At 61.3% G+C, this 57,671-nt stretch carries 38 protein-coding genes (1 of these 38 running past the window's edge); 24 read left to right on the plus strand and 14 right to left on the minus strand.

The window, feature by feature from the left end; genetic code table 11:
- Positions 1–183: 183 nt before the first annotated feature.
- The gene (gene tatC / locus VHD36_19700; protein HVU89563.1) at positions 184–1,308 is read right to left on the minus strand and encodes a twin-arginine translocase subunit TatC; all 1,125 of its coding nucleotides are present in this window, start codon (positions 1,306–1,308) and stop codon (positions 184–186) included.
- Between the two features lie 226 nt (positions 1,309–1,534).
- On the opposite strand from tatC, the gene VHD36_19705 reads away from it, so the two are divergent.
- Positions 1,535–2,506 (plus strand): type I phosphomannose isomerase catalytic subunit, encoded by a 972-nt coding sequence (locus tag VHD36_19705; GenBank protein HVU89564.1) that lies wholly within the window; start codon positions 1,535–1,537, stop codon positions 2,504–2,506.
- Between the two features lie 230 nt (positions 2,507–2,736).
- On the plus strand, positions 2,737–3,276 hold the full coding sequence (locus VHD36_19710) for a hypothetical protein (GenBank protein ID HVU89565.1): 540 nt from the start codon (positions 2,737–2,739) through the stop codon (positions 3,274–3,276).
- Between the two features lie 119 nt (positions 3,277–3,395).
- Here VHD36_19710 and VHD36_19715 read toward each other — a convergent pair whose 3' ends face one another.
- The gene (locus tag VHD36_19715) at positions 3,396–3,683 is read right to left on the minus strand and encodes a hypothetical protein (protein HVU89566.1); all 288 of its coding nucleotides are present in this window, start codon (positions 3,681–3,683) and stop codon (positions 3,396–3,398) included.
- Positions 3,684–3,878: 195 nt separating this feature from the next.
- Here VHD36_19715 and VHD36_19720 point away from each other — a divergent pair, with 195 nt between their 5' ends.
- The 4 genes from VHD36_19720 (at position 3,879) to VHD36_19735 (ending at position 7,975) form a co-directional block, all read left to right on the plus strand.
- Positions 3,879–4,316 carry a carboxymuconolactone decarboxylase family protein gene (locus VHD36_19720; protein HVU89567.1) on the plus strand — a complete coding sequence of 146 codons (438 nt, stop codon included), beginning with the start codon at positions 3,879–3,881 and terminating at the stop codon, positions 4,314–4,316.
- A 171-nt stretch (positions 4,317–4,487) separates the two neighbouring features.
- A complete protein-coding gene (locus tag VHD36_19725) occupies positions 4,488–5,636 on the plus strand; it encodes a pseudouridine synthase (GenBank protein ID HVU89568.1) in 1,149 nt (382 codons plus the stop codon).
- Positions 5,636–6,505: a dihydroorotate dehydrogenase electron transfer subunit gene (locus VHD36_19730; protein HVU89569.1), complete on the plus strand. Its 870-nt coding sequence runs from the start codon at positions 5,636–5,638 to the stop codon at positions 6,503–6,505. Before VHD36_19725 ends, VHD36_19730 begins: the two co-directional genes overlap by 1 nt.
- A gap of 126 nt (positions 6,506–6,631) precedes the next feature.
- Positions 6,632–7,975, plus strand: a complete 1,344-nt coding sequence (locus VHD36_19735; GenBank protein HVU89570.1) for an RNA polymerase sigma factor — start codon at positions 6,632–6,634, stop codon at positions 7,973–7,975.
- Between the two features lie 110 nt (positions 7,976–8,085).
- On the opposite strand, the gene VHD36_19740 is transcribed toward VHD36_19735, so the two are convergent.
- From VHD36_19740 to VHD36_19755, 4 genes are all read right to left on the minus strand, one after another.
- Positions 8,086–8,868 (minus strand): peptidylprolyl isomerase, encoded by a 783-nt coding sequence (locus VHD36_19740; protein ID HVU89571.1) that lies wholly within the window; start codon positions 8,866–8,868, stop codon positions 8,086–8,088.
- Between the two features lie 908 nt (positions 8,869–9,776).
- Positions 9,777–11,123, minus strand: coding sequence for a hypothetical protein (locus VHD36_19745; GenBank protein HVU89572.1), 1,347 nt, complete (start codon positions 11,121–11,123; stop codon positions 9,777–9,779).
- Positions 11,124–11,383: 260 nt separating this feature from the next.
- Positions 11,384–12,541: a GNAT family N-acetyltransferase gene (locus tag VHD36_19750; GenBank protein ID HVU89573.1), complete on the minus strand. Its 1,158-nt coding sequence runs from the start codon at positions 12,539–12,541 to the stop codon at positions 11,384–11,386.
- Between the two features lie 400 nt (positions 12,542–12,941).
- Positions 12,942–14,198 carry a CinA family nicotinamide mononucleotide deamidase-related protein gene (locus VHD36_19755; GenBank protein ID HVU89574.1) on the minus strand — a complete coding sequence of 419 codons (1,257 nt, stop codon included), beginning with the start codon at positions 14,196–14,198 and terminating at the stop codon, positions 12,942–12,944.
- 240 nt (positions 14,199–14,438) lie between these two features.
- Here VHD36_19755 and VHD36_19760 point away from each other — a divergent pair, with 240 nt between their 5' ends.
- From VHD36_19760 to VHD36_19785, 6 genes are all read left to right on the plus strand, one after another.
- Positions 14,439–16,898 carry a heavy metal translocating P-type ATPase gene (locus VHD36_19760; GenBank protein HVU89575.1) on the plus strand — a complete coding sequence of 820 codons (2,460 nt, stop codon included), beginning with the start codon at positions 14,439–14,441 and terminating at the stop codon, positions 16,896–16,898.
- Between the two features lie 33 nt (positions 16,899–16,931).
- Complete coding sequence (locus VHD36_19765; GenBank protein HVU89576.1) at positions 16,932–17,723, plus strand: class I SAM-dependent methyltransferase; 792 nt, start codon at positions 16,932–16,934, stop codon at positions 17,721–17,723.
- Between the two features lie 512 nt (positions 17,724–18,235).
- Positions 18,236–20,791: a transporter substrate-binding protein gene (locus VHD36_19770; GenBank protein ID HVU89577.1), complete on the plus strand. Its 2,556-nt coding sequence runs from the start codon at positions 18,236–18,238 to the stop codon at positions 20,789–20,791.
- The gene (locus tag VHD36_19775; protein ID HVU89578.1) at positions 20,788–21,675 is read left to right on the plus strand and encodes a bestrophin family ion channel; all 888 of its coding nucleotides are present in this window, start codon (positions 20,788–20,790) and stop codon (positions 21,673–21,675) included. Before VHD36_19770 ends, VHD36_19775 begins: the two co-directional genes overlap by 4 nt.
- Positions 21,676–21,857: 182 nt before the next feature.
- Positions 21,858–22,400, plus strand: a complete 543-nt coding sequence (locus VHD36_19780) for an MOSC domain-containing protein (GenBank protein HVU89579.1) — start codon at positions 21,858–21,860, stop codon at positions 22,398–22,400.
- A 504-nt stretch (positions 22,401–22,904) separates the two neighbouring features.
- Positions 22,905–24,182: a VCBS repeat-containing protein gene (locus VHD36_19785; GenBank protein HVU89580.1), complete on the plus strand. Its 1,278-nt coding sequence runs from the start codon at positions 22,905–22,907 to the stop codon at positions 24,180–24,182.
- A 45-nt stretch (positions 24,183–24,227) separates the two neighbouring features.
- Here VHD36_19785 and VHD36_19790 read toward each other — a convergent pair whose 3' ends face one another.
- A complete protein-coding gene (locus VHD36_19790; protein HVU89581.1) occupies positions 24,228–25,154 on the minus strand; it encodes a PQQ-binding-like beta-propeller repeat protein in 927 nt (308 codons plus the stop codon).
- Between the two features lie 233 nt (positions 25,155–25,387).
- Between VHD36_19790 and VHD36_19795 the strand changes: the two genes are divergently transcribed.
- From VHD36_19795 to VHD36_19805, 3 genes are all read left to right on the plus strand, one after another.
- Complete coding sequence (locus tag VHD36_19795) at positions 25,388–27,793, plus strand: DUF1553 domain-containing protein (protein HVU89582.1); 2,406 nt, start codon at positions 25,388–25,390, stop codon at positions 27,791–27,793.
- Between the two features lie 4 nt (positions 27,794–27,797).
- A complete protein-coding gene (locus VHD36_19800) occupies positions 27,798–29,267 on the plus strand; it encodes a DUF1501 domain-containing protein (protein HVU89583.1) in 1,470 nt (489 codons plus the stop codon).
- A gap of 199 nt (positions 29,268–29,466) precedes the next feature.
- On the plus strand, positions 29,467–31,653 hold the full coding sequence (locus tag VHD36_19805; protein ID HVU89584.1) for a tetratricopeptide repeat protein: 2,187 nt from the start codon (positions 29,467–29,469) through the stop codon (positions 31,651–31,653).
- Between the two features lie 904 nt (positions 31,654–32,557).
- Here the strand turns inward: VHD36_19805 and VHD36_19810 are convergent.
- On the minus strand, positions 32,558–33,208 hold the full coding sequence (locus tag VHD36_19810; GenBank protein ID HVU89585.1) for a hypothetical protein: 651 nt from the start codon (positions 33,206–33,208) through the stop codon (positions 32,558–32,560).
- A 708-nt stretch (positions 33,209–33,916) separates the two neighbouring features.
- On the opposite strand from VHD36_19810, the gene VHD36_19815 reads away from it, so the two are divergent.
- The 6 genes from VHD36_19815 (at position 33,917) to VHD36_19840 (ending at position 40,746) form a co-directional block, all read left to right on the plus strand.
- Positions 33,917–34,543: a TetR/AcrR family transcriptional regulator gene (locus tag VHD36_19815; GenBank protein ID HVU89586.1), complete on the plus strand. Its 627-nt coding sequence runs from the start codon at positions 33,917–33,919 to the stop codon at positions 34,541–34,543.
- Positions 34,540–35,334 (plus strand): electron transfer flavoprotein subunit beta/FixA family protein, encoded by a 795-nt coding sequence (locus VHD36_19820; protein ID HVU89587.1) that lies wholly within the window; start codon positions 34,540–34,542, stop codon positions 35,332–35,334. The genes VHD36_19815 and VHD36_19820 overlap by 4 nt, the downstream gene beginning before the upstream one ends.
- 41 nt (positions 35,335–35,375) lie before the next feature.
- On the plus strand, positions 35,376–36,338 hold the full coding sequence (locus VHD36_19825; GenBank protein HVU89588.1) for an electron transfer flavoprotein subunit alpha/FixB family protein: 963 nt from the start codon (positions 35,376–35,378) through the stop codon (positions 36,336–36,338).
- Positions 36,335–38,344 (plus strand): heterodisulfide reductase-related iron-sulfur binding cluster, encoded by a 2,010-nt coding sequence (locus VHD36_19830; protein ID HVU89589.1) that lies wholly within the window; start codon positions 36,335–36,337, stop codon positions 38,342–38,344. Before VHD36_19825 ends, VHD36_19830 begins: the two co-directional genes overlap by 4 nt.
- A 35-nt stretch (positions 38,345–38,379) precedes the next feature.
- Positions 38,380–39,555 carry an acyl-CoA dehydrogenase gene (locus VHD36_19835; GenBank protein ID HVU89590.1) on the plus strand — a complete coding sequence of 392 codons (1,176 nt, stop codon included), beginning with the start codon at positions 38,380–38,382 and terminating at the stop codon, positions 39,553–39,555.
- 78 nt (positions 39,556–39,633) lie between these two features.
- Positions 39,634–40,746 (plus strand): acyl-CoA dehydrogenase family protein, encoded by a 1,113-nt coding sequence (locus VHD36_19840; protein ID HVU89591.1) that lies wholly within the window; start codon positions 39,634–39,636, stop codon positions 40,744–40,746.
- 38 nt (positions 40,747–40,784) lie between these two features.
- Here VHD36_19840 and VHD36_19845 read toward each other — a convergent pair whose 3' ends face one another.
- The 4 genes from VHD36_19845 to VHD36_19860 form a co-directional block, all read right to left on the minus strand.
- Complete coding sequence (locus VHD36_19845; protein ID HVU89592.1) at positions 40,785–41,984, minus strand: acyl-CoA dehydrogenase family protein; 1,200 nt, start codon at positions 41,982–41,984, stop codon at positions 40,785–40,787.
- Positions 41,985–42,134: 150 nt separating this feature from the next.
- Positions 42,135–43,796 (minus strand): PPC domain-containing protein, encoded by a 1,662-nt coding sequence (locus VHD36_19850; GenBank protein HVU89593.1) that lies wholly within the window; start codon positions 43,794–43,796, stop codon positions 42,135–42,137.
- Positions 43,797–43,801: 5 nt separating this feature from the next.
- Positions 43,802–45,151 (minus strand): DUF1501 domain-containing protein, encoded by a 1,350-nt coding sequence (locus tag VHD36_19855; GenBank protein HVU89594.1) that lies wholly within the window; start codon positions 45,149–45,151, stop codon positions 43,802–43,804.
- A 44-nt stretch (positions 45,152–45,195) separates the two neighbouring features.
- Positions 45,196–47,370 carry a DUF1549 and DUF1553 domain-containing protein gene (locus tag VHD36_19860; GenBank protein HVU89595.1) on the minus strand — a complete coding sequence of 725 codons (2,175 nt, stop codon included), beginning with the start codon at positions 47,368–47,370 and terminating at the stop codon, positions 45,196–45,198.
- A gap of 1,690 nt (positions 47,371–49,060) precedes the next feature.
- Between VHD36_19860 and VHD36_19865 the strand changes: the two genes are divergently transcribed.
- From VHD36_19865 to VHD36_19875, 3 genes are all read left to right on the plus strand, one after another.
- Positions 49,061–50,146, plus strand: a complete 1,086-nt coding sequence (locus VHD36_19865; GenBank protein HVU89596.1) for an efflux RND transporter periplasmic adaptor subunit — start codon at positions 49,061–49,063, stop codon at positions 50,144–50,146.
- Between the two features lie 48 nt (positions 50,147–50,194).
- The gene (locus VHD36_19870; GenBank protein HVU89597.1) at positions 50,195–53,353 is read left to right on the plus strand and encodes an efflux RND transporter permease subunit; all 3,159 of its coding nucleotides are present in this window, start codon (positions 50,195–50,197) and stop codon (positions 53,351–53,353) included.
- 642 nt (positions 53,354–53,995) lie between these two features.
- The gene (locus tag VHD36_19875) at positions 53,996–55,783 is read left to right on the plus strand and encodes a TolC family protein (protein HVU89598.1); all 1,788 of its coding nucleotides are present in this window, start codon (positions 53,996–53,998) and stop codon (positions 55,781–55,783) included.
- A gap of 34 nt (positions 55,784–55,817) precedes the next feature.
- On the opposite strand, the gene VHD36_19880 is transcribed toward VHD36_19875, so the two are convergent.
- Both VHD36_19880 and VHD36_19885 read right to left on the minus strand, forming a co-directional pair.
- The gene (locus VHD36_19880; GenBank protein HVU89599.1) at positions 55,818–57,467 is read right to left on the minus strand and encodes a response regulator; all 1,650 of its coding nucleotides are present in this window, start codon (positions 57,465–57,467) and stop codon (positions 55,818–55,820) included.
- Positions 57,467–57,671 carry the 3' portion of a HAMP domain-containing protein gene (locus VHD36_19885; protein ID HVU89600.1) on the minus strand. The gene runs 5,513 nt beyond the window's last position, so the window shows 205 of its 5,718 coding nt (coding positions 5,514–5,718); its start codon lies off the right edge, out of view — the gene reads right to left on this strand; the stop codon is at positions 57,467–57,469. Before VHD36_19885 ends, VHD36_19880 begins: the two co-directional genes overlap by 1 nt.

The following is a 57,671-nucleotide window of genomic DNA, read 5'->3' on the forward strand; positions in this document are numbered from 1 at the left end:
ATTCTCAGTAAACTCGCAAAGCGAATTCGACTTCGGTCGGACCAAAAGACAAGCCCGAAGCGCGAGCGAGGAGTCCATTCGTGGGTCGATCCCTCGCTGGCGCTTCGGGCTGGTGTGTTTGTAGGGTGCCCAGTGGGCACCAGCATCGAGTGTGGTCTTGGTGCGCACAGCGCAGCCTACTACCTACTGGCTGTTGTGCTTCGGCAGGAAGTAGCACAACAGCACGCCGCCGAAGTACAGGAACGTCAGCGGCAGCGCCATGAAGAGGATGCTGTACGGATCAGCGGGCGTGAGGATGGCCGAGATGATGAAGATCACCAGCACCGCCACGCGCCACTTCTCCATGTACGTGCGGATGTTGAAGATGCCGATCCGCTCGAGAAACAGCATCACCAGCGGCAATTGAAAGCTGATGCCGAAGCCGAGCGGCAACAGCAGCACGAAGCCCAGCCATTCGCTGATTCGCGGATCGGGGTCGACGCCCAAGCTGCTGTTGAACGTCAACAAGAAGCCGAGCACCGGCTTGAACACGAACAGATAAGCCGTCGCCGCGCCCAGCAGGAACAAGCCCAGGCTGAACGGCAAGAACAAGTGGACGTACTTCTTTTCGTGCGGATACAAACCAGACGCAACAAAGTTCCAGATCTGATAAAAGACCCACGGGCTGGAAAGGATCGTGCCAACGACAAGGCACGCCTTCAGCCAGATCGTGAACATTTCGGGAAAGCTGAAGCTCTTGGCGTGTACCCGATCGTCTTCGGCACCGGGATGGAACATCAGCACGGGCGCTAAGCCGGCCGAGATCAGGGGTTCGGCCGCTTCGGCCTGTTTGTCTTGCACAGCCGGCGGGCTCGTCGCCGTGGCCAAGGTTTCGGCGGGTTGGCTTTCTGGTTTCCGCTCGGCCTCGGCCGGCATCGGCAGTTTGCCGATCCACTGCGGGTTCAGCCGCGTGGCCTCCTGCCAGGCCTGGCGCGGATCGACATACATGATCTCGAACAGCATCCGATCATGGTTGACCAGCTGCACGATCTGCTCGTGCGTATAGGGAACGGGCAGGTTTTTTGATTGTCGTTCGGCGACCCACTCGTCGTACTTTTTGATCGAATTGCCGGCGTAGTACGTCTCCAACGCGCTTTCGAGCGGCCCCAGGATGATGCTGACCATCCAACTGCCAACGAACAGGCCCACGACGCATCCGGCGATCAGGCCCAACAGCGCCTTGAACAGCGCCACGCGCAACTCTTCGAGGTGTTCCCCGAAGGTCATCGTGGTATCTTGGAACAGGTCTTCGTTCGGTTTGGGCGTCATCGGCCAGCAAGGATACGCGATATAATCGGCAAAGAGGACTCGCGCGGCGAGCGGTCTATTCTACGTCTTGCGCCACGAAGCGCGGAAGAATCCAGCGGGCGCGACCGGGCGGGAATCGATCGGCAGGACCGAACGGATCGATCATAACACCCGTGGCGGCGCGGGGCAACTTGGCCGCCCGTCACGCCCTTCCGGCGGAAAGCATTCGCGCTCACAATAGTTCGCCATGACGCCTCTCTATCCTCTCCGCTTTCACCCGCTCTTGCGTCACTACATGTGGGGCGGCGAAAAGCTGCGCACCCTGCTGGGCAAATCATTCGATGATCACGCGACGTGCGCCGAGAGCTGGGAAATCTGTGATCGCGGGGCGGATCAAAGTGTCGTCGCAGCCGGGCCGCTGGCAGGCACGACGCTCGGCGAGCTCGTCATCACGCGCGGCGCCGAACTGCTGGGAAGGCACGCGCCACAGCCTCGATTTCCGCTCTTGTTCAAGTTTCTCGACGCCCGGTTGAAGCTGTCGGTGCAGGTGCATCCCGATGACGAACGGGCCAGCCAGCTAACGCCGCCCGACCTGGGCAAGACCGAAGCATGGGTCGTCATGGATGCCGAGCCCGACGGCCTGATCTACGCTGGCTTGAAGCGAGGGTTCGATCGCGCGGCACTCGCGCGCGAGATCGCCCGCGGCACTTGCGAGCTATGCCTGCACAGCTTTGTACCGCGCGCTGGCGACTGCATCTTTCTACCCGCGGGCGTCGTGCATGCGCTCGGCGGTGGCTTGCTCGTGGCCGAGATTCAGCAATCGAGCGATACCACCTGGCGCCTGTTCGATTGGAATCGCCTCGGTCCGGATGGCCGGCCCCGCGCACTGCACATTGCCGAAGCGCTCGACGCGATCGATTATGCGGCCGGCCCGGTATCACCTGTGCATCCGGCCGCCACGGAGAAGTCGGCGGTCGAGCGGCTCGTCGAATGCGATCCGTTCGTGCTCGATCGGTGGCGTTTGTCAGAACGGTACGAGCTACGTGACGATGATCGTTGCCATATTCTGGCGGTCGTCGAGGGCGCGGTTGAAGTCTCCGACGACGCCGCGCAGGTGCCACTAAAACTTGGCGAGACCATGTTACTGCCCGCCCGCCGCGCTGCGACTTCAATGATTCCAAGACCCAGCGCGATTGTTCTGGACGCCTTCTTGCCGTAGTTTCCTCGCCGGCTGGATATACCGGTAAATCGCCGCGCCGCAACTTCAAGCCGCGCTCTGCGCAACGACGATGCTGACCTTAGACCAATGACTTTAGTCCGAGGCGACCGGATTTCGCTCGGGTAACAGCAGCACGAGCGTGGGGCGATACGGAAACGCTTGATTGCTTGCACAGGCAGGGCTCGTTGGCGCCACGGTGGGCTCCCGACGGCGGAAGGGGGAAAACCTTGATGCGTGGGAAATGCTTGACCGTGGCAGTGATTTTGATGATGGCGGTGGCCTTTGCGGCCGTGTGGGCAGGGGAAGCGCGGGCGGCTGGCGGCATCGCGCTGCCACGTCTCTTCAACCCTCCTCCACCGCGCGCCCAAGTGGCCGACGCGCAGGTGTGGGATCCTTACGTGCTTCCCGAGACAAGTGTTGGTCCGCCCGATCGCGCCGCCAACGTGCGGCCGCGCGATTTTCTGTATCCGCCTCCCGAGGCTACGCGAGTGCGCGTCTGGTACGGCGCACCGGGCACCTTCCCGCGGCCTCAACCACAGTTGCATTCGTGGGCGCCGGTGGACTATCCGAATATCAGGAAGCGGTTCATCTCCTCGCGACGCACCGCGCCGGCCGGCGTACCCGTCGAGCAAGGACCAGCGCTGGAAACACCGCCCGAGGGCGATGATTCCAAGACGAATGACGCCGAAGCCGTGCCGGCGCGGCCGGTCAAGCAGTCGGTGTTGCGTGCTCCTCGTCCACCTGGCGGGACAAACGCGCCGGACTTTTGAGCCCACTTCAGCGACCACGACATCATGAAACGGGAGAAGGCGGCTCGTCGCGCGGTTTAAAGCGCGGGGCTGGCACCTCCCGTTTTCGTTTGCTGAACTTGCAAGTCACCGCGGCGCTACTACGGTCCGCTCGCCTGCCAGCGATCGGGTGTGTATCCGGCGCCGGTCTTGATATCGATCGAGCGGATGGTCGGATCCGTTTGCGGCGGCGGTAATAGGTAATCGCGTGGCCGGGCGCTGCCGTCGTCGTGTGCCGTATACGGATCGGGATAGGGATCGAAGCGCTGGGCGCGCGTGCGCTGTTGACGCGCGGTACCGGGCGCGAACCAATCGGGGCCGGCGACATCGGAGCAGCCTACGGCCGTGGCCAGCGCTAGCGCAATCAGGGCGGCGGCGATGCGTCGCAAATCGAGCCTCGCAATGGTGTGACGGGACGCAGATTGTACGCACGCGGCGGCTTTTGGGAAAAGAGGAAATGCCGCCTGCTAGCGGTGCGCAAGCGGATTGTTGAGCCCCACGAGAGCGTCCGTGGAATACCGGGCCGTGCCGACTTTGCTAGCATGAAGGGTGTCGCAATGCTGCTTTCGTCAGGAGACAAGTCCATGATTACTCGCGCCCCTTACGTCCAAATCAATCGGCCGGCCTATGATGCGCTGGCCGCGGTCGGAAAGCACTTCACGAGCATCAGCCCGAAGTTGCGAGCACTCGTCGAGCTGCGCGTCTCGCAGATCAATGGTTGCGTGTACTGCGTCGATTTGCACTCGCGGCAGGCGCGCGAGCACGGTGAAACTCAGCAGCGGCTCGACTGCTTGCCCGCCTGGTATGAATGCCCCTTCTTTGACGACGCGGAGTGCGCGGCGCTTGCCTGGGCCGAGTCGCTAACGAATATTTCCGCGACGCACGCCCCCGATAACGTCTACGAGGCCCTGACCGATCATTTCAACGAGCAGCAGATCGTCGATCTGAGCCTGATCGTGGCCACGATGAATGCCTGGAACCGGCTGGCGATCGGCCATCGATCGATGCCCCCTAAACACTAGGGAAAACCGAGGCCGCATAGCGACCTCCTGCCGGAATCGACGGGCATGGAGTATGCTAGACAGTCCCGCGTCGACAGCAGAGTAACCTTTCGGACACTGTGCCAGGGTTGGGGCGCGGTCCATACCACCGACAAGCTGCGTTGATGCGCGGGAAAGTACCTGGTTAAGAAGATGAAACGTACACGCGGCGCCTACAAATCGGGACTTCCCTCGCGGCCGCGGCCGGCCGAGAGCGCTGCGGACGGCGACGCCGGTGCACAGGCCGAGCGTTTGCAAAAGGTCATGGCCCGGGCCGGCGTCGGCAGTCGACGGCAGTGCGAAGAATTGATCGCCGCCGGCCGTGTACAGATCGACGGTCGTGCCGTGACCGAGTTGGGGACAAAGGTCGCGCGGGGCCAGCAAGTCGTGGTGGACGGCACGCCGCTTGGTAACGTGCGGTTGGTGCATTACGTCGTTAACAAGCCGGTCGGCGTCGTCTCGACGAACTTCGACCCTTCGGGCCGGCCGCGTGTCATTGACCTGTTGCCGCAAATCAACGAGCGGCTGTTCGCCGTCGGCCGGCTCGATATGTCGAGCGAGGGGCTGATCCTCGTCACCAATGACGGCGAACTGGCCAATCGCCTGGCGCATCCGCGCTACGGCGTGGAAAAGACGTATCTTGTGCAAGTTGCAGGCACGCCCGATCGCGAAGTGATCGCGACACTGCGGCGGGGCGTTCACCTGGCCGAAGGGCTGGCGCGGGCCACGCAAGTACGCGTAAAGAAAACGCTGACGCACAGCTCGCTTTTGGAAATTGTCTTGAGCGAGGGGAAGAATCGCGAGATTCGCCGCATCCTGGCCAAAGTGGGCCACAAGGTGCTGCGACTCAAGCGCATCGCCATCGGACCGGTGCGATTGGCGCAGTTGCCCTCGGGTGAATTCCGGCCGCTCACGCCCGAGGAATTGAAAGAGCTGCGCGGGCATCGGCCCTGTAAGCCAGCGGCGCGCAAACGTGCGGTCGCCAACGCCCGGCCGCATTTGCGGCCCACCGGCGTTCGAGCGAACGCGATGCCGGCGCCGTCGAAACAACCAGCGAAGACGATGAAACCCGGTACCGGCACGATCATCCTTCCCGACGAAGAGCGCGAGGCGAAGGGCTTCGCAAGGCGCGAAGAGCGCGCGCGCCGAGAAACCCCCGGCAGCGGAGCGGGGCGGACGCCGCGCACGACTGTCAAAGTGCGCGGGCGTGCCGCTGACGCTGGCCCGTCCGGTCCGGCGACGCGACACAAAAAGCCAGGCGGCTCGAAATTCCGACGCAAGCACAAAGGGCGACGCGGCTAATGGGCCTCACGGATGCGACCTGCTTTGCCGACCGGGCACGCTACAGAACCGTCGTCGTGCGCGAGAACGTGAAAATCGCCCGCGACACGTACCGCGTCCGCTTCGACTGTCCCGAAATTGCTCAGCAAATCGTGCCGGGGCAGTTTCTGATGATGCGGCTTTCGGAGTGCAATGATCCGCTGCTGGGCCGGCCGCTGGCCTTCTATGACGTGGTGGTCGATCAGAAGGGCATACCCGTCGGCCTCGACGTCGTCTACCTGGTGGTGGGCAAGTTTACCTCCCGGCTGGCGCGAGCCTCGGCCGGGCAACAAATCGACGTGTGGGGACCGCTAGGGAATGGTTTCACGCCGCGGCCAGCCGGGCACTTGGTCATGGTCGCGGGCGGAATCGGCCAGACCCCCTTTCTGGCGCTGGCGCGCGAGTACCTGGGGACGTACGTTTTCGGCGATCCGCCGCGTGCTGCCCAGCGGGCTGAGCGCGTCACCCTCTGCTACGGCGCTCGCAGCCAGGAGTATCTGGCCGGCCTCGAAGATTTCACCGCGGCTGGCGTGCGCGTGCTGACGAGCACCGACGACGGATCGGCCGGCCGGCACGGCCTGGTGACCGACGTGCTGCGCGAGGTGATCGCTGCAGCGCCCCGGCCAAGTCATATCGTCTGCTGCGGGCCCGAGCCGATGATGCACGCCGTGGCCGAAATCGCCAAAAGCGCGCAGATCTCTTGCGAGGTCTCGCTCGAGTCGCCGATGGCATGCGGAATCGGCATCTGCTTCAGCTGCGTGGCCAAGGTGCGCGACGCGAGCGGAGGCTGGGACTACCGGCGCACCTGCGTCGAGGGTCCCGTCTTCGATGCGGCCACGATCGAGTTCTAAATAGTTCTCGAATTGTCAGTGGACGGATGCCGCCTCTTTTGGTTGGATGCCTTGGCGTCTTCGCCATAAAATCTGCCCGGATTTTCGTTCCGGCGCGTTCCCGCCAGGCACTAATAGGGGTGGAGTATGTCAGAAACGGCTTTATCGACCGATCGGGTGCTGATTTCGCCCACGGACGACGAACTGCTGGCGCGGTTTGTCGCTTCGCGAGACGAGGAGTCGTTCCGCGCGCTGGTCGCTCGGCATGCTCCTTTGGTGTGGCGCGTGTGCAGGCAGGTTAGCCGGCAGCGGGCCGATGCCGAAGATGCGTTCCAAGCGACGTTTATTGCCCTGGCCCAGCGCGCCGCGAGTATTCGGCAACGAGCGTCGGTAAGTGGCTGGCTTTATGCAATCGCCCAGCGCACGAGTTGGCGGCTGCGCGTGGAGGCACAAAGACTTCGCGAGCACCCCATTGTGCCCGAGGTTTCGCAAACCAATCAATCACTGTCCGGGGAAGAGGCCCTGGCGTTGCATGCCGAATTGGGGGCTTTGCCGCGAAAATATCGCGACCCGCTTGTGATGCGCTACCTGCAGGGAGAGTCGCTCGAGCAGATCGCGGCAACACTTGAGGTCAGCCCGCTGGTGGTGAAGGGACGGCTGCAGCGCGGCAAGCGCGAGCTGCGGGCGCGATTGGCATTGCGTGGCGTCACGGGGCTGTCGCTGGCAGCACTGGTCGCGCGAACCAATAGCTTGGCCGCTGAGGCTGTTCCTCAAACCGCCGGAATTGTCGAGCGAGCGAGCCAGATCGTACCAGGTGTTTCAGAATCAGCGGTGCCGGCCGGCAGGTTGGCTCGGCGCGCTGCCACCGCTGGTGGAAAGGAGCTAACGATGATCATCCGCGTTATCGAAGCGCTTACCTTGGCGGGCGCGGCAGCCGTCCTGGGGCTGGCGGTACCTCAGCGCGAGGCGGCAACCAATCAGCAATCCGCCGCTGCGCCACCGGCCGTGCTGACGGCCTTCGCGCCAGGCCCGCAAACCCTCTCGTATGGCGATGGTACGCCCGACGGCAAAAAGAGCATCGCGGGCACGGGGGAAATGATTCGCTTTACGGCGCCTGCGGACAAGAACTCGTTGACCGGGATCGCCGTGCACGGCGCCCGATATGGCTATCCACAGCCGCCGAACGAGGATATCAAGATCTATGTCCTGGCCGAGGACGGTAAGAAGGTGTTGCGCAGTGAGAAGGTTCCCTACGCACGTTTCGAGCGGGGGGAATCACGTTGGACCGAGCTCAAATTCGGGCAGCCGGTCGAGGTGCCGAAGTCATTCTGGATCGTCGCCGACTTCGACGCGGCGCAAACCAAGGGGGTCTACGTCAGCTACGACACCAGCACCGGCGGCCAGCACTCGCGCACCGGGCTGCCGGGCCAAGAGCCCAAAGCTATCGCCTTCGGCGGCGATTGGATGATCCGCGCCTACCTCGCCGAATGAGGATGCTCTTGCGTGACGCCGAAGGGCCGCGCGTACGATGCCACGTGGAACGGGTTCTAAATCGGAACGGCATGGACGGGATTCTCTCGTTGCGCAGACGGGCGCGACTCCTACGCACCTGGTGCTTGAGTTGTTGCCCCTTGGTTACGTCGACGGTATTTCGTGCGCGCACCCATCGCGGCTACTCCCAGCCCCGATAGCAATAGCATGCCGGTGGCCGGTTCGGGTGCCCTTACGGTGACGCTGTTGATCATGACAAGATTGTCCATCGTGATCTGGGTGGCGGTGTTGAGGTCGAAGTTTATTAAGGGAATGTCGGTAAAAGCCGAGCCCCAGGCGCCGCTGATGTCAAAGGTGGGCACGGCGGCGATGGCGTTAATGACGTCCATGCCGCTCCCCAGCACATCGCCAAAAACGGTAAATCCACCGTTCTGATTGTTGAGATTTGACGAGTTGTCGACCAGGTTGAAGAACCATTCACTCGTGGCACTGTTGGGATCGTTACCGAGTTTGGCCATGGCGATCGTGCCTGCCACGTTCGACAGGTTGAACTCGTTCTGAACGGGTGCGTTCTGCGTGATATGGCCGGGCGGGGTACTGGGAAGAAACGGCGAGCCGGTGCCGCTGTAGCCGCCACCTTGAATAATGAAATTGGCCACCGACCGGTGAATGATGGTGTTGTTGTACGCGCCGCTATCGACATAGTTGATGAAGTTCTGCACCGTGAGCGGGGCAACGTCCGAACGCAGCTCGACTTGAAACGAGCCGAGCGAGGTATTAAATGTCGCGATCGGCAGGGCATGCGCCTGGTTCGCGAGGGACAAGACCCCAAACACGGGAACCAGCGACAAGATCGTGATGCGGCGAATCGTTTGTAAAGAAGCGGAGATCATGGATCCTCGTCAAAGGGGGAAGGACAGCGGGCGCGCCGTGATTGAAAGCGCGATGCAGAAACAGCCGTGTGTTGCGGAAGGAGCCGGTCCGCGGCGTGCAGAACCTCGCCTTTTCGCAGCTTCGTTCCGTATCCGCGGCCGGTTGCGCGACACATCCAGTAATGTGCGCAAGGGCAGCCCGTTGAGGGGAAACGAGGTGCGACGGTGGGTGGCCGGCGGGCGGCTCTAGTCCGTCTGCTTAAGAGGTCGTCGCAGTAGCAACCACCGAAAGAAAAAAACTCTGGCCCAGCAACCAGCGCCAGCCTGCCGGTATCTTTGCCGCCGTCGCCTGCCCACGATGTCGGACTTGCCCAGTGCCGGTTTTTCTGGCTGACCCCTCGACTATAGATGCCGAGCGACCGATTGACAAGGATTTTTACGGAAATTTTGGGGGATCGGGCGGCATCCGTTCCTGGGGGAGAATCCACGTTTTAGAGCTACTGGCAGCGGCCCATTTCACAGGGTTCCTTATGAGTCCTACCGTGGGAAGCCATCGATCCCCCGGCCATCGGTCTGCCGCCATCGGCATCCGTTCCTCGGGGAGAATCCACGTTTTAGAGCTACTGGCAGCGATCACCGCGAACCATCGCCGTAGCGCGCCGAGAGGCCGATCTTGCCGGTCAAGTGAATTCGCCTTCACTGCTGACATCCTTCAGGAGCGAATGCAAAAAAACCGGACGGCCTCACGGGCTCGTCCGGCTCTCGATTTCAGTTCAGTCTTAATGGTCAGGTGGGAGCGGGCGGGACGGGTTTCACAGGAGCGGCGTTACTTCCTCATCCCACCCCACTCCCTCGGACAGCGATCCTCGAGCACCACACCTCGCTCGGGAATCGATTGACCGCGGTTGATCGCGGCGACGCGATGATGACTAGGTGGCGGGCTGCACCGCGGTGCGGTCGACGCCCGTCGCGTTGTTGTCGCGATTCACATCGTTCACTTCGCCGTGGCTGTCGACGAACACGAACAGCTTGGCGAACTCACTGTGCGCGTCGCTACCCATGTCGAAGGCCGTGGCCGGCAGCCGCAGATCGACACTCGTCACGTCACTCGTCGCTACCGAGGAGATACGGCTTTCGATCGTCGGCAGATTCGTGGTTAAGTTCGCATCATCAGCCGCAATAAGCGCCACGTTGAACGCATGATCCACGGGCGAGGTGCCGGCGTTGCGAAACGAGACGCGATAGCGAGGTCCGATTTGCTTCGCGGCATCACCGTTGTCCAGCAACCGCACGTCGATCAGTTGCAGATCAACGCCGGCCACGGTCGCGGCTGGAGTCGCCGCAGCGACTGTGGGAGCAGTGGCTGGCGACGAATCCGCGACCATCGTTGTGCCGCCGTACGAGCCGCCCGAGTAGCCACCGCCATAACCACCGTAACCACCAAACGCGCCGAGACTGGCGAACAGAGGCCAGAAGCCCCAGCCGCCATACGGATGGCACTTGCCCGAGCCCATTCCGCCCGACCCGGTGCCACCAGTTCCGCTGCCGCCCGTGCCACCTGTGCCGCTCCCGCCATTTCCAGTGCCACCGTTCCCTCCGGCGAGTCCGCCGATTGCCGTGATCGGATGCGAGGGAAATCGGGAAATTGCACCGCCCGCACCGCTTGTGCCGCTTCCACCATTACCTCCAGCGAGTCCGCCGATCGCCGTGATTGGTTTCGCTGGAAATTTCGAGATTGCACCACCGACGCCGCTCGTCCCTATGCCCCCGTTACCTCCGGCGAGTCCGCCGACTGCCTTGATCGGCCCAGTCTGAAACCGGGAGATTGCACTTGTCGGGCCGCTCGTACTTGTGCCACCAGCACCGCCGGTGGATCCGCCGTTTGCCTTAAAAGGTTGGTTGATATTGGTGATGCTATTGTTGGTGCTGCCGATTATCGTCGCCTTCACACTACCGTTCTTGACGATCGAACTTGGACTGCTTTGCAACGACCCCTTGTTGATCAGGCTCGTATTGGCGCCCGCGAACTGGACGGCCTGCGAGGTCTTCGGTGTCGAGTTGAGCTTGCTAAGAGTCAAGTTCTTCGAGCCGAGGTTTGACGACGTGCGGGCCATGCTCGAGAAATTGTGGCTAGCGCCGCTGCTGCCCATGTGCCCCATACCACCGCCGCCACCACCACCGCCATGAGCCATCACCGGCGATGCGCCCGACAAGGCGCAACCGGCCACCGCTGCCATCGTCACGAACCACTTCGCCTTCACCAGTGAGGTCTTCATCGCTTTGCTCCCCAGGTTTAAAGGACTCGATGTTTATCAGCCGTCTGCCCTTATCAGCGGAGAGTCGGCCTGGATGTTACGCCGAGGGGTCGAAACGGGCGGAAAAGCCCCGGAGACGCGGCAGAAAGGAGAACCGTGCCCGCCCTAACCTGTTTCGCCCAATGGCGATAAGTTGGCGGGAGGGCCCGATGGCCGCGAATGGAGATGGGGCCAGAGTTTGCAAGCCGGGGCACCACAGCCTTGGACTCGCGTCAACGGCCCTAATTCACGCGGGCCGGCTCAACCGGATCGTGGGGCGTCACGGCAGGCCGTTGGATCGGCCGTTCGGTGGGGACGCGTTCCTCGATTGCCGCGTCGCCAAAGTCATACATGCGGAACGTCTTGCTGCGGTGCAAACCGGCTTTACGCATCCCGCCGATGGCCAGCGTGTTGGTTTCCGAAATCCAGGAGAATTCCGCCTCGGCAAAACCAAGCTCCAAGGTCTTGGGCAAAAGTGATCGCAGCAGCACCAGCCCTAGCCCCCAACGCTGATATTCAGGCGCCACGGCCATCGCCAAGACGCAGAATCGCTTCAGGCCACGGCGCGACAGCAATCGCAAGAAGCCAAAGGGCCAGAGCCGGCCGTCGATCTGGCGGATGCGCGGGTTGTAATCAGGCACCCCGATCACGGCTCCCGCCAGTTTACCCTCGACCTCGGCCAACAGCGCGAACTGTGGCTCGATCAGGTGCCGTAACGAACTCATCAGGTACTCGAGCTCGGCACGCGCAAGCGGAACAAAGCCCCACATGCCTTCGAGCGACCGATTGAACAGTTCCAGAAACCGATCGACGTCGCGGCTGCTGCGCGAGGTGTCAAGCGGCCGAATCACGGGTTGCCAGCGTTCTTGGATTTGATCGGTCAGCGGGTCAAGTCGTCGTTGGAAATCCGGCAGCTCATCGCGGTAACCGAGGAAGGCGAACATGTCATGAGCCTTCCGGAAGCCGTAATCCGTAAGCAAGCGCGGGTAATAGGACGGATTATACGGCAGCGAAAATGTCGGCGGGCTATCGAAGCCGTCGACCAGCATACCGCTCACGTAATTCATCGAAGGATTTACTGGACCACGCAGACCGTACGCGTCGTGCTCTTCGAGCCATTCGCGCGCGGCGTCGAACAAGGCACGCGAGACCTGGCAATCGTCGACGGCCTCGAAAAAACCAAAGAAGCCGCGGCGCTCGTGAAATTCGTGATCGTGCGCATGATTGATGATCGCGGCAATCTGACCAACGACTTCCCGGCCGCGCCAGGCGAGGAACGTTTGAATCTCGCCGACGTGCCGAAAGGGGTGCGGGCGATAGCCCAACAAAGGGGCCTGCGACGATCGCAGCGGAGGAACCCAGTTCGGGTCGTTGCGATAGAGCGACCACGGAAAACGCATGAACCTGCGCCGGTCGAGCCACGACGTAACAGGCTGAATGCGAAGGATCGACATAAAGGGCCGGCAGGAGGAAGGGGCCGCAATCTCCATGTTAAGCTGGCAAACGGTGCGCCGGCAGTAAAAAATGCGGCTCTCGCGCCATCAAGTTGGATCGTGGGAGGGCAGGCCGATTCGACGACAGACGGCGCCTCGCACTTTTTCTTACGAGCCGCCGGTTTCGAGAGGTCGGTTTCCAGCCCGGCCAGGCGGTCGCCTGTCGCAAAAGTCAGCAATGGGCGGACAGGGCTCGATTTCCTAATGGCCGCAGCGGCTGCGTGGGTCGAACCCACGGCCCGTCTGGGAAGAGCGAAGAGCGCGCGGCCGGTAAAGCGGTGGCCCAGCCTGCAACCGCGTGGCTGCCTCAGCGAATATTCAGCAGCGTCAGACGGACCAGATTCAGAGCCTGTTTCGCCGCGCGGGCTTTCAGGATGTCGGGGCTGCCAAAGTGCGGCACCGAGCGCGTCGTTACCTCGTCCGCTGCAGCCAACGCCAGGAATAAACGCTGCGGCGTCTGCTGCTTGGTGATCGCCGCGGGAAACTGGCTGACAGCCAGCGCCAGATCGGCTCCCGATTGTTCCCGGCAGCCACGGGCCATGGCTTCGACCACCTCCGCGCTAACCGGGGTATGTGTGGCGATCAGCGCGGGCTCGACATCTAGCAAGCGAACGAGCGATGTCTGGTTGGGAACGACCAGACCGCCCAGATAATTATCTTCCTCGTTCTTGCCCGCATCATGCAGGCGGTCGGCCAATAGCCCGCCCGTTCCCCATTCGGCTGTGGCCAGAGTCAGACCGTGCTGACGCAATAGTCGAAGAACGGCATCCTCGAGTTCGTCGTCCTCTTCTCCGAATACGACGTCCCCCAAGCACTCGTAAATCGTGGCCACGGTGGGTTCAGCCAGTGCGCGACATTCTTCGTCGCTGGCCCCCTGGGTGGTGATGCGCAGGGTGATCGTGGCTGCGCTGACCGTGATACCGACGCTGGGAACGCGGCCCCGGCGAATCAAGTCGGGCAGGCGCCCTTCCAGCTCGCTTTCGCTGAGGCCAAAGCACTTGATGCGGCGATGGCGAATCACCTGCGGCGCGCCGCAGATGCGCACCAGCTCGGGCCGCACTGTTTCGTCCCACATGCGGAACATTTCCGATGGCACCCCAGGGAGCGCGTACACCCGACAAGGTGCGCGCCCCTCGCGGGCAATCTCCTGGGCAATGCCTGGCGCGGTACCGGTTGGATTCGGAATGATGCGGCTGCCGCGCGGAAACAGCGCCTGGACTTTGTTCTTCTCGGGCATGTCGCGCCCGAAGCGAGCGAAGAGAGCGCGAATCTGCTCGACAATCTCGTCGTGCATTTCCAGCTCGACGCCGGCCAGCTGCGCCAGGACCTCGCGCGTCAGGTCGTCGGCGGTGGGCCCCAAGCCGCCGGTGGCAATGACCACATCGGCTCGCTCGCTGGCAGCGCGGAAGACATTGACGTTGGCCGCCAGATCGTCAGCAACGGTGGTGTGGTAAAGTACCCGGATGCCGATTTCGCCCAGTCGCTCGCTCAACCATTGGCTATTGGTATCGAGACGCTGCCCGCTGGTCAGCTCGTCGCCAATGGAGATGATTTCGGCATCCATGTCGCGCCCAGGTTTTAGTCAAGAAGCTTACTGAAGTGTCCGGCGTCCGGTTTGGCGTATTCTGGCAGGAATTCACGGTTCGTCCAGCGGCTGCGAGGTACGCTTGTGCGGCGAATTTTCCGGGTGCCGACGCGTCGCGACGCGAAGGCTTGCCTCGATTCCGTATGCTTAGGAAGAACCGAATTGCGTCGACCACGCGCGACCAGGATTTAGTGGCAAGGGGGATTCAGGGGCGAGGCCATGGACAACGACAAGTCGACGATCGACGACCGCGATGAACCTCGGGCGACTCAGTCGCCAGAATCCCCTGGCCAGGGAATGCCCTCGCTAACCGTTCTGCAAAGCGCGACCGGCGCGCAGGTGCGCGACCCCGTTTGTGGCATGACCGTCGATCCGGCCAAGACGCCGCACAAGCATGCGCACGCCGACAAGACGTATTACTTTTGCTCGGCCGGCTGCGTGAGAAAATTCGCCGCCGACCCCGCGAAGTATCTTTCTGCCAATCAATCGGCCATTGCGACACACGATCACGAGCACCACGCGGGTGAAGCGCATCATGCGAACCCGCACGCGCCGGCCAGCAAGGATGCCGAGTTCACCTGCCCGATGCATCCCGAAGTGCGGCAGATCGGGCCGGGCTCCTGCCCTATTTGCGGCATGGCTCTGGAACCAGTCGATATCACGGCTGCCGGGGAAGACCATTCCGAATTGCGCGACATGCGGCGGCGGCTGTGGATCTCGGCCGCATTGACAATCCCACTGTTCGTGATCGCGATGTCCGAAATGATTCCCGGCGCGCCTCTGGCGCATCTGCTCAGTCCGCGCGTCTCGGCATGGGTGCAGCTCATTCTGGCGACGCCTGTCGTTACGTGGGGCGCCTGGCCCTTCTTCGTTCGCGGGTGGAATTCGCTGCTGACGCGCCAATTCAACATGTTCACGCTGATCTCGCTGGGTGTCGGCACGGCTTTTCTCGATAGCATCGTGGCCACGGTCGCGCCGGGCGTTTTTCCGGAATCCTTTCGCGGACACATGGGGGAAGTCGGCACGTACTTCGAGTCGGCCGCCGTGATCGTGACCCTGGTGTTATTCGGCCAGGTGCTTGAGCTGCGGGCCCGCAGTCAAACCTCCAGCGCAATCCGCAGCCTGCTTGGCCTGGCGCCGCGTACGGCGCGCAAGATCGACGGCAGTGGCGAGCATGACGTGCCGCTGGAAGAGGTGCAGCCAGGCGACCGGTTACGCGTAAGGCCGGGGGAGAAAGTGCCTGTCGATGGCGTGGTCGTGGAAGGGCATAGCAACGTCGACGAATCGATGATCACGGGCGAACCCTTGCCGGTAGCGAAGGAAAACGGCTCGCCTGTCACCGGGGGAACAGTGAACGGCACCGGAACGCTCGTAATGCAGGCCCAACGCGTGGGGCGCGACACGCTCCTGGCGCAAATCGTGCAAATGGTCGGCGAGGCGCAGCGCAGTCGCGCGCCGATTCAACTGCTCGCCGATGTGGTCGCCAGCTATTTCGTGCCGGCCGTAATGCTCACGGCCGTGGCCACGTTCCTGGTTTGGGGCTGGTTAGGGCCCGAGCCACGGCTTGCCCATGCCCTGGTCAATGCGGTGGCAGTGCTAATTATTGCCTGTCCCTGTGCACTGGGGCTGGCCACGCCGATGTCGATCATGGTTGGCACGGGGCGAGGCGCGACGGCGGGAGTGCTCATCCGCAATGCCGAGGCGCTCGAGCGATTGGAAAAGGTCGACACGTTGGTCATCGATAAAACCGGGACGCTCACCGAGGGGAAACCGCGCGTCGTAAGCATTATCGCCGCCGAGGGTTTTGCCGAGGACGAAGTATTACGCCTCGCCGCGGACCTGGAATTGGCCAGCGAGCATCCGTTGGCAGCCGCCATCGTTGCTGCCGCGCGCGAGCGGGGCTGGTCGCCCGTCGCGGCTCTCAACTTCCAATCGACCACGGGACAGGGTGTGGCTGGATCGATCGACGGACGCAACGTGTTGCTCGGTAATCTGACGCTTCTGGAAAACGCGAGAATCGAAGCGGCGATGCTCGCCAAGCGTGCCGACGAATTGCGCCGGCAGGGGCAAACGGTCATGTTTCTGGCCGTCGACGGTCGCGCGGCAGGTTTGATCGGCGTCACCGATCCGATTAAACCGTCGTCGCGCGAGGCGGTCGACCTGCTCCGCGGCCAAGGCCTGCGGTTGGTAATGCTAACCGGTGATAGTCGTGCTACGGCCGCCGCGGTCGGCAGCCAATTGGGACTTGTAGATATCGAGGCCGAAGTGCGACCCGAGCAAAAGAACGCTGTCATTCGCCGGCTGCAGAATGCAGGAAGGATCGTCGCCATGGCGGGCGACGGGGTCAACGACGCCCCGGCGCTGGCCCAGGCCGATGTCGGCATTGCCATGGGCACGGGGACCGACGTGGCGATTCAGAGTGCTGGCGTAACCCTGGTGAAAGGCGATCTGCGCGGCATCGTGCGGGCACGTCGACTCAGCCATGCCACGATGCGCAATATTCGCCAGAATCTGTTCTTTGCCTTCATCTACAATGGGGTCGGCGTGCCGATTGCGGCCGGAATCCTCTATCCTGTGTCCGGATTACTCTTAAGCCCGATGATCGCCGCGGCCGCCATGAGCTTCAGTTCGGTATCGGTCATCGCCAACGCGCTACGGTTGCGTCGCGTGAAGTTGTGAGCCAGACACCGATGCAAAATCAGGTACGCCGCCTTGGCCGAGAGTAGCTCACGTCCCGACTGGCGGTTGCCACGCGGCGTCACGCGGGCATTGGCGGAGCACGCCCAACTGTCCGACGTGGCCCTGGCGTACGACGAGCGCTTTTCCGTCGGCGACGGCGGCGAGCTGGATGAGAAAATTCTTAACAAGTATGTGCAGCCGCCCGGCCTCGTCGTGGATCTGGGATCCGGCGCGGGGCGGTTAGCCGTGCCGCTGGCGCGGCGCGGGCTGCGCGTTGTCGCCGTCGACCTGTCGCGACCGGCGCTTAAGGCTTTGCGGGCACGGAGCGACTTGGACGGACTTTCCATCGAATGCCTGGTTGCCAACCTGGTCGAGCTGGACGCACTGCGCGATGGCACCGCGGACTATTGCATCTCGATGTTCAGCACGCTGGGCATGATCCGCGGGCACGAGAATCGTCGCCAGTTTCTCCGGCACGTGCGGCGCATTCTCAGGCCCGGCGGACGATTCGTTCTGCACGTACACAACCGCTGGTATCACCTGTGGCAGCAGCAAAGTCGCGGCTGGTTCTTACGCAACCTTTTCCAAAGCCTGACGCGACGCGACGTCGAGGCTGGCGACAAATACTTCACCTACCACGGCGTGCCGAACATGTTCGTACACGCTTTCACGCGCCGCGAACTATTGAGCGACCTGCGGTCCGCCAGCTTGCGTGTCGAGACGCTCATTCCGCTTTCCATCGAGCGCCGGCACCCGTTGAAAATGCCATGGCTGCTTGGTTCGATTCGGGCCGGAGGTTGGATCGCAGTCTGCAAAAGGCGATGATCGCCAGGTGATGAGTGCCAAGTTGGCCGGACACCGCACCGTGCCCTCGCGGTCGAAATCTGGGCGGTATGCACTTCCGAACGTAACGCTTTTTCGACCTGTACCGGAAACCGCTCTTGCCAGACCTTGTCGGGCCGAGCGTTTTCGAACCACCCGTAAAAGCCCCGTGCGGCGCGACCTATATATAGAGTGCGCCGGCATTTGACTACCTGGATCAGCCGACCGGACGCGCCGCCCCAGGCCGCGGCCGAAGAATCCTCTGGCGCTCGGCAAACCGTCTCATCGAGGTGACCTCAGTGCCAGCCGACAGTGTGATCGACACGTGTCCGGAAAGCAGGCAATTGGCAGCTCTGTTTGCCGGCCAGCTTCCGACGGCGGAGATGGCGCAGCTGCTGCGCCATGCGACGTCCTGCGAACATTGCCTGGCGCTGATGCGCAGCGCCGGCCTCACTGGCGATGAATCATCGGCACCACGAAATCCTGGGAGCGATACGGTGAACGGGGAGAAGGCAATGTGGGCATCATCCGCGACCGGAACGCATCAGGATGCTCCGCGCTCGGCGGTGGCCGATACGCCCACGTGCGACGCGCCGCCAACCTGGCGCCATATGCTGGCGCCCGCGCAGCAGAACGACGAACTCGGCCGCCTGGGTGGATATCGCATTCTGCGCGTGCTGGGCGAAGGTGGGATGGGAGTTGTCTTCGAGGCCGAGGATGTCACGCTCGACCGACGCGTGGCCATCAAGGTGCTACGTTCGGGAGACATCGATCTGCCGCAGCGCAAACGCTTTTTGCAAGAAGCGCAGCTCGTGGCCTCGCTCTCGAGCGATCACATCGTCACGGTACACCAGGTCGGCGAAGAGTCAGGCTGCTTGTTCATCGTCATGGAGCTGCTGCGCGGCGAGACGCTCGACACGCGATTGCGCCGCGAGGGATCATTGCCCGTCGCCGAAGCGCTGCGAATCGCCCGAGAAGTTGCCGAAGGCCTGGCCGCAGCGCATGAAAAACAACTCGTCCACCGCGATATCAAGCCCGCCAACGTGTGGCTCGAAACACGACGTGCGGACGAACCGGCGCGGCGCATCAAGCTGCTTGATTTCGGCGTGGCCCGCCCGCTGGCGGTTCACGAGCATCTCACGATCGGCGGTCAGATCATCGGCACGCCGGTGTACATGTCTCCCGAGCAGGCGTGCGGCATGCCCGTCGACGAACGCTCGGACCTGTTCTCGCTCGGCTCGATCATGTACGCGATGCTGGCGGGCAAGTCGCCGTTCGAGCGACCAAGCTACTTACACGTTTTGAAAGCAGTGGTGGAAGAGCACCCTACGCCGTTGTCGGAAGTCATGCCCGGCGTGTCGCCCGAAGTCGAGCGGCTGGTCAAGCGGCTGCTGGAAAAAGACGCGAAGGCGCGTCCGGCGAGCGCGCGGCAGGTGGCCGATGAAATTCGCCGCCTGGAACAGAGCTTTACCTGCAGCGGTATGGTGCCGCCGCAAATCTCGGCGGCCACTTTGCGCGCCGGGAAATTCCGCCAGCATTTGAGTTGGGGCGTGTGGTCCGGCGTGTTGGCCATCGTGGCGGCGGCTTCCATCGGGATTCTGTCGCAATACCATCGAGTGCTTGAACTACGACATCACGACGACGTCGAGGGCGCGGTCGTTGCGTCAATGACATCGGACCCGGCCGTGGGTGTGCCCCAAGGCAAACCGCGTGTGACTACCGCCGCGGCGGCGGGCACCTCGGGTTCATCGTCCGGTGCGTCAAAGGTAAATACCGGCGGGGAAAACAATGCCACAGCGGCCAGCGGCGCCGATCCACAACCGTTGCCCGACGCCGCGGCGCCCGCCAACGAACTGCCAACCATCAAGATAGGCATTATCCACTCCCTGACCGGGCCCATGGCCACAAGCGAACGCGCCATTGTCGACGCGTTCTTAATGGCCGTGGGCGAGATCAATCAATCGGGTGGACTGCTCGGTGGCCGACAAGTCGAGGCAATCGTGCGTGACGGTAAGTCGAACGAGAACATCTTCGCCGAGCAGGCCGAGGAGCTGATCACCAAGGAACACGTGGTAACCCTTTTTGGTTGCTGGAGGTCCCCTTGCCGCAAGCTGGTCGAAGCCGTGTGCCGTCGACACGATCATCTTCTGATTTATCCGACGACTTACGAAGGGATGGAAGAATCTCCCTACGTGATTTACATGGGGGGGGCTCCCAATCAGCAGATCCTGCCGGCTACGAAGTGGGCCTTTGCCTTTCTCGGCAAGCGCAAGTTCTTTTTGATCGGCGCCGACGGCATCTACTCGCATTGCGCGCACGAGATCATTCGCGATGAAGTCGCGGCCTTAGGGGGTCGAGTCGTCGGCGACGGTTATCGGCCGCTCGGCGACACGAATTTTTCCGAGATCGCGCGGCAGGTCGCGGACTCAGGCGCCGACGTCGTCATGAACACGGTCAGCGGTACTGGAAACATCAGCCTGTTCAACTGCCTGCGCGAGGCGGGGGTAACGGCCGAAGCAGTCCCCACGATTTCGTTCAAAGTCACGGAAGAGGATCTGCAGTACATCTCGGCACACGATCGCGACCTCGTGGGCGATTATGCCGTCTGGAATTACTTCCAAACGGTCAACACACCGGACAACATCGAGTTCCTCGCGCGCCTGCACGATCGGTATGGCCCAGCGCGCGTCGCCACTGATCCGATGGTCGCCGCCTACACCGGCATGCACATGTGGGGCTACGCCGTCGACGAGTGTCAATCCGACCGGGTGACAGACATTCGTGCCGTGATGGGGCATCAGACGCTCAATGCGCCCGAGGGGGCCGTCGAAATCGACGAAAGAAATCGGCACGCGCGGCGCGCGGCAATGATCGGGCGGATCGGCGAGGACTTGCAATTCGACATCGTGTGGAGTTCGCCCAAGCCGATCGTGCCCGAGCCATTTCCCGCTTCACGCACACCCGAAGAGTGGCAAAAGTTCCAGGAGCACTTGTACCGGGAATGGGGCGGCAACTGGCGCGCGAGTGCGCCCCCGAAATCCCATGGGAACCGCGCTGCGAGCGGCCGATGATCGAATATAAATCCGAACGCTGGTGGCGCACGACGTTCGCCTTCTACGGCACGGTCCTACCGAACGTGCTGGGCCGGGTTGGCGTGCTCACCGCGTTGAGCCTGATGTTGTGTGTGCTCGACGTACACGTCTTTCAGCCGCACGGCTTTCCGCTGCCTTCGCTCGATCAACTTGGGCATTCGGTGCTTGGCGTGGCGATGAGCATGTTGATCGTGTTTCGCACCAACTCATCGAACAACCGTTATTGGGACGGTCGCACATTCTGGGGCGTGTTGGTCAACGGCTCGCGCAACCTGGCGCGACTCGGCTCGCGCTATGCGGGGCCAGCCGAGGATCTCGCGGCGCTTATCACGGCCTACGTCACCGCGGTCCGTGAGACGCTGCGCGGCGGTTTTGATTATAAGAGCATCGTAAATCTGGTGCCGGGCCGACTGGCAAGGCAAGCCGCCGCGGCCTCGAATCCGCCCACGGTGCTCGCCGGCGCCATCAGCGATTGGATTCACCACCACAAAAGCGACGGACGTATCGGAGAGTACGAGGCGATGGCCATGGAGCAAGTGCTCAATTGCATGGTCGACGCCCAGGGGGGCTGCGAGCGGATCCTGAGAACGCCGCTTCCCTTTGTGTATGCGTCGCTCATTCGCCAGTTGCTGCTGATTTACTTGGGGTCGCTTCCCTTTGTGCTCGTCGGCCGGATGGGCTATGCGGCGCCCTTGGTCGTGGCCGTGGTCTCGTTCGGTATGCTGGGGATCGAAGAAGCGGGCGCGGAAATCGAGCGGCCTTTTGGCACTGATCCCAACTGCCTGCCGCTCGAGCAAATCTGCACGACCATCGCCCGCGACACGAAGACCCTTTGTACTCCATACGAGACGTCGGCCGTTTAGCGGCACGCGATGGAATATACTGCCAGCCGGGTGCGCATCGCGGAGAATCTCGCGAACCTGGCGGCGCCCCGCGCCGTCTCACGGATAGTTGGCGGATTTCGAAGTGATCGGCCGGCGGCCGGCGGATCCGACGATTGCTCCGGGACCATGGAAGTCGCAGGTGTCGCATGGAAAATGCCAGGTTGGCGACTCGCGAGGAGATGGAATCCTGCCTGGAGGAGATTCGCAATTCACCGCGCGACGCCGGCAAGATCGAAATGATCGTGCGTCGGCCGCAGCCGGGCGAGCGTGACGTCGTGACGTCCGCTGTGCTCGACGCCGATATCGGACTCGTCGGAGACAATTGGCTTGCGCGTGGTAGCCGCCACACTCCCGACGGCACAGCCGATCCGGCCGCGCAACTGACGCTGATGAATGCGCGGGCCATCGCGGCTATCACGCGGGGGCGGGACCGCTGGACCTTGGCCGGAGATCAGCTCTTCGTCGACTTCGACCTGAGCGAGACGCACATTCCACCGGGAACCCGGTTGCAGGTCGGCGCGGCACTGGTTGAGGTCAGCGCCGCGCCCCATACCGGCTGCAAACACTTTGCCGCGCGATTCGGAGTCGACGCGGTAAAGTTCGTCAACTCGCCAGTCGGCAAGCAATTGCACCTTCGCGGCATCAATGCCAGGATTATCCGTTCCGGCGAAGTGCGCGTCGGCGATGCCATTACAAAGATTTAAGAGCCGGATGTTTGTCGGCCAGGGTGGCTCCCTGGCAGCCACTCAGCATGCGACGACTTGTCGCCGCCGAGGTATTCCGGCGGGTGGACTGGCGACGAAACCGTCGGCGCAATATATGCACGCGCGTTTGGCAGTGGCAAAGTGTCTTCCCGTTTTCAACCTCAGTAATTCCCGGGTGCGGCCATGACGAAATCGCAGCCGTCCAAGAAGTCGAAAGAAAAAAACGCCGCTGGCGGAAAGCAAACCGCGCCTCAGCCGAAGCAAGAGAAGGGACGCACTCCGGCAGCGGATATACAGCGCCGCGACCCGCCAGCGCCCGAAGATCCATTGGACGAATCGTCCTGGGAATCATTCCCGGCGAGTGACTCGCCCGCACATTGAGCTCTCGAGCGAGTGACACCTCCGGGTCGGCGGACTTTTTTCTCGCGGCGGGACATCCCCCTTTCGCGCTGTTAGAATCGGCACGGACAATCGACCGCCGGTCGCGAAAAAAGGGGAGATCCTATGCATCGCTCGATCCCATGGGTACTGCTGCTCGTCGCCACGCGGGCAGCGCTCGTTTCTGCCGCCGACTACCAGTTGGACCAGTTCAAGACGATTCCGCTCGTCGATGCCTATTACTCCGAAGGGGCCAACGTCGGCGACATTGATGGCGACGGCGTACAAGACGCCATCTATGGTCCCTATTGGTTCAAGGGGCCGGATTACAAAGAAAAATACGAAATCTATCCGCCGAAGCCGCAACCGGTCGAAGGCTACGCGAACCATTTCTTCTGCTGGGCGTATGATTTCAACGGCGATCGACATCTGGATATTCTCACGGCAGGCTTTCCCGGCACGCCGGCTTTCGTCTACGAAAACCCGGGACCGGCCGGGCTCGACAAGCATTGGCCGCGACACACGGTGCTCGATTCGGTGTGCAATGAATCGCCGCAGTTCTTGAACATCGTCGGCGATGAGCGTCCGGAGTTCGTCTGCACACACGACGGTTACTTCGGCTATGCCACGATCAACTGGGATAAACCCCTTGCATCCTGGACGTTTCACAACGTCTCGGAGCGCAACGCACCAAAACCTTTTGGCCATGGGCTGGGCGTCGGTGATATCAACGGTGACGGCCGTCAAGACATTATCACGAAGGATGGCTGGTTCGCGCAGCCGGGGTCTGTCGAAAGCGACAGTCGCTGGGAATTTCATCCCGTCTCGTTCGCCGGTTCCGGGGGCGCCGAGATGTATGCCTACGACGTCGACGGCGATGGCGACAACGACGTCATCACTAGCCTGGCCGCGCACGAATTCGGGCTCGCCTGGCACGAACAGCGCCGGCAAGGGGACCGCATTGAATTCACGCCTCACACGATCATGGGAAGCGAGCCGGCTGCCAACCGTTATGGCCTGGTGTTCAGCGAATTGCATTCGGTGAATCTGGCCGACATCGACGGCGACGGATTGAAGGACATCGTCACGGGCAAGACCTATTACTCGCACCACAAGCAGAGCCCGTTATGGAACGCCGGTGCCGTCGTCTATTGGTTCAAGCTCACGCGCACCAAGGACGGAATCGATTGGATTCCCTTCCGCGCTGCCGACGATACCGGCATCGGTCGGCAACTCACGGTCACCGATATCAACGGTGACGGCCTGCCGGACATGATCGTCGGGGGCATGAAGGGAGCGCACGTACTCATGCACGAGCGCAAAAGCGTCAGCCGCGACGAGTGGGAGAAAGCGCGGCCGCGGCCCGTTGCCGACGAGGGCAAGCAAGCAGCGGGACGCGATTAGAGACGCGAAGATCTGTTGCGACGCCCTGGCCCGTTCAATCGAGCGCTACCGTATTCGATACATTATTGCCGAAGTGTCGTATCCGTCGAAGGTCCAAACGACCTTCTTCGACCTGGGCTCAAGCTCGATGACCAGCGGCTGCCCGGGGCCCGCGTGACAATTGCCGATCAGGTAATTCCCATTTGGTAGCACGGCGACGGTCGTCACCCAAGCCAGCGTGATGCCGGAGAGGTCGTTCTGCTCGATACGCCCGACAATTTCCTTATCGGGCGTGACTTCCAAAACGCTGTGGCCGTTGCCCGTTGAGATGAGCGTATTGCCGCTACTCAGGCGCAGCGCGGCAAAGCATTTGTTGCCGAAGGCCTCGGGCCCGTGCCCGGGTTTTGGCTCGCGACCAAACAGGGGGACGGGATATTCCCAGGTGACCTTGCCCGAGCCGTCGTATTCGCGCACGACGCCATCCCCTTCGTGGCAGACCAGGTAATGTCCGTTGTCCAATTTGCGTGCGAGCCGAGTATCGGTATGCGGATGAGGGTGATCGATCTTCAGTCTGATGTCGCGCAGCTGATGGCCGTCGCGATCGATTTCGATAATCCGGCCTGCCCCGCTTTCGGCAATCATCATCTGTCCGTCCGCGAGCGGTTGGAACGCATGCACCTCAATCGTCTTACCTCGATTTTCGCGTGATGCGCCGGAATCGTAGGTCCAGACGACGCGTTTGTTTTCGGGATCGATCTCGGCAACTTTGTTCGCGCCTTGCTGGACTACGATGTGCCCATCGGCAAGGACGTGCATATCGTGAATTCCGCCCCACGGCATTTGCCATTCGATTTGGCCATCGCGATTGACGATCGCCAGCTTGTCGCTGCCTTGGACCAATAGACGATGTTGAGCTAGCGCTTCACTGCGGCCATCAAACAGGAACACGGCAGCGGCGACCGCGCATTCAATGGTCCGAATGGATCGCGGCATGGGAGTCCTCTCTAAGCCGGGTCGCGGCTTTTGGTTATTGGCGGATTGGAAGTCGGTTTCGATGGCGCGGGTGCTGTTGCGGGTCGGCAATCGGGCAGGCGCCGGCGAGATCGTGTATACTGTATCCTGATTTTCGTGGCCCGCCTGCCCGCGTATCCTACGCCCCTACCGAACAGCTCTTGTCGCGCCGGATGAGACTTTCTCTCGATCGACACCATCTGCCGACGGTCCGGATGCTCGCCGGGGCTCTGGCTGTTGCTGCTAGCCTTGGCAGGGGTGTCCTATCGCGCGCGGCTGAACCGCCAACGGCGCCAGCCAATGCGGTCAATTTCCGCACCGAGATTCAGCCGATTCTGGCACAGCGCTGCTACCGCTGCCACGGGCCCGATCAGGCCAAGGGCGGCCTGCGGCTCAATAGCCGGGACGCCGCCTTTGCGGCATTGGAATCGGGCCAGCATGCCGTTGTGCCGGGCCAGCCTCACGAAAGCGCATTGATTGAGCGTGTCACCTCGGCCGACGAGGGGACGCGTATGCCCCCTGAGGGAAAGCCTCTCTCGCCGGAGCAAATCGCTGTGCTCCGCGCCTGGATCGCTTCGGGCGCGAAGTGGGAGAACCACTGGGCCTTCGAGCCCGTCCAGCGACCGCCGGTGCCCGAGGTGGCTGACGCCGCCTGGGCGCGTAATCCGATCGATCGCTTCGTGCTCGATAAGCTCACGGCGCGCGGCCTGCAACCGGCCGTTCCCGCCGGCAAGCCGGCGCTCTTGCGACGTGTTTACTTCGACTTGATTGGCCTGCCTCCGACGCCAGAGGAAGTCGATGCTTTTCTCGCCGACACGGCGGACGACGCCTACGAAAAAGTTGTCGATCGGCTCTTGGCCTCGCCGCGACATGGCGAGCGCTGGGCCCGCCACTGGCTCGACCTGGTGCGCTACGCCGATACCAACAGCTTCGAGCGCGACGGCGTAAAGCCGAATGCCTGGCGCTTCCGCGATTACGTCATTCGTTCGTTGAATGACGACAAGCCGTACGACCGTTTCGTGCGCGAGCAACTCGCCGGCGACGAGCTGCCGGAAGTCACGACCGATACGCTCACCGCGACCGGCTATTACCGGCTGGGGCTGTGGGATGACGAGCCGGCGGATCCGCTACAGGCCCGCTATGACGAGCTCGATGATATCGTCGCCACGACCGGTCAGGTGTTCTTGGGTCTGACGATCAATTGCGCCCGCTGCCACGATCACAAGCTCGATCCGATTCCGCAGGCCGATTACTACCGGATGGTGTCGTTCTTCAACGAAATCGATCGGTACAACACGAAGACGTGCCAGGTCGACGTTTCCTCGCCGGAAGTGGCTGAACAACACCGCAAGCACGACGCGCGGACTGACGCGATTCGCGAGGCGATGCTGCTCATCGAGCGCGCGGGTATCGAAAAGATGTCGGCCGAAGATCGGCGCCGCACAGAGGGTCCCGACCGTGGCAAAGTCTTGAAGGAAAAACTGCAGTCGTGCCTCAGCGAGGAGTCGTGGCAGGAGTACACGAAGTGCAAAGAAGAATTGGCCGAGGTTGAACGGACGGTGCTGCCGCCGCGCGAGCAGATCTTGGGGCTGGGGAAGATCCTGGATCGGCCGCCCCCGGCGCACATTCTGGCGCGCGGCAACCCCCACGTCCCCGGCGACGAGGTGCAGCCTGCGTTTCTTGCGGCTTTGGGGGGCGGAGAACCGGCGATTGCCCCGCGGGCGGACGGCGCTCGCACGTCAGGCCGTCGTTCGGCGCTGGCCGACTGGATCGTCTCGCCCACAAATCCGCTTTCAGCCCGGGTGATGGTGAATCGTGTCTGGCAGCATCATTTCGGGCGAGGGCTGGTGCGCTCGAGCAGCAATTTTGGCAGCCTGGGCAATCCACCAACTCATCCCGAACTACTCGACTGGCTGGCGGCGGAATTTGTCGATCTGGGTTGGCATCTCAAGCCGCTGCATCGCTTGATTGTCACCTCCAACGCTTACCGCATGTCGTCGGCAGGCAATTCGCAGGCGTTGGCCGCCGATCCCGAAAACGATCTTCTCTGGCGCTTTGACATGCGGCGCCTGGCGGCGGAAGAAATGCGCGACGCCATGCTGGCCACGACCGGCGCACTGAACCTGAAAATGTTCGGTCCGGGCGTGTACCCGAAAATGTCGCAAGAGGTGCTGCACACGCAATCGATGCCTGGCAGCGGCTGGGAAAAATCATCGCCCGAGGAACAAAACCGGAGAAGCGTCTACATCCACATCAAGCGCTCGCTCGTGCTGCCGATCCTGGCTGAGTTCGACGTTTGCGATACCGATAGCAGCTGTGCGGTGCGGTTTGCAACTACGCAACCGACACAGGCCTTGGCGATGATCAACGGCGAATTTGCCCACGAGCAGGCGGCCGCGCTCGCGCGCCGCGTGAAGCAGGAAGTTCCCGAAGATCTAGCTCAGCAGATCGCTCGGGCGCTACGCCTGGCACTGGGAAGACCTGTCGAGGCCCACCAAATCGAGCAAGGACGGCAGTTGATCGAGCGTTTGCAATCAAAGCACGGCCTCTCGGCGGAAAAGGCCTTGGAATACTACTGTCTGACCGTCCTGAATTTGAACGAGTTTGTTTACCTGGATTAAACGCATGAGCAGCGACACGCCCAAAAGCACCTTCTGCGGCCGCACACGCCGCGAATTTCTGTGGCAAGCCGGCGGCGCGTTTACGTCGGTCGCCCTGGCGGGCATGCTCAGCAAAGACGGATTCCTGGCTGCCCAGTCGCGCGCTGCCGATGGCATAACGCCATTTGCGAATCCGCTCTCGCCCAAGCCGCCGCATTTTGCTCCCAAGGCGAAGAGCGTGATCTTTCTATTCATGTACGGCGGCCCAAGCCACGTCGACACGTTCGACTACAAGCCGATCCTGTACAAGCTCGATGGCCAGACAATACCGGTAAAGACCAAGGGACGCGGCGGCTCGAAGAACGAGGGACGCGTGGTCGGGCCGAAATGGAATTTCAAGCAGTACGGCCAGTCGGGCCAGTGGGTCTCGGATTTGTTTCCGCATCTGAGCCAGCACGTCGACGACATCGCATTTCTCAAGTCGATGACCGCCGATTCGCCGATTCACGGCTCGGCGATGCTGCAGATGAACTCCGGCCGCATCTTGAGCGGCAGCCCTGCCCTCGGCTCGTGGGTGAATTACGGGCTGGGCACGGTTAACGAGAACTTGCCGGGCTTCGTCGTAATGCTCGACCCGACGGGCGGCCCGATCAGCGGGGCCAAAAACTGGTCGAGCGGCTACATGCCGGCCACCTACCAGGGGACGCTGCTTCGATCGAAGGGCGCTCCGATTCTCGACCTGAGCCTGGCCGATGGAATGACGCAGCCCGTCGAACGCGAATTACTCGACGCGCTGCACGCCGCCAACAGCGATCACCTGGCCCAGCATCCGGACAACAGCAACCTGGCGGCGCGGATCGCCAGTTACGAGCTCGCGTACAAAATGCAGCAGTATGCGCCCGATGCAATCGATCTCGCGCAAGAGACGCAAACGACGCTGGATATGTACGGCGTGAACCAGGAGCGCACGCGCGACTTCGGCCGCCGCTGTTTGCTTGCGCGAAGACTGGTTGAGCGCGGGGTGCGCTTCATTCAGCTCTATTCGGGCGGGTCGCACAACGACGCCAACTGGGATGCGCACGGCGACCTGGAGAAGAATCACAACTTCCACGCCGGCAACACCGATCAGCCGATCGCGGCGCTTTTGACCGACTTGAAGCAGCGTGGTCTGCTCGACGAGACCTTGATCGTGTGGGGCGGGGAGTTCGGCCGCCAGCCGACCGCCGAATATGCCAAGGGAACGGGCCGCGATCACAACGCCTATGGTTTCACCATGTGGATGGCCGGAGGCGGCATCAAGGGGGGCCAAAGCGTGGGCACGACCGACGAACTAGGCTCGGCCGCGGTCGAGCATCCGTTCCACGTCAAGCACCTGCACGCCACGATCCTGCACCAGATGGGGCTCGACCCGAACGCGCTCGCTTATTTCTACGGCGGCCTCGATCAAAAGCTGGTGGGGGTCGAGCACGTCGAACCGATCCGCCAGATCATCTGACTGGATTCAGAAAGGCCGCCACAATCGCACCAGCGGCGGGTACAGGGGGCACAGGTTTGCACCCGCCGCCGAGCAGACGCGCCTCTCCCGTCGTGTCATCCGTGATCTTCCCGATCGAAACCTTGCTGCGCGCCCGGTGGCATTGCATCATTAATCACGATTCTTTATTGCTCATTCGTGCTCCGTCCGCGCTGGTGCTATGGCCGCCACGAACGAAGTTCTCGCCACTGCGATCGAAATGCACCGTACCGGGCAGTTGGCGGCGGCGCTTCCCCTCTATCAGGCCGTGCTGGCGCGAGAGCAGGACAACGCCGACGCGCTGCATTTGCTGGGCGTCCTGCACCATCAACAGGGCGATCAAGCGAAGGCGATCGAATTGATCGGCCGCGCCGTGGCGTTGCGGCCCGGTGCTTTCGCCTTTCACGCCAATTTGGCCGAAGCCTATCGAGCGCAAGGGCAGTTCGATCGCGCGATCGGCTGCTGTCGCATGGCCTTGTCGCTTGCGCCTGATTATCCCGAGGCGCTGTGCAACCTTGGCGCGTCGCTGCAAGGTCAGGGAAAGCAGGCGGAGTCGATCGAATACTTTCGCCGTGCCCTCGCGCTTGTCCCCGACTTTGCCGTGGCACACAACAACCTCGGCATCGCACTGCGAGAAACAAGGGATACCGAAACAGCGCTTGAGCACTTCCGCCGCGCGGTCGAGTTGGAACCCACGTTCGCAGCCGCGCGAACGAATCTCGGGCAAATGCTGTTGGATCGTGGCGAGGCCGAGGCCGCCTTGCCTCACTGCCAAGAGGCTGTCCGGCTACAGCCGAATGTCGCCGCCATGCATCACAACCTGGGCAACGCTCTGCGCGCGCTCGAACGCCATTTTGACGCACGCGTGGCCTACCTCGAAGCGCTTCGCCTGGAACCCAACCTGGCGATTTCGCACGCGCATTTGGGACTCACGCTGGGACAGCAAAACGAGTCGGCCGAAGCGCTGCAATGGCTGAAGAAGGCCACGGAACTGGAACCGGGAAACGCGACGTTCTGGGAATACCTGGCCGAGGCGCATGACGAACAGGAAGAGCCGGCACATTCGATTCCCTGCTGGCGACGTGTGTTGGAATTGGGTGAGGAGCGGGCCGGACCGCATTTATCGCTCGGCTGGGCTTTGCAGGAAGAGGGACGGCTCGACGAAGCCGCTGAGCATTATCAGGCGGCGGCGCGACTGAATCCCGAAGGAGGGATGCCGCCGATGAGCCTGGCCGGCGTCTACGAAGAGCAAGGCAAACTGGCCGAAGCTGAAGCGGCGCTGCGCGAGGCGATCCGCCTGCAACCGCAATTCGCCCTGCCCCACGCACGATTAGCCACGCTGCTCCGCGGAAAAATGAACGACGAGGACCTGGTAGCGCTCGCAGATCGCATTGCCGATGAGAATATCGGTAACGGACCGCGGGCTCGAATGCTGTTTGCCCAGGCACATGTGTTCGATGCTCGGCGAGACTACGCACAGGCTGCGGAATGCCTGCGCAAGGCCAACGCCTTGACCCTGGAGTTAAATCACAAGCGCCGCGATTATTCACCGGAAGAGCACCAACAGTTCGTCGATATGCTGGTGAATCAATTCAACCCGGAGTTTTTCGAGCGACTGCACGGTGCGGGATCGGATTCACGCCGGCCGGTGTTCGTGTTCGGATTGCCACGCTCGGGAACAACCCTGACGGAGCAAGTGTTGGCGAGCCATCCAGAAGTGCATGGCGCCGGCGAGCTGCGCCTGGTGCGTGGCACCTTTGAAAGCTTGCCCGAGGCGGTAGGGCATGCCGGTTTTCCGCGAGACGCGCTCCCCCGCCTCACCCCGCCGGTGATCGCCAACGTCGCGGCGCGCCATCTCGAGCGCCTGGCGGACTTGGATGGCGGACAAACGCCGCGTCTGGTCGACAAAATGCCCGACAATTATATGTACCTGGGCCTGCTGGCCGCGCTCTTCCCGCGGGCCACATTCATTCATTGTCGACGGGACTTGCGCGACATCGCCGTTTCCTGTTGGATGACCGACTTCCGCAGTATCCGTTGGGCCAACTCGCCCCAGCACATCACGACGCGCTTCCAACAATACCAGCGATTAATGGACCATTGGCGGCATGTTTTGCCAGCGCCGATCCACGATGTCGACTATGAGGAAATCGTCGAAGACCTGGAGGGCGTCGCCCGGCGACTCATCGACGTGTGCGGCCTGGAATGGGATCCGGCCTGCCTGGAGTTCTATCGTTACCAGCGGCCGGTGCGCACCGCCAGCGTGACCCAGGTGCGTCAGCCGGTGTACAAACAGTCGGTGGCGCGGTGGAAAAACTACGAAGCCGATTTGGCGGAAGTGTTCGCCGCTCTGGGGAATCCCTCGTAGCTTCGCGCTCCGAGAGTAGAGGACCAGCGAACCTGTACGTGCAGCCAGATGTTTGCTCCGTCTTTCCGCATGCGCATTCGGCCTACTGCGAGAGCGAATCGCGTCGAGGAGGACGGCCAGGGGCAATCTACCGCACAGCCTGGCTACTTGGAGATCACAAGCAGAGCGATCGCTGCGACCTGAGCAAGGCAACGCGCATCTTACCGAAAGGCCAAAGCCCAGTGCGCAGACCTTTCCCGCGTAATGTCGGCGCATCGAATGGTCGGTGCTGTCCAGGTCGCCGGGGTTGCCACCGTGCGGCGACGACGGTCGCGCGCCGACCAATGGCTCTGGATTTCCAGGCACATCTGCTGCACTTCATCGGGCGATGGATGGACGACGTCTGGAACGGGGGGCCGGGGCCCCTTCTTGCGGCGGCTCATGATGTGCTCTCTCCGGCAAAGATGGATAGTTCGGCACCTCACCTCCCGAAGCACATTCAGTGCCAAAAACGCTTGGCCGACGCTCTTACGCCGCATCGTGAACCGTCGAATTGGCGCCGCCCGCCTCAGGACTGAGCAGATTCTCGCCACCATCTGGCCGTGCTTCTTGGACTTGTTCCTTGATCTGATCGGCTTCGGTGCCGAAGTTCCCTCGGCCTTGGTAGCGACGGCGGCTGGGAAGGAATCAGATTGCTCGCGAGACGACCGCCCCAGGCCGTGCTTGCGGCTTCAAGCTGATCGATAGCGTGCAAGAGACAGTGGTTACGCCGGCTGCGGACGTGATCGATCGGCATAATTGAAGACTCGCTGCCAGGAGATGCGCTCTCGGGGCGCGGGAATAGAAAAGGCCCCGTGCGCTCGGCACGGGGCCTTGTGATGTGGGAGTTCGTTCTTGGTCAGGCGGGCACGCGCGACGCGAGCCGCTACCGTAAACGGCGACGAGCCTTCGTCAGTCCGCCAACCAATACCGTCGCTAACAGAGAGCCGCACAAAACGAAGGAGGCGGGTTCAGGCACGGGGCTGAAAAAGCCGCCGGAAATGGAGCTGTTCGTCAACCCTCCCCCGTTGTCGATCGAATTCAACGCGACGAAGCCGCCTCCAACATTTGCCAGGAATTGCACGTTGGCGGTGAAATCGGCCCCGGTACTGTCATCAACCACAGCACCCATGCCCGCCGGAAGCCCCAGAGGAACGGCCGGCACCCACGGGCTCGCGCCCAAACCCGAAATCGACACGATCATCTCGATGGGAACGTTGCTGGTGGTGACGAGCGTGTGGGGGTTGGTGTAGGTCGTCAAGCCGGTCCAGGTCGCGGTCGTCCCCGAACTCGACGAAAACGCGAGCGCTGCTGCCGTGCCATCGAGTCCAGCGGTTACGGAGTTACCGGTGGAATTGTCGTCGTAGGTGCCCCAGTAGAGCGCCGTGAAGGCTGAATTATCGAATCCGGTGAACACAAATGACGAGCCACCGGCGTCGCCGGGGGAAGCGGCCCCAGCGAAATTCAAAGTGACGCCGCCCGGCGGCGGATAGGCGCCCGGATAGTTGAGTGGCGCGGCGCAGACGTAAGCGGCCATTGACGCCGTCGCAGCGAGTGCGACGAACCATACTTTGGTCGAGATCATTAGCGTGCTCCTTTCATGAGGGCAACATCAACTGAACCGTTAGGTCGAAACACAATGTTGTCGACCTCTTCCCTGTCGTACTTCAGTGGACGACGCATGTACGCGACCGCTTCCTGTGCGACACGGACTCTTGTGAGCGCGTCGCGCGTTGCACCTTGTACGCGTCCACAAAATCAAAAATGCTTTTCGATTGCAAGGGAAAAAATACAAAGAAGCACAGTATTTCTTTACGCGTACTTCTTCAGGGCTACGACATCCTGTCGCGCTGAAACGTTTCGCTCATTTCTCCACGACATCTTGTCGCGATTACCAGCAGCGGCGCAGTGCTACGTGGCACGTTCACGAACGGTGACGCGCGCTTGCGCAAGCGCAAGTACGAGCCATGCGAGTTCGTGATATGGGAGCGCCCCAGTGTCGACGCGCGTGCGCGAGAAACAACGAATAAGTTGGCGCTGTGGTCGCGCAGCGAAGCCAAATACGCAGGCGTTTTGCTCCTGCTGCGGCCGGTTGCTGGCGAAAAACGGCGCGGACACCGCAAACATTGACAATCGTGACGCTTTGCCTTCTACTAACCGGTCGGTAGAACACGGCGGGCCGTTCTTTAGCGGGCGGCCCCATCGGTTTCCCGCCGTGCAAAGTCCTTGACGAGCAACGACCGTCGTGAAACTGAAAGCCAAGAAACCACCGGCGGGATCCGAACGCGATCGCACGATCGAGATTTACGGCAAAGCCGCTGAAATCTTCCACGAGCGCGGGTTTGACGCTACGTCGATGAGCGATATTGCGTCGGCCGTGGAACTCACCAAGGCCGGGCTGTACTACTACATCGAAAGCAAAGAAGACCTGCTCTACGCCATCGTAAATTTTGCCATGGAACGGCTGGAAGCCACGGTGATCGAGCCGTCGCGTGCTTGCGCCGATCCACAGCAGCGGTTGCTGAGCATCGTCACGCGCCACGCGCAGCTGCTGACCGAAGGAACCAAGGCGATCACGATCCTGACCGACGAAATCGATGGCTTGAAGCCCAAGCACCGCAAGCAAATCTTGGATCGCAAACGGGCCTACTTCGATCTGGTGCGCGGCACGCTTGAAAAGCTTCAAGCCCAGGGTAAGTTGCGCGACGTGGATCCGACGGTCGCCGCCTTCAGCATGTTCGGGACGCTGCTTTGGTTACCACGCTGGTTCCATGTCGGCGGGGCGCTTACCAGCGAACAAGTCGTTCAAAACATCGTTACCTTCGTGACCGGCGGACTTCTAAAGGGAAAAGGTCGTAGCACGCTCGCATGAACATCATCGTTTGCATCAAACAGATTCTCGACCCAGAGATTCCAGCACGAGACTTTCGCGTCGACAGCGCCAAGTGCCAGGCCGAGCGCGGCGGCGCCAACCTGGTCACGAACATCTTTTGCGAGAACGCGCTGGAGACGGCGCTGCAGGTGCGCGAGGCGCACGGGGGCAAGATCACGGCCGTGACGTGTGGCGGCGCAGAAGCCGAAGAGGTGCTGAGAAAGGCATTGGCCCTACGTGCTGATGATGCCGTGCTCTTGGAATCGCCCGTCGAAAACCCCGATCCGTCGTTTGTCGCCCGCACGCTGGCAGCCGGCATTCGCAAGCTCGCGCCCTACGACGTGGTGCTCGTCGGTCGCGAGGCGGGCGATTGGGGCGCGGGTCAGACCGGCGGTCTGTTAGCTGAGGAGTTGAATCTGCCGTGCATTGCGTTCGCCGAATCGTTCGCGCCCGCGACCGCTGGCCAGGTACAAGTGAAGCGGCAGACCGATAACGGCTGGGAACAGTTCGAATCGTCGACGCCGCTTGTGATCACGATCACGAACCACGACAAGAACGTTCCCCGTATTCCCAAGACGCGCGATGTCATGCAGTCGTATCGCAAGCCGCTCACGAAGTGGCCCTTGGCCGAGCTTGGGATCGATCCTGCGACCAGCGGCAGTTACTCGCGCGTCGTCGAACTGTTCGTGCCTAGCAAAGAAACGCAGTGCGAGTTCATTTCCGGCGATTCGTTGGAAGCCAAGATCGACGCCTTCGCCGATCGTGTGACGGCCGTGATGCGTTCCATCTAACGTCGTTTTCGATCTAAATCATCTTTTTCGCGAGAAGTATCGTGCCTGATGTCATTGCATGTTTATGGGGCCGTGCCGGTTTGGACCGCGCGGCGCAGGGCCTTCTCGGAGCGGGCCGTCGCCTGGCCGATGGTCTGAGTGGCAAGCTCCGCGCCGTGGTGGTTGGCTCGATCGATCCTTCCGCGATCGCTGCCGTACAAACCGCAGCCGACAGCGTGGTGTTGGTCGAAGACGACTTGCTGGCCGAGTACAATCCGGAAAACTACCTGGCAGCTTTAACCGCAGCATGTCAGAAGCTTGCGCCGCAGGCCGTGCTCTTAGGCAATGACTCGTATAGTCAGGAATTGACCGCCCGACTCGCGCATCGACTCGGGGGGAGCGCGGCGGGAGACGCGGTTGAAATCACGAGCGCCGACGGACAATTGCGCGTGACGCGAGGCGTTTACGGTGGCAAAGCCACGGCCGTGATTGCGCTGGCCAAATCGCCGGGTGTCGTCTGGGTGCGGGCCCGAGCTATGTCACCTGCCGAAGCCCGATCGCCGGGCGAAGTCGAACGCGTGCAGTTAGGTCTCGCCGCCGATTCGCGCGTCAAGCTCTTGTCCAGCCATGTGGAAGCCAAGGAGGGCGCGCGATTGGAAGACGCCCGCTTGATCGTCTCGGGCGGGCGCGGCCTGGGCGGGCCCGAACCCTTCGAGCAACTGCAAGCCTTGGCAGGCGCCATGGGAGCCCAGATGGCCGCGTCGCGCGCGGCTTGCGACGCCGGCTGGGTGCCAGCCTCTTGGCAGGTCGGTCAGACCGGAAAGAAGGTCGCGCCAGAGCTTTACATGGCCATCGCCATCTCGGGCGCCAGCCAGCACATCATGGGCATCGCCGATTCAAAAGTGATCTGCGCGATCAATCGCGATCCCGATGCCCCGATCTTCAAGCATTGCCGCTTCGGCCTGGTCGAGGACTACCAAAAAGTTGTCGGTCCCTTGACCGCGAAGCTGTCCCAGCACCAATGAACGATCCGCTCACCGCGACGCGCGAAGTCTTTTGGAACATCACTCATGTTTGGGTGATGTACGCGCTGTTGCTGCCGACCGTGGCCGTAGCGGGTTACGGCGTTTTCCGCCGCGTGCGTGTCTGGCGCCGTGGCCAGCCAGAAAATCGCTTTGATCAGCCGGCGCGGCGCATCGCCCAGGTGGGCAAGTATGCGCTTCTGCAGTTGCGCACCTGGCGCAAACTGTATCCCGGCGTCATGCACGCCATGATTTTCTGGGGATTCATCGTCCTTACGATTGCTACGACGGTCGTAATGCTCGACTACGACTTCGGCATCCCGATCATGCACGGGTACTTTTACCTGCTCTTTCAATCGTTTATTACCGACGTTTTTGGTGCACTAGCGATCATCGGTATCGGCATGGCGATGCTGCGACGCTGGGGGACGCGACCGCGCGAGTTGGTCTACACGCGCGAAGCCTCGCTGATCCTGGTGGCCGTTCTTGTGATCCTCGTCAGCGGTTTCCTGGTCGAGGGATGGCGCATCGCGGCGACCGCCGACCCGTGGGCCGCCTGGTCACCTTTCGGCAACCTGGTGGCCCGGGCGTCGGCGCCCTTCCTGTCCGAGGCAGCCATGCAAAATGCGCACCGGGCCACCTGGTGGCTACACATGGCGCTGGTATTTGGTTTTCTTGCTTGGGCTCCATACACGAAGATGGTTCACATCTTGACGTCGACCTTGAACATCTACACGGCGCGGCTGGCGCCGATCGGCGCGAACTTGCGCAAAGTCGATTTCGAGTCGGAAGAGAAGCTGGGGATCCACACGCTGGCCGGATTCACCTGGAAAGACCTGCTGGATTTCGACGCCTGCACCGAATGTGGCCGCTGCACGGCGGCTTGCCCGGCGCATCGCGTGGGCAAGGAACTGTCTCCGCGCGACATTATTCTCGATCTGCAGCGTTTGACACGCGCCACAAATGCCGACTTCTCACAGCCCTTTATCGGCGCGACGGCGGCGCTTTCTGTCGACGCCATGTGGGAATGCACGACCTGCGGTGCGTGCGTCGAAGCATGCCCGGTGTTGATCGAACAGATGCCGAAGATCGTCGACACGCGGCGCTTTTTGGTGATGGAGGAGGCCGACTTTCCGGAGACGATGCAACAAGCGCTCACATCGGTCGAGACGCGGGCCCATCCGTTTCGCGGCACGGCGTTCTCGCGTGTGGATTGGGCGCAAGGCCTGCCGATTGCCACGATGGCCGAAGCGCGCGAGGCCGAGGTGCTGTTGTGGGTGGGTTGCGGCGGCGCCCTCGTTGAGCGCAACCAGAAAATCGTGAGATCGCTAGCCCAACTATTGGCCAAGGCCGGCGTCAAGTTCGCCATCCTGGGACGTGAAGAGAAATGCACGGGCGATCCGGCCCGACGCATCGGCAACGAGTTCCTGTTCCAGCAGATGGCTGAGGACAATATCGCCACGCTGGATCGGTATCAGACGAAAACGATCGTCACGTCCTGCCCGCACTGCTTCAACACGCTACGCAACGAATATCCGCAGTTTGGCGGACATTACGAAGTGTTCCACCACAGCGAGTACCTGGCCCGGCTGGTGCAGGACGGGAAACTTGTGGTGGACGCGCCAACGGACAAGAAAATCACGTTCCATGATCCCTGCTATTTAGGGCGGCACAACGGCGTGTATGACGCTCCGCGCGAGTTGGTGCAGATCTCAAGCAGTTACGCCCTGATCGAAATGGCGCAGAGTCGTCAGAATGGTTTCTGTTGCGGCGGCGGGGGAGGCATGAGCTTCATCGACGAGCCAGCCGACAAGCGCGTCAACCAGGAACGGGCTCGCCAGGTGCTGGAAACCGACGCCGATATCGTTGCCGTTGGATGTCCGTTCTGCACCACCATGCTCGAAGACGGGATCAATGCGAAACGTGGCGATCGCGAGATTCAAGTGCTGGACGTAGCGGAATTGCTGTGGCAAGCCGTCGAGCGTCCTGCGCGCTCTGATTTGTCCTAATCACAATCAACCACTGCATCGGAAAGTCCGCATTCATGGATCTAAGTCTCACGCCCAGCGAGCTAAAGTTTCGCGACGAGCTGCGCGCCTGGCTCAAAGACAACTTGCCGCCAAAGGGCGCGCACGCGGCGAACACTGCGGAGGCGCCCGCCCATTTCCACAAGCAGATCCGCGACTGGCAACGCAAGCTGTACGAAGGAGGCTACGCCGGGATTGCCTGGCCCAAGGAATTTGGCGGCCGCGGCGCCACGTTCATCGAACAAGCCATCTTCCAGGAAGAGATGGCCGTGGCCGACACGCCCGAGACCGCCACGATTGGGCAGAGCCTGGTCGGGCCGACGATCATTGCCGTGGGAACCGAGGCCCAGAAGAAACGGTTCCTGCCCGGCATCCTTTCCGGCGAAGAGGTCTGGTGCCAGGGCTTCTCCGAGCCGAACGCCGGTAGCGATTTGGCGTCGCTCGAAACCAAGGCCGTTCTCGATGGCGATCATTTCGTCGTCAATGGCCAGAAGATCTGGACTAGCTTTGCCCATTTCGCGGATCTGTGCCTGCTGGTTGTGCGCACCGACACGAACGCCGCCAAGCACAAGGGAATCACGTGCTTGTTGGTCGACATGAAGAGCCCCGGCATCACGGTGCGGCCGCTGAAGATGATGTCCGGCGATTCGGAATTCAACGAGATGTTCTTCTCCAACTTGCGCGTGCCCGTGGATCGCGTGCTGGGCAAGGTGAACGAAGGCTGGAACGTCGCCATTACGGCCTTGAGCAACGAGCGCGCCAACCTGGGCATCGGTCTGTACGTGGCGTTCAAACGAAATCTCGATTCTGTCGTCGAACAGGCACGCCAGTTACGTCGGCACGGGAAGCCGGTTTTGGCCGATCCGGTGCTGCGGCAAAAACTCGCGCAGGCTTACGTCGATCTGGAAGTCTTTCGCCTGAACACGACCCGGGCCTTGAGCACGTTGAATAAAACCGGCGCGCCGGGGCCCGAGGGCTCGATCCAAAAACTGTACTGGAGCGAACTGAATCAGCGCAACGCGCAGATCGCCATGGAAGTGCTCGGACCCTACGGCCAACTGAAGGATTTCGACGGTGGGCGCTGCGTCTACAACTACCTGCGTTCGCGCGGCAACACCATTGAAGCCGGCACCAGCGAAGTGCAACGCAACATCATCGCCCAACGTGTGCTGGGGCTGCCGCGCAGCTATTGAATAGTCGCGCAGAGGCCGATTCGCCCTCTCAATCGAACAACCAAAACTCAAAATACGACCCACCAAGGCATTGTCACGATGGAATTCGAACTCTCCAAACCGCAGAAGCTGCTGCAGAATTCGGCCCGCGAATTGTTCGCCCGCCTTAGCCCGGCCTCGCGCGTTCGCGAGTTGATGGCAACCGACACGGCGCTCGCTTCCGAACTTTGGTCCGAAGTAGCCGACCAGGGCTGGCTCGGCATTCACTTGAATGAGGAGGCCGGCGGCCTGGGGCTCGGTGTCATCGATCTGGTGGTTGTCGCCGAAGAGATGGGACGTGCGTGCTTTCCTGGCCCGTTCCTGGGCACGGTGTGGGCCGGAACCCTTGTCGCCGAAGCCAAGCCGGCTTCGAAGTATTTACCGCAACTAACCGCGGGCGAGCTCAAAGGCGCGGTCGCGCTACTCGAGCCGGAAGCCAGCTGGGACCTGGCCGACGTCCAGCTGCAAGCCGTGAGGTCGGGGGCGGGTTTCAAGATCACCGGCCGCAAGACGTTCGTCACCGATGCCGGCGTTGCCGATCTGATCGTGTGCGTGGCACGATCCGGCGATGACCTGGTTCTGCTCGCCGTGCCGGCCAAAACTGCGGGCGTCACGATCAATCCGACCGCAGGCCTGGACGCCACGCGCAAGCTCCATGACGTCACATTCGAGCATGTCACCGTCGAAGCCGATCACGTGCTGGCCAGCGGCGCCGCGGCCACTACGGCACTTGCGCGCTCGATGCATGTCGGCACGCTCGTCGTCTGCGCCGACATGCTGGGCGGGATGCAATGGATTCTCGAGGACGCGGTCGAGTACGCCAAGACACGTCAGCAATTCGGCAAGGTCATCGGCTCGTTCCAGGCCGTGCAGCACATGTGCGCGGATATGTTGCTATGGACCGAGAGCGCGCGATCAGCGATCTATTTCGCCGCCTGGGCCTTGGATGCAGAGCCCAAGAGCGCGGCGCGGGCCGTGACAACAGCCAAGGTCTATACCTCGGACGCCTCGCGCGAGGTGGCCAATCGCGGCGTGCAGGTCCACGGCGGCATCGGCTTCACGTGGGAGCACGATTTGCAACTCTACTACAAGCGCTCGAAAGCCTCGGAAATTCTCTTCGGCGATGCCGGTCACCACCGGGCCCGCATGGCCGAGATGGTGCTCGACGGCTGAAGCCCACCGTGCCTTGGCGATCATCGTGATTGCTTTGCTTAGCGGCGCGGGGCGATGCCTTCGAACTTGGCGATGATGCCCAGCATGATTTCGTCGGCGCCGGCGCCGATCGACATCAACCGCGAATCGCGGAAGTAGCGGGCCATCGGGTATTCTTCCATGTAGCCCATGCCGCCGTGAAATTGCATGCAGATGTCGGCGACTTCGCGTACCAGGCGGCCCGCTTTGAGCTTGGCCATAGACGCTTCACGCGTGAAATCCAGTCCGCGGTCCATAAGACGGCCGCACTGGTAGCACATCTGCCGCAGGAATTCGACTTCGGAGATCAGCTCGGTAAGCTTGAAGTAGATCCACTGATTCTCGATCAGCGGCTTTCCGAACGTCGAGCGGCCGCGGCAATACTCGATCGTCATCTTCAGGATCTTTTCCGCGCCGGCCACGGCGCCCAGCGAACCGATCAGGCGCTCGTTCTGGAATTGCTGCATCTGGTAGATGAAGCCCATCCCTTCCTCGCCGATGCGGTTGGCCACCGGCACGCGGCAGTTGTCGAAAACCAGTTCCGCGGTGTCGCTGGCCCAGTTGCCCATCTTCTTCAGCTTTTTGCTGACCGTGAAACCCTTGGTATCCGTGGGCACGACGATCAACGACATCCCTTTGTAAGTCGTGCCTGGCGTCGTGCGGGCCAACAAGCAGATCCAATCGGCTTGTGCGCCGTTGGTGATGAACATCTTGCTGCCGTTGATGACATAGTCATCGCCATCGCGCTCGGCCTTGGTGCGAATCGATGCCACGTCGGAGCCGCCGCTGGCCTCGGTCACCGCGATGCTGCAAACCGCATCGCCCGTGATGGCCGGTTCGAGATACGCCTTCTTTAGCTCGTGCGAACCGTAGCGGGCCAGGGCGGGCGTAGCCATGTCGGTTTGCACGCCCATCGCCATGGGGATCGCGCCGCAATTGCAGCGGGCCATTTCTTCGGCCATGGCGATGTTGTACCAGTAGTCGGCGCCCGAACCTCCGTACTCGGTCGGATAGGAAAGGCCCAACAGCCCCAGGTCACCGGCCTTCTTGAACAGTTCATGGGCCGGGAAGATTTCGTCTTCTTCCCACTGATCGATGTATGGATTGATCTCTTCGTCGACAAAGCGGCGCACGGTTTCGCGAAATAGTTGATGAGCCTTGGTAAAGCCCGTGCCGGGGACCGTAACTTCCGCGTCGTTTTGAAGTACTTCTGAGGCCATGATGAAAACCCACTATTGATTTGGTTCGAACGGGCGGAGCGACCGAAACGAAGACGTGCCGAGCCTAGATTGTAGCAGGCTGAAGGGCATCTGTGGCCATCTGTCCGACTCGAAAGCAGACGGTCGCAGAAAGCCCGACCCTGCTGCCCGTTATTTGCTCGCAGCCGCGGTAATGGTGAGCCACGCATCCGGGGTTCGCTGCCCCCGTCCGATCAGCGGCGCCGTCGCTGTGTGCGGCTCGAGAGTCGCGCCGGCCGTGGTGCCGATGACGCGGATGGGCCCGGAGAAAGCCGCATCTCCCGTGGTGATGACCAGCTTCACGGTTTTGGCCGAATCACCTTCGCCGAGCGAGACCGCCGGCTCGACGGTTACTCCACCAGGCAGCCCCTCGACACGCAGGTTGATCGGTTCCTTATAGCCCTGCAATCGCTCAATCGTGATTGGCAGCTCGAGTCGTTGCCCGACCGCGACGCTGAACGTGTCTCCGCCGAGCGATAGTGCATAGTCAGGCCGCGCGGCGAGGGCGGAAAGTCGATAGACAAAGTTTGGCGCTCCGTGCCGATGCAGGTCCGATACCACGATTTGATATTCACCGTCGGCGGGTGCAGCGAAGGTAATTTCAGCGTCTCGGCCGGCTCCCACATCGTCGACACGCGACAGCAGCTTGCCTTGAGAATCGCGAATTTCCAGGACGGGATCGAGCGGATAGCCGAGTTGCCGGCTCTCCACGCGAAAGTTGAGCGTCTCCCCTGTCTTCGCCGAGAAGCGAAAGGAATCCTTGTCGCGAGGAAACTCGATGCGCCCCGTGATCGTTACCGGCAGCGTGATGTTCTGCGGAATTTCGGGCCGACTGGGCTCATCGGCCAGGATCGATGCGTGCTGTACGACCGGAATGAGAAGCGTGTTGGCCAACTGCGGGTGAAAAAGCGCCGCTTCCTTGGCATTCGGCAGAATTGCTGGCGCCACCTGTTGTGTTTCTGGCAAAAGATTCCAGCCGTGGGCCTGCACGTGCGCCGTGTCGGCAGAGACGGCCAGCGGTAGCGAATAGTTCAGGAAACCGGCCGAAGTTAGAGTCAGCCGATACGCATAGCTATCGTCGCCGGCCAGCGCGATCGTGCTGTTGGGGGCGGCGGGAAAGCCGAACACGCGCACCATGTATGACCCGCTTCTGGGCACGGCAAAGACGAGGCGCGAGTCCAGCTCCTGGTCGTCGTCGTTGCGTGCCAGTACAAATCCGCCCGTCGTCGAAACCATCTCCAAAACCGTGTCGACGGGCGAGGCCAAGGTGCGATGTGCATCGATTTCGGCCACAAGGGTCTGGCCCTTTTCCAAGTGGACGGCAAATGTGTCGACGTCGCCTCTTTTCTGCAGCCGGCCGTTCACCACGACCTGCGGTGGTCCGACGTCTTGTGGCCTGGTGGGCGCATCGTTGGGCTCCTGCTCGCACGCTTCGCGCAGGTAGCCGACGACAAAGGGCACGAGCGGAGTAGCCCCTTCCGCATCGTAGAATCGCAGCCAGTGAACGCCCGGCAGCGCGTTGCCGGCGACCGTGGCGACGAATTTTCCCTTGTCTTCCTTGGCAGAAATTGTCACGCCCGGTCGATCGGCCCACACCGCCAGCGGCCACTGCTCGAATTTTCCGCGTGCTTCAAGCTCGACGGTCGTGCCAACCTGCGCGCCCGCTGGAAACAGATATTTCCATTGCGGGGGCGCGGCGTACGCCATGTGTGTGAAAAACGTGATCCCCAGCAGCAGCGCAGCGCCAAAACATGACGCCGCGCGATGCGAGTGCAGGCCTTTGTTCCCACGCATGCGCATCAACCCATCAACTCTTTGATCGGTGTCGGATCGCTTACCAAATGGGCCGGTCGGCCATTGGGCGCGTAGTAGATCTTGCCGGGGTCGATGCCGAGTTTCGCGTAGACGGTCGCCACGAAGTTTTCTGGCGAAAGAATTCGCTCGACCGCCGAGTGCCCCGTGCGATCGGTGGCGCCGACGACCTGACCGCCAGGAGTGCCGCAACCGGCAAAGAGGATCGACATCGCATTCGCCCAGTGATCGCGCCCGGCTTTCTTCTGGTCAGGCAGGGTGGAAATCTTGGGCGTGCGGCCGAATTCGCCGAGCGCGATAATCAACGTCGTTTCGAGCAGCCCGCGCTGTTCGAGATCTTCGATCAAGGTGGCGATGGCATTTTCGAAGGGCGGCAACCGCTTCGCGATCGCGCCGAATATATCCGAGTGGTGGTCCCAGCCACCATCGTAAAGCGTGACGAATGGCACGCCCGCTTCGACCAGGCGCCGCGCCAACAGGGCTCGCTGCCCGAAGGGATTGCGACCGTAGCGGTCGCGCATCGCGTCCGGCTCGACCGCAATATCGAAGGCGCGCTGCGCCTCGGGACTGGTGACCAGGCTGTAGCCCTGTTCGTAGTATTCGTCGATCGCCTTTACCGGATCGCCGGCGGCATCCTCGGGGATACGGGCGAGCCGATCGACAACGCCGCGCAAGTCACGCCGGCTCGTGAAGCGGTCATTCGCGAGACCGGCGGGCGGCGCCACGTCACGGACGCGAAAATCCTTCTTGTTCGGATCATCCGCGACGACAAACGGTGCGAACTTGGCGCCCAGAAAATTCGGCCCGCCCGAGCGCGACATGCTGGGCATCGAAAAATACGCGGGCAGTCCGCCGCGATTGCCCCGTTCGTACGCGGTAACAGAGCCCAGGCTGGGGTGGAAGCTGACAAACGCGCCGCAACCGACGGGGATGCGCGGCGGCGCGCCGGTCATCATGTAGTGATTGCCCGCGCCGTGATTGCCCTGGTTGTGGCAAACCGAGCGCACGATGGCCAACTTGTCGGCGATGCCGGCCAGCCGTGGCAGATGCTCCGAAAAATGAACGCTGGGGATCTTCGTCGAGATCGCGCCGAGTTCGCCACGGATTTCTACCGGTGCATCGGGCTTGGGGTCGAAGGTCTCGAAGTGCGATGGTCCGCCGTCCATCCAAATAAGGACGCAACTCGTCGGTCGGCGCGACGGGGTGCCGGCTCGCGATTCGTTCGCCTGCCCCACGAGGCGCAGCAGATCGACAAATCCGCCGCCCGCCAGGCAACCAACTCCCAGCTTAAGGGTGTCGCGGCGACTCCAACCTTCGCAGTTTCGCGGTTGACTCATCCTTGCGATCCTCGTGGCTCGTATCGTTCGTTAGTGACGTGCTGTCAGTTCTTGAAAATGAATTCGGGAGTATTCAGCAATGCCCAAAGCAGGTCTTCAATGGCCTGGCGCCGCTCAGCGCTATCGCCTTTGATCAGCGCCGCGGTGGCGAGTCGTTCTTCACTGGTAGGGTTGCGCGAGTAGGTCGCCAGGTACAACTCTTCGACAATTTGTTCCGGCGACTGACTGCTGGCGGCCAATCGTGCCACGCGACCGGTATCGCCCGTCAGGCGGCGGTCCAAGCTCGGCGCGTTCATCAAATGCAACGCTTGCACAACGGTCGTTTCGCCCGTCCGTTCGCAGGGGGGATCCTGATTAGCGTCCGGCCGGCCGAATGCATCCAGAAACAGTGATTCGATGCGGTGCGTCCACAGTTCGACAGCCCGTGCCTCGGGAGGCATGGCTGCGTAAGACTCTCGGACCTCGGTCACATCACCGATGGCATCGAGCAACACCTCGGCCTCGAGCCGCTGCCGATAATGGCGCGAAAAGTTGTGCGTATCCGCGACATTGCCGGTGCTCGGCAAGGATGCCAGACCGTACACGTACGAACCGGTAATCAGTCTCAGCAGTTCCTTCTGGTCGTACTTCATGCGGCGAAATTCATCGGCGAGGCAATCGAGTAGCGCTGGATTGCTGGGCGGATTCGTGGCCCGCAGGTCATCCACCGGATCGACTACGCCGCGTCCCATCAATTCCGCCCAGACGCGATTGACCGCCACGCGCGAAAAGAAAACCTTACCGTCGGCCAGCATCCAATCGGCAAATATTTCGCGCGGGTCATCGTCCGGGCCAGGCGTGCGCGCCTGACCGAACAGCGGTCGAGGGGCGAGCGTCTCGCCCGTGAGCGGATGCGTCACGCTGCCGCTTTCGGCCGTGAACACGATTTCTTCGCCACCGGAAATCGGCGGCGAAAGTCCCGTGCCCTTGTAGCCAACGCGGCTGAAGAATGCGGCCAGGCTATAGAAGTCGTCCTGCCCCCACACTTCGAAGGGATGATGGTGGCACTTGGCGCACTCCAGACGCGTGCCCAGGAACAACTGGCTGACAAGCGTCGTGATTTCATCCGGCGAGCGCCGATCGCGAAATACCGTGACCGCGCCATTGCGCCAGGTACTTCCCTGGGCCGTAATCAACTCGCGGGCAAAGCGATCGTACGGCCAGTTCTCGCGAAACACCTCGCGCAGCCAGCTGTCCAGACTGAACGTTGCCTTGATGCCCACGCGATAGGGATTGGGACGCAACAGATCGGCCCACTTGTTGGCCCAATAATCGGCATACTCGGGGCGATCCAATAGAGTGTCGACCAATCGCGCGCGTTTGTCCGGCGCGGCGTCCACCAGGTAGCGACGACTTTCTTCGACACTCGGCAAACGGCCAATGATGTCTAGATAGACGCGACGAAGAAACGTGCTTTCGTCAGCCGGCTCACTCGGCTTGATGTTTAGCTGCTGAAGCTTGTTCCAGACATGGGCGTCAAGGACGTTATTGCGAGGAAGCTGTTCATAGAATTCCGCGGGCACGGGCGTCGGCAGCGGAATCGCGGTATTCCAGGTGGCGATGTTTCCCATGTAGCGAGCCATGATGCTGGCTTCGCCCGGCAAAGTCCCGGCCACCACCAGCCCCCCACTGTCGACGGCCACGATCGCCGCTTCATTCGAGGCGAAATTCGTGAGCCGTGTCACGTCGCACGTCGAGCCATCGGAATAATGGGCAGTCACGAGCAGTTGCTCGCGCGCGCCCGCTGGTAGAACGTGCTCTTCGGGGGCAAGCGATATCCTCATCAACTTTGGATCGCTGTCCTGTGCCCTTTGCATGCCGGTCACGATCCAGGTGCGCAGGGTTGCGTATTCAGCACTATTGACATCGAGCCTCAATCCGCCGCCATGCGGCTCAGCGCCGGAGGCCTTCCGCAGCAATAGGCTGTTATCGGCGGCGCCCGGAAACACGCGCCGACCGCGCGCGTTCTTGACGATGGAGTCGTAATCCGTTGCGGCGTCAAATCCCAGCAGCGAAAGCGCGAAACCATTCTGGCCGCGCGACTTGCCATGACATGCTCCGGAGTTGCAGCCCGCCTTGGTCAGAATCGGCAGCACGTCGAGTTCAAACACCGGCCGGTCGGTACGCGTCTCGGCAGCCTTTAGGACGTAACGGGCCTGGCCGGCGATCATGCACGCCATGGCCGCGCAAGCGCAAATTACTGCTCGGGGCAGGGCCCGGGTTGAATCGCTCGATGGCATGGGGCGTGAAGCGTGGCGGGCGGGCACGGAACCATTGCGTCACAGCCGGATGCCGAATTCGATGACGTGTTGAATCGTCATCAACCAGCAACACGGCCACGCCATGGACCGCAGCCCAAGGGGGCGTGCTAATGCTATTAAACTAGCCGATTTGCGCAGGACGCTCAATGTTTTTCCGCGGCCGCGTGGCGCCAAATGTCAGCTCCGGAAGCCAGCCTGTGGCCATTGGGGGGCTGGTTTTCGGCCTGGTTCATGCATCCCACGTGGACTGGTTTGGCAAATATCCCAACTCAGGTGCCAGGATCGAGGCCTTGCTTTTCTGCTTTATGAGAAGAGAGCTCGGGAGCCCTCCACGCGTGCGATGGAGCCGGGGCCTTGGCCGACCAGCAATTCGACCAGTCGCGCTGAACGGTTCTCCATCGCGGCGCGCGTTTTTATCGGTTCGCCTCACGGCGCGATCCCATGCGGTGCCAACAGCGCGGCTGCCGTCGAATTTGCCACATTTCCTTACGGCGACGTGGTCGCGTCGCTCAAAAGAATGCGCGACTGAGCCGCCCTTTGAACATCGCACGACTCAGCAACGTTCGCGTCAGTTCACTTTGCACTGGGTTCGACGAGTGCACTGTCGCCTCGCGAGGGATCGCTCACCTCTCCTCGACAATGGCGGACGGTTTCAAGTTCTTGGCGGCGTAATCTATCCTGAAAGGCCGTCCCGACTGAACCATTTGTCGATTTCGTCGCTCTTCGGCTGGGTAAGGCCGCACCGGAGTCGCTCCGGACGTGGCTGCTGGATCTCGAACAAAACGGGCGAACCGTTCGCATACCGATTTAGGGGGCCGGCCGGTCTGCCGTTGAGGAACGCCCGTTGTTCACCGATTTCCCGTTGCAACTGGGCGCACCGTTTGCGGTGTATCGCAGACGCGCCGTTCGACCCGTCGGTTCTGAGTCGGGCCGAAGGCTGCTCAGTTCGTTTTATGCAGAGGAGAATGGTCCTGCCTAATGGGTGAGTATCGCGCCCGTGGCCAAAGCGGGTCGCCGGGAGTACCAGATTAGTTGCCCGTTATTTCCCGAGGGCGTTGAGGCGTCGCGGAGCAGATCTCCCAGCTCCTCCAATGCCTAGGATTATCACTGAAAGATTACATTTGCTTCAGGTATCGGCGTCCGTTAGGTCCGAGGGGGGATCCTGGGATGCGGACGCAGGCTCCGTCTGCGAGTATTCCAGCCAGTCACAACGTCTTATTTTCGCAGCGGCGTTTGCCGCTTTTTGTGGCAATTTCGGTCTTATGAGGAAAGCCCGTTGCTGCATTTGGTGACAAATTCGTAAGAGGGGTCTCTTTTACGCTAGGATAAATTGACGGCATTTGCGTCCGGCAATACGATCGGTTCATATGACTCGTCGTACGTGAGTCACCTTATTGCGATTCGGAAGCTGTCTGATCGCAGGGAGGAGACGGCCGATGGATCCATCGTATTCGCCAGGCGGCGACCGGTGACAGTTTTTGATGTTGGGTTTCGTCTTCTTCGGCGGTATTCAGGTGCGCCAAAGAAGAGGTGCATCCGCATCTTCCCTCCTCTGATTTCCCGCACATTGTTCCAATCCGCGAACCAAGCGTTCAACGAGCCAAACCACATGAAAGTTTTATCGCCCCTGGCCATCATCGTGGCTATGGCTTGTCTTTCCCTGCCCGCCTGCAACCACGTCGAGGAGCAGCACCACGAGGCGCACACCATCACGGCGACGAGCCCTTCGGTGCAGCCCGTCACGCTGACGCAACCCTACGTCTGTCAGATCCACTCCCAGCGCCACATCAAGGTGCGTGCGCTCGAGATGGGGTATCTCGAAGAGATTCGTGTCAAGGAAGGGCAGCAGGTTAAGGCGGGTGACACGCTCTTCACCGTGATCCCCATTCTCTATCAGAAGAAAGCCGAGGCCGAGAAGGCCGAGGCGAATCTCGCCAAGTTGCAATATCAGTACACGCAGAAGCTGGCTGCGGACAAAGTCGTTTCGCCCAATGAAGTCAGCTTGCGTCAAGCCGAGTTGCAAAAGGCGGACGCAAAGGCGGATCTAGCTGCTGCGGAGTTGGGGTTCGCTACGGTCAAAGCGCCCTTTGATGGGATCATCGACCGTCTGCACTTGCAGCAAGGGAGCCTGGTCGAAGAGGGAGAGGTTCTGACAACGTTGTCCGACAACAGCACGATGTGGGTTTATTTCAACGTGCCGGAAAAGCGTTACCTCGAGTACATGCAGGATCCGCACAAGGACGAGTTGAAGATCGAACTCGTATTGGCGAGCGGTAAGAAATTCGACCATGTCGGCAAGATCGGGGCGATCGAGGCGGACTTCAACAACGAGACAGGAAACATTCCCTTCCGTGCCGACTTCCCGAACCCGGATCGCCTGTTGCGACATGGTCAGACCGGTACGGTGATGATTAGCCGCGTGCAGAACGACGCGCTGGTTATCCCACAGCGTGCTACGTTCGAGGTCCTCGCCAAGCGGTACGTTTTCGTCATCGATAAAGACGACATCGCACACCAGCGGGAGATCACCTACTCGACCGAACTGGACGACATCTTCGTGATCGATAAGGGGCTCGAGCCGGGCGACAAGATCGTCCTCGAGGGACTCCGGCAGGTTCACGAGGGTGACAAAGTCGAATACGAAGACCGTCCCTCAGAGCAGGTAGCGTCGCATTTAAAGTACCACGCCGAATAGGAGTCGAAACGGGTACGGGCACGGGGCGCCGTCTGATCCCTCAAAAGCATGTTCTCAAAATTCCTCCAAAGACCTGCGCTGGCGATGGTGATTTCGATCATCATCCTCTTCCTGGGGGGATTGTCGATTACGACACTGCCTATTTCGCAGTTCCCCAACGTCGCGCCCCCGAGCGTCTCTGTCACGCTCGCTTATCCGGGCGCTAGCGCCAACGTTCTCGTCGATTCGGTGCTCGTGATCCTGGAGCAGGCCATCAACGGCGTGCCCGACATGCGATACATGGCTTCGGCGGCTACCAGTGCCGGCGAAGCCACGATCATGATCATCTTCGAGCCAGGCACAGATCCAAACGTGGCGGTACTGAACGTACAGAACCGCATTCAGACCGTGAAGCAGCGGCTCCCTCCTCTCGTCGAGTTGGAAGGCATCGTCGTCATGCAGATGATGACGAGCATGTTGATGTACGTGAACATCTACAGCACTGAGGAGAGTCACGATCAGAACTTCCTCTACAACTTCGCCTATGTAAACATCGTTCCTGAAGTCAAGCGCGTGCGCGGCATCGGCAGCGCCAATATTCTCGGCAGCCGCGCGTACGCCATGCGGGTCTGGCTGAATCTGGACCGCATGCGGGCCTACAATATAGGCGCCGAAGACGTCATGGACATGATCAGTAAACAGAGCATGATAGGTTCGCCTGGCCGACTAGGCCAGGCGACCGGACGTACGTCCCAAACCGTCGAATACGTGCTCACCTGGGTCGGCCGTTACAACAAGCCGGAACAGTACGAAAACATCATTCTGAAGGCCAACCCCGACGGTGAGGTGCTGCGGCTCAAGGATGTCGCCGAGATCGACATGGGGCCGTCGTACTACAACATTTACTCGGATATCGACGGCCATCCTTCCGCCGCGATCGTCCTCAAGCAACTTCCCGGCACCAACGCAGCGGTCGTCATCGAGCAAGTCAAGGAAAAGCTGGAGGAGATCAAGGAAACCTCCTTCCCCGCGGGCATGACCTATGAGGTCAGCTACGACGTTTCCAGCTTCTTAGACGCCTCGATCGAGCAGGTGCTGCACACCTTGTTCGAAGCTTTCGTGCTGGTCTCCCTGGTAGTCTTTCTGTTCCTCGGCGATCTTCGATCGACGCTGATTCCTACGTTGGCCGTTCCCGTCTCTCTGATCGGGACCTTTTTCTTCCTGCAACTATTTGGCATGTCGATCAACCTGATTACGCTGTTCGCACTCGTGCTGGCGATCGGCGTCGTGGTCGACGACGCGATCGTCGTGGTGGAGGCCGTACACGCCAAGATGCACGAAAAGCACCTCTCGCCTTATCGAGCGACCAGAGAGGTCATTAACGAAATCAGCGGCGCGATCATTGCTATTACTCTGGTGATGACCGCCGTGTTCGTACCCGTCACCTTCATGACCGGGCCTGTGGGCACGTTCTACCGGCAGTTCGGCATCACGATGGCGACGTCCATCATCCTTTCCGGTGTCGTCGCGCTGACGCTGACGCCCGTGCTGTGTGCGATGATCCTGAAGCCACACACGGGCCATAAGCGGCGTACGCCGCTGGCGATTTTCTTGCGCCTCTTTGACCGCGGCGTGGAGAAGGTTACGGGCGGCTACACGGCGTTCTTGGGGCCCGTCGTTACGCGACGGCTGCTCACGATGCTGGTCATCGGGGGCTTCGGCGTCGGTATCTTCATGGTGAATACCATCTTGCCGACCGGCTTTATTCCGCTGGAAGACCAAGGCATGATTTATGGGATCATCCAGACGCCTCCGGGCTCGACGATCGAGTACACCAATTCCAAATCGCACGAACTGCAAGATATTGCCAAGAAGGTCGACGGCGTCCATTCGGTGTCGTGTTTGGCCGGCTACGAGGTGCTTACCGAAGGTCGCGGCTCGAACGCAGGCACCTGTCTCATTAATTTGAAGCCTTGGCACGAGCGCAAGATGACCTCGAAGGAGATCATCTCGGTGCTCGAGCACGAAGGCCGGAAGATCGCCAACATCAAGCTCGAATTCTTCGAACCGCCGGCCGTGCCAGGCTTCGGCGCTGCGGGTGGCTTTTCCACTCGTGTGTTGGACAAGACCAACACCATGAACTACAAGCGGCTCGGCGAGGTCACCGAAAAATTCTTGGCCGAACTAGGCAAGCGCAAAGAGGTGAGGGGTCTGTTCACCTTCTTTGCCAGCAACTATCCACAGTATGAAATCATCATCAACAATGACGTGGCCATGCAGAAGGGAGTGACCATCTTCAAGGCGATGGATACCCTCTCCACCGTCGTGGGTAGCACGTGGGGACAAGGCTTCATTCTCTTCAACCAATTCTACAAGGTCTTCGTGCAGGCTAAGCCCGAATTCCGCCGCTTCCCCGACGACTTCGAGAATATGTTCGTCAAAAACGACAAGGGGGAAATGGTCCCGTACACCTCGTTCATGACGCTCAAGAAGCAACAGGGCATGAACGAAATCAATCGCTACAACTTGTATCCGTCTGCCCCCATTCAAGGCGCGCCGGCCCCCGGTTTCAGCAGCGGCCAGGCGATCGCGGCCATCCGCGAAGTCGCCGCCGAGACCCTACCGCCGGGCTTCGACCTGGGGTGGGAAGGACTCTCCTTTGACGAAGCGAAAAAAGGCAACACGGCCGTCTACATTTTCTTGGTCGTGGTGATCTTCGTCTACCTGGTGTTGGTCGGACAGTACGAAAGCTTCATTCTGCCCCTGGCCGTGATCATGTCGCTGCCCGTGGGGATTTTTGGCTCGTTCTTGTTCCTGCAAGCGATGGGCTTGGCTAACGACGTCTATGCCCAGATTGGTCTGGTCATGCTCGTTGGGCTATTGGGCAAGAACGCGATTCTCATCGTGGAGTTCGCCGTACAACGGCATCACGAGGGTGTGTCGATCAAGGACGCCGCCATCGAAGGTGGGAAGTTGCGATTCCGGCCGATCTTGATGACTTCCTTTGCCTTCATTGCCGGTTTGATTCCGCTGGTTCGTGCTACTGGTCCCGGCGCCATCGGCAACCGTACCATTGGCACGACCGCCGTTGGTGGTATGCTGCTTGGCACAGTCATCGGCGTATTGCTCATCCCTGGTCTCTACTATCTGTTCGCCAAACTGTCGGGCGACCGCAAGCTTCTGCAGGATGAGACTGGCGAACCGCTGAGTGAGGTCCTTGAGCACTAAAGGGCCATTGGTTTCTGCCGGAATCATTTGCCCCCCCGGCACCGTTCGATCTCCAAGTCGACGTCAGCTCCCGGCGCTTACACGACGGCGCCTTGGACCCGCGGACGTCGCTACTAACCGGAACGAGATAGAAGCCAGCGCCTTCGCTTGGCGCAGCACCCTACGTGTGCTCTCCCGCCGCAACAGCCGCGCGACCGGTCGCTAGAAGCCGTGGTGGGATGTCCGCGGTTCGGGTAGCGCGCATTGCGGAATCACTTGCCCTCCGGCACGCTAGCGACGCATGCAGCCCCTCATTGACCTCCCATTCGCCGGAGTCGCACGGGCTAGCGGCCGTTTGCATGCATCTTTGTTTCGCCAAGTGTTAGCTTGTAGCGACTCTTCGCAATTCATCGCCGCCGTCCGACTTCAGTCGACGATGACATAGTCTGTCCACGCGCTGTCACGCGAGCAAGATGCTCGAATGCAACAGCTATGGTCGGAGAGGTGGCGTCATCTGGCGGAACGGATTTGGCCTCGCGCCCGATTGGTCGGGCAAGTGAGGTCAGAACCTGCTTCCTCATCCGACGTGGGCTCGGGGCGCGAAAACCGTACGGATCGCCGACACGCGCAAGCTCATCAAGGACGGCAAGGATGAAGGCCTTCGTGAGATTCTCCAATACGAATCGTGACAAGAGCGCTGTGGCGGCAGCGTTTCTATGCGGCATATTGCTGGCTGCGGCCGGCTGTGGAATTCCCAAATTACATCCACCACTCCCGGGACCTGAGGTACCACCCACGTTCAACGGATCGAATGATCCGGAGAATTCCGCGCAGGTGCCGATTGCTGAGTTCTTCAATGATCCACTGCTGATCAGTCTGGTCGATCAGGCATTGTGGGGCAACCAGGAACTGCGAATCCTCGCACAAGACATCGCGATCGCCCAGAACGAGGTATGGCGTCGGAGCGGTGCTTACCTTCCGTTCCTCACCTTCGGGGCAAACGCATCGTACGACAAGCTAAGCACGTTCACCCCCCTGGGCTCTGACCTGAGCCAGATCACAACCCCCGTCGGCGGCCCGTTTCCGAACCCGCTGCCTGATTTTCTTTTGGCGGGCGATATCACGTGGCAGATCGACGTCTGGAGACAGTTGCGCAACGCGCGGGACGCCCAATCGCTTCGCTATCTTGGCACCATCGACGGTCGGAACTACATCGTTACCCGCATGGTAGCGGAGATTGCCGAAAATTATTACCGTCTGATGGGGCTGGATAAGCAACTGGAAACCCTGGATGGCACCATCGCCTTGATGGAGCAAAGCCTGGCACTAGCCAAGGCACAAAAAGAAGGTGCTCGCGGGACCGAGCTAGGCGTCCAACGTTTCCTGGCCGAAGTTCGCAAAAACCAAAGCCAGAAGCTGATCGTGCGGCAGGAGATCATTCAGACGCAGAACAGAATCAACTTCCTCTGCGGTCGTTACCCACAGCTTGTCGAACGTATATCGGCTCGTTTCCTCGAGTTGCAGCTACAAGCGTTGCGTGTTGGTGTTCCCTCGCAGTTGCTCCTCAATCGACCAGACATCCGCGAGGCGGAGCGTAACTTGCAAGCGGCCGGGATCGACATCCGAGTCGCCCGCGCCAGCTTCTTCCCGAAAGTCATCATCACTTCCGGCGTAGGCTACGAGGCCTTTCAGCCACAGTTCTTGTTCTACACTCCCGAGTCTTTGATCTATAGCGTCGCGGGCGGGCTGGTCGCTCCGGTCGTCAACAGAAGGGCGATCCAGGCCGAGTTTTTGAACGCGAACGCTCGGCAGTTGCAGGCCCTGTACGAATACCAGCGGACGGTTCTGAACGCCTTTACCGAAGTGGTCAATCGCGTGTCAAAGGTGCAGAATTACAGCCAGAGCATCGAACTGAAATTCCAGCAGTTGGCGTCCCTCGAATCGGCAGTTGACGTCGCCAACAAGCTCTTCCAGAACGCGCGTATCGAATACCTCGATGTGTTGACCGCCCTGCGTGACCGCAACGACGCAAGAATCGTCTTGATCGAGACGAAGCAGGAACAGCTTTCGGCCATCGTGAACGCCTATCAAGCCTTGGGTGGCGGTTGGCGGTATGTGGGCGGACCGATCCAACTGCCGCCTCCTGGTTTCCAAGGGCCGCTGCCCCCGCCGCTTGCCCCGCCCCTTGCCCCTCCGGCAAGACCTGCCGAAGAGATTGCCCCGCCGCAACCGGGCCCGGTGGTGGGACCAGCGCAAGGCGGACCTGCCATGCAGGCCCCTGGAAAGAACGAGCCCGTGATTCAAGGCCCCGTGCAAGGCGGCCCGAGCCCGATGCCTCCGCCCGATGGTGCTAAAGGACCGCGGCGGCAAGGCCCTATGGTACAGCCGTTGCCTCCGCCGTCGGCTGTTGGCCGTGGAGCAAGCTCACCGCAAAACCCTCGCGCCGGGTAGTCAGCGCCGGTCGAAATTGACGCTGTAGCCGGAACTACGAATGGCAGGCGTGACCGCACCCTTCGGGCCGGCGGTAAGCAGTCTCGACAGCCGCCGCAAGCTGATGGATATCAAGGGGCTTCGAAATGAAGTCGTCCATACCGGCTGACTTACAGCGATCGCGATCTTCGCTGAGCGCATGTGCCGTGAGCGCGATGATCGGCACGTCCTTGCCAGCAGGCAGGGCGCGAATCGCAGCGGTCGCTTGAAAGCCGTCCATGATGGGCATTTGCAAGTCCATCAATATGACGTCGAAGTGCGACTGCGACACCAAGTTGACGGCCTGGCGCCCGTCTTCAGCGATCTCGACCTTATGCCCGCGCCGCGTCAGCGCGCGGCGAACGATTTCCTGGTTGGTTCGCGTATCTTCGGCCACCAGAACGTGCAATTGCGCACCTGGGGAATCGGGCGCCGAACCAGCCGCCGCTTGCGTGGCTCCCATACCAATCGGTACCGCCTTCTGAGCCGATCGTGTGATCGCGTAAGCAAGCGGCACCACCACGGCGAATTCGCTGCCACTTTGCGGCGTACTGCTGAGCGAGATTTGCCCTCCCATCGCGGCCACCAGTTCCTTGACGATTGCCAGGCCCAGTCCCGTTCCTCCGTGGCGGCGCGTCGTAGAGGCATCGACTTGCGTAAAGGGCGCAAAAATCCGTTCCTGGTCGGCCTGCGAGATGCCTATACCCGTGTCGCGAATCGCGAACCTGAGGGAAGCTTCTTGCGCGGTCGTCGAATCGACCGTAACGGTCAGCGTTATCGATCCTTGGTCCGTGAATTTCAACGCGTTAGAGAGCAGATTGTCGAGCACCTGACGCAGGCGCAACGGATCGCCCAGGAAACGAGCAGAAGTGTCCGGCGAAACTGCCGTCACGAACGTGAGTCCCTTTTGCTCGGCCCGGTAATGCGCGGAGGGGATCAACTCGGAGAGCATTTCGTGCAACGAGAAAGAGGTCCTTTCCAGGACGAATTTTCCGGACTCGAGTTTCGCCAGGTCCAAGAGCTCGTTCAGCAACTCCAGCAGGACGGCGGCGTTCGACTTCACGGCCTCCAGGTATTCACGCATGGCGGGCGCAGGGGAATCAGTGAGCGCCAAGTCAGTCATGCCGATAATGGCGTTCATCGGAGTCCGCAACTCGTGGCTGACGTTTGCCAGGAACTCGCTCTTGGCGCGGTTGGCGCGCTCGGCGGCCAGGCGGGCTGCGTGCTCCTGCGCCAAGGTCACGCGTTGTGCGGCCTGCTGCTCGACCTGTCGCGACATCCGATACAAATCGACAAATACCGCCACCTTGGTCTGCAGAATCTCGGGGACGACGGGCGTCAGAATGAAGTCCACTGCGCCCAGCGAATACCCGCGCGCCGCGAAGGCGTCGTCGGGAAACGCCGTAATGAAGATGATCGGCGTGTGCTCACAGCGAGGATGCTGCCGAATCAGTGCCGCCGTCTCGAATCCATCCATGCCGGGCATGTTGACGTCCAGCAGGATGACGGCGAAGTTCTCCGTCAGCAAAAGCCGCAGCGCTTCGGGGCCGGAGTGGGCAGACAAGACCGTCTGCCCTAGCTCCTCCAACACCGCCTGCAAGGCCAGCAGTTTGTCCGGCTTATCGTCGACAACCAGGATTTTGACTTTTTCGAGTTCGGCCATCATCACACGGTTAGCCAGGCGCTCAGCACCGCGAGCATCTGATCAGGGTCGACCGGCTTCGACAAATAGTCCCAAGCGCCGGCCTCGATGCACTTCTCCCGATCGCCTTTCATCGCCTTGGCGGTAACGGCGATGATCGGCAGGTTTTTGAAACGTTCGTCACGGCGAATCGCGCACATCGTATCAATCCCGTCCATTTCCGGCATC

The sequence above is a fragment of the Pirellulales bacterium genome, from assembly GCA_035546535.1.
GTDB lineage: Bacteria > Planctomycetota > Planctomycetia > Pirellulales > JACPPG01 > JACPPG01.

Excerpts from the sequence above, each read along its gene's own strand:
- tatC (HVU89563.1), bottom strand. The coding sequence starts at position 1,308 with ATGACGCCCAAACCGAACGAAGACCTGTTCCAAGATACCACGATGACC.
- VHD36_19705 (HVU89564.1), top strand. The coding sequence starts at position 1,535 with ATGACGCCTCTCTATCCTCTCCGCTTTCACCCGCTCTTGCGTCACTAC.
- VHD36_19710 (HVU89565.1), top strand. The coding sequence starts at position 2,737 with ATGCGTGGGAAATGCTTGACCGTGGCAGTGATTTTGATGATGGCGGTG.
- VHD36_19720 (HVU89567.1), top strand. The coding sequence starts at position 3,879 with ATGATTACTCGCGCCCCTTACGTCCAAATCAATCGGCCGGCCTATGAT.
- VHD36_19725 (HVU89568.1), top strand. The coding sequence starts at position 4,488 with ATGAAACGTACACGCGGCGCCTACAAATCGGGACTTCCCTCGCGGCCG.
- VHD36_19730 (HVU89569.1), top strand. The coding sequence starts at position 5,636 with ATGGGCCTCACGGATGCGACCTGCTTTGCCGACCGGGCACGCTACAGA.
- VHD36_19735 (HVU89570.1), top strand. The coding sequence starts at position 6,632 with ATGTCAGAAACGGCTTTATCGACCGATCGGGTGCTGATTTCGCCCACG.
- VHD36_19740 (HVU89571.1), bottom strand. The coding sequence starts at position 8,868 with ATGATCTCCGCTTCTTTACAAACGATTCGCCGCATCACGATCTTGTCG.
- VHD36_19745 (HVU89572.1), bottom strand. The coding sequence starts at position 11,123 with ATGAAGACCTCACTGGTGAAGGCGAAGTGGTTCGTGACGATGGCAGCG.
- VHD36_19750 (HVU89573.1), bottom strand. The coding sequence starts at position 12,541 with ATGCGTTTTCCGTGGTCGCTCTATCGCAACGACCCGAACTGGGTTCCT.
- VHD36_19755 (HVU89574.1), bottom strand. The coding sequence starts at position 14,198 with ATGGATGCCGAAATCATCTCCATTGGCGACGAGCTGACCAGCGGGCAG.
- VHD36_19760 (HVU89575.1), top strand. The coding sequence starts at position 14,439 with ATGGACAACGACAAGTCGACGATCGACGACCGCGATGAACCTCGGGCG.
- VHD36_19770 (HVU89577.1), top strand. The coding sequence starts at position 18,236 with ATGTGGGCATCATCCGCGACCGGAACGCATCAGGATGCTCCGCGCTCG.
- VHD36_19775 (HVU89578.1), top strand. The coding sequence starts at position 20,788 with ATGATCGAATATAAATCCGAACGCTGGTGGCGCACGACGTTCGCCTTC.
- VHD36_19785 (HVU89580.1), top strand. The coding sequence starts at position 22,905 with ATGCATCGCTCGATCCCATGGGTACTGCTGCTCGTCGCCACGCGGGCA.
- VHD36_19790 (HVU89581.1), bottom strand. The coding sequence starts at position 25,154 with ATGCCGCGATCCATTCGGACCATTGAATGCGCGGTCGCCGCTGCCGTG.
- VHD36_19795 (HVU89582.1), top strand. The coding sequence starts at position 25,388 with ATGCTCGCCGGGGCTCTGGCTGTTGCTGCTAGCCTTGGCAGGGGTGTC.
- VHD36_19800 (HVU89583.1), top strand. The coding sequence starts at position 27,798 with ATGAGCAGCGACACGCCCAAAAGCACCTTCTGCGGCCGCACACGCCGC.
- VHD36_19805 (HVU89584.1), top strand. The coding sequence starts at position 29,467 with ATGGCCGCCACGAACGAAGTTCTCGCCACTGCGATCGAAATGCACCGT.
- VHD36_19810 (HVU89585.1), bottom strand. The coding sequence starts at position 33,208 with ATGGCCGCTTACGTCTGCGCCGCGCCACTCAACTATCCGGGCGCCTAT.
- VHD36_19820 (HVU89587.1), top strand. The coding sequence starts at position 34,540 with ATGAACATCATCGTTTGCATCAAACAGATTCTCGACCCAGAGATTCCA.
- VHD36_19830 (HVU89589.1), top strand. The coding sequence starts at position 36,335 with ATGAACGATCCGCTCACCGCGACGCGCGAAGTCTTTTGGAACATCACT.
- VHD36_19835 (HVU89590.1), top strand. The coding sequence starts at position 38,380 with ATGGATCTAAGTCTCACGCCCAGCGAGCTAAAGTTTCGCGACGAGCTG.
- VHD36_19840 (HVU89591.1), top strand. The coding sequence starts at position 39,634 with ATGGAATTCGAACTCTCCAAACCGCAGAAGCTGCTGCAGAATTCGGCC.
- VHD36_19845 (HVU89592.1), bottom strand. The coding sequence starts at position 41,984 with ATGGCCTCAGAAGTACTTCAAAACGACGCGGAAGTTACGGTCCCCGGC.
- VHD36_19850 (HVU89593.1), bottom strand. The coding sequence starts at position 43,796 with ATGCGTGGGAACAAAGGCCTGCACTCGCATCGCGCGGCGTCATGTTTT.
- VHD36_19855 (HVU89594.1), bottom strand. The coding sequence starts at position 45,151 with ATGAGTCAACCGCGAAACTGCGAAGGTTGGAGTCGCCGCGACACCCTT.
- VHD36_19860 (HVU89595.1), bottom strand. The coding sequence starts at position 47,370 with ATGGCGTGCATGATCGCCGGCCAGGCCCGTTACGTCCTAAAGGCTGCC.
- VHD36_19865 (HVU89596.1), top strand. The coding sequence starts at position 49,061 with ATGAAAGTTTTATCGCCCCTGGCCATCATCGTGGCTATGGCTTGTCTT.
- VHD36_19870 (HVU89597.1), top strand. The coding sequence starts at position 50,195 with ATGTTCTCAAAATTCCTCCAAAGACCTGCGCTGGCGATGGTGATTTCG.
- VHD36_19880 (HVU89599.1), bottom strand. The coding sequence starts at position 57,467 with ATGATGGCCGAACTCGAAAAAGTCAAAATCCTGGTTGTCGACGATAAG.